52 protein-coding genes, 1 tRNA gene and 1 pseudogene (1 of these 54 only partly in view) are annotated in these 56,643 nt (G+C 62.4%); 29 read left to right on the top strand and 25 right to left on the bottom strand.

All coding sequences use genetic code 11. The features are described 5' to 3' along the window. Both E2H86_RS24415 and E2H86_RS24410 read right to left on the bottom strand, forming a co-directional pair. Positions 1-365, bottom strand: partial view of an alpha-xenorhabdolysin family binary toxin subunit B gene (locus tag E2H86_RS24415; protein WP_133332072.1) — the 5' portion only. It extends 556 nt beyond the left edge of the window; the window shows 365 of its 921 coding nt (coding positions 1-365); its start codon is at positions 363-365; the stop codon falls past the left edge of the window. 3 nt (positions 366-368) lie between these two features. After that, a complete protein-coding gene (locus tag E2H86_RS24410) occupies positions 369-1,562 on the bottom strand; it encodes an alpha-xenorhabdolysin family binary toxin subunit A (protein ID WP_133332071.1) in 1,194 nt (397 codons plus the stop codon). 241 nt (positions 1,563-1,803) lie between these two features. Here E2H86_RS24410 and cmoA point away from each other — a divergent pair, with 241 nt between their 5' ends. Further along, a complete protein-coding gene (gene cmoA / locus E2H86_RS24405) occupies positions 1,804-2,547 on the top strand; it encodes a carboxy-S-adenosyl-L-methionine synthase CmoA (RefSeq protein WP_133332070.1) in 744 nt (247 codons plus the stop codon). Then, entirely contained in the window at positions 2,544-3,500 is a 957-nt protein-coding gene (gene cmoB / locus E2H86_RS24400; protein WP_133332069.1) for a tRNA 5-methoxyuridine(34)/uridine 5-oxyacetic acid(34) synthase CmoB, read from the top strand. The genes cmoA and cmoB overlap by 4 nt, the downstream gene beginning before the upstream one ends. A gap of 47 nt (positions 3,501-3,547) precedes the next feature. Here cmoB and pdxJ read toward each other — a convergent pair whose 3' ends face one another. The 10 genes from pdxJ to rpoE all read right to left on the bottom strand — a co-directional run bounded on the left by pdxJ (position 3,548) and on the right by rpoE (position 13,454). Next, the gene (gene pdxJ, locus E2H86_RS24395) at positions 3,548-4,270 is read right to left on the bottom strand and encodes a pyridoxine 5'-phosphate synthase (protein ID WP_230385241.1); all 723 of its coding nucleotides are present in this window, start codon (positions 4,268-4,270) and stop codon (positions 3,548-3,550) included. A 61-nt stretch (positions 4,271-4,331) separates the two neighbouring features. Next, entirely contained in the window at positions 4,332-5,015 is a 684-nt protein-coding gene (recO, locus tag E2H86_RS24390; protein WP_133332067.1) for a DNA repair protein RecO, read from the bottom strand. Between the two features lie 52 nt (positions 5,016-5,067). Next, positions 5,068-5,970 carry a GTPase Era gene (gene era, locus E2H86_RS24385; RefSeq protein WP_133332066.1) on the bottom strand — a complete coding sequence of 301 codons (903 nt, stop codon included), beginning with the start codon at positions 5,968-5,970 and terminating at the stop codon, positions 5,068-5,070. Beyond that, entirely contained in the window at positions 5,963-6,652 is a 690-nt protein-coding gene (gene rnc / locus E2H86_RS24380) for a ribonuclease III (RefSeq protein WP_133332065.1), read from the bottom strand. The genes era and rnc overlap by 8 nt, the downstream gene beginning before the upstream one ends. A gap of 162 nt (positions 6,653-6,814) precedes the next feature. Continuing rightward, on the bottom strand, positions 6,815-7,669 hold the full coding sequence (lepB, locus tag E2H86_RS24375; RefSeq protein ID WP_133332064.1) for a signal peptidase I: 855 nt from the start codon (positions 7,667-7,669) through the stop codon (positions 6,815-6,817). Positions 7,670-7,674: 5 nt separating this feature from the next. Then, positions 7,675-9,474 carry a translation elongation factor 4 gene (gene lepA / locus E2H86_RS24370; RefSeq protein ID WP_133332063.1) on the bottom strand — a complete coding sequence of 600 codons (1,800 nt, stop codon included), beginning with the start codon at positions 9,472-9,474 and terminating at the stop codon, positions 7,675-7,677. 183 nt (positions 9,475-9,657) lie between these two features. After that, the gene (locus tag E2H86_RS24365) at positions 9,658-11,055 is read right to left on the bottom strand and encodes a DegQ family serine endoprotease (RefSeq protein WP_397466890.1); all 1,398 of its coding nucleotides are present in this window, start codon (positions 11,053-11,055) and stop codon (positions 9,658-9,660) included. 211 nt (positions 11,056-11,266) lie between these two features. Next, positions 11,267-12,238: a MucB/RseB C-terminal domain-containing protein gene (locus E2H86_RS24360; protein ID WP_133332061.1), complete on the bottom strand. Its 972-nt coding sequence runs from the start codon at positions 12,236-12,238 to the stop codon at positions 11,267-11,269. A 12-nt stretch (positions 12,239-12,250) separates the two neighbouring features. After that, positions 12,251-12,841: a sigma-E factor negative regulatory protein gene (locus E2H86_RS24355; RefSeq protein WP_133332060.1), complete on the bottom strand. Its 591-nt coding sequence runs from the start codon at positions 12,839-12,841 to the stop codon at positions 12,251-12,253. A 31-nt stretch (positions 12,842-12,872) separates the two neighbouring features. After that, the gene (gene rpoE, locus E2H86_RS24350) at positions 12,873-13,454 is read right to left on the bottom strand and encodes an RNA polymerase sigma factor RpoE (protein WP_003252049.1); all 582 of its coding nucleotides are present in this window, start codon (positions 13,452-13,454) and stop codon (positions 12,873-12,875) included. 436 nt (positions 13,455-13,890) lie between these two features. Between rpoE and nadB the strand changes: the two genes are divergently transcribed. After that, positions 13,891-15,495 (top strand): L-aspartate oxidase, encoded by a 1,605-nt coding sequence (gene nadB / locus E2H86_RS24345; protein WP_133332059.1) that lies wholly within the window; start codon positions 13,891-13,893, stop codon positions 15,493-15,495. On the opposite strand, the gene E2H86_RS24340 is transcribed toward nadB, so the two are convergent. Both E2H86_RS24340 and E2H86_RS24335 read right to left on the bottom strand, forming a co-directional pair. Next, positions 15,482-15,940 carry a protein YgfX gene (locus E2H86_RS24340; protein WP_133332058.1) on the bottom strand — a complete coding sequence of 153 codons (459 nt, stop codon included), beginning with the start codon at positions 15,938-15,940 and terminating at the stop codon, positions 15,482-15,484. The genes nadB and E2H86_RS24340 overlap by 14 nt on opposite strands. Continuing rightward, positions 15,924-16,178, bottom strand: coding sequence for an FAD assembly factor SdhE (locus E2H86_RS24335; RefSeq protein ID WP_133332057.1), 255 nt, complete (start codon positions 16,176-16,178; stop codon positions 15,924-15,926). Before E2H86_RS24335 ends, E2H86_RS24340 begins: the two co-directional genes overlap by 17 nt. 135 nt (positions 16,179-16,313) lie before the next feature. On the opposite strand from E2H86_RS24335, the gene ygfZ reads away from it, so the two are divergent. Together ygfZ and E2H86_RS24325 are read left to right on the top strand one after the other, a co-directional pair. Beyond that, a complete protein-coding gene (gene ygfZ / locus E2H86_RS24330; RefSeq protein WP_133332056.1) occupies positions 16,314-17,261 on the top strand; it encodes a CAF17-like 4Fe-4S cluster assembly/insertion protein YgfZ in 948 nt (315 codons plus the stop codon). Positions 17,262-17,316: 55 nt separating this feature from the next. Next, the gene (locus E2H86_RS24325) at positions 17,317-18,123 is read left to right on the top strand and encodes an HDOD domain-containing protein (protein WP_133332055.1); all 807 of its coding nucleotides are present in this window, start codon (positions 17,317-17,319) and stop codon (positions 18,121-18,123) included. 43 nt (positions 18,124-18,166) lie between these two features. Here the strand turns inward: E2H86_RS24325 and E2H86_RS24320 are convergent, their stop codons facing one another. Together E2H86_RS24320 and E2H86_RS24315 are read right to left on the bottom strand one after the other, a co-directional pair. Further along, the gene (locus E2H86_RS24320) at positions 18,167-19,546 is read right to left on the bottom strand and encodes a sensor histidine kinase (protein ID WP_133332054.1); all 1,380 of its coding nucleotides are present in this window, start codon (positions 19,544-19,546) and stop codon (positions 18,167-18,169) included. Beyond that, positions 19,539-20,210 carry a response regulator gene (locus E2H86_RS24315; protein WP_133332053.1) on the bottom strand — a complete coding sequence of 224 codons (672 nt, stop codon included), beginning with the start codon at positions 20,208-20,210 and terminating at the stop codon, positions 19,539-19,541. Before E2H86_RS24315 ends, E2H86_RS24320 begins: the two co-directional genes overlap by 8 nt. Before the next feature lie 199 nt (positions 20,211-20,409). Between E2H86_RS24315 and E2H86_RS24310 the strand changes: the two genes are divergently transcribed. From E2H86_RS24310 to E2H86_RS24285, 5 genes are all read left to right on the top strand, one after another. After that, complete coding sequence (locus E2H86_RS24310) at positions 20,410-21,699, top strand: OprD family porin (RefSeq protein WP_133332052.1); 1,290 nt, start codon at positions 20,410-20,412, stop codon at positions 21,697-21,699. 34 nt (positions 21,700-21,733) lie between these two features. Continuing rightward, positions 21,734-22,714 carry a Bug family tripartite tricarboxylate transporter substrate binding protein gene (locus tag E2H86_RS24305; RefSeq protein WP_133332051.1) on the top strand — a complete coding sequence of 327 codons (981 nt, stop codon included), beginning with the start codon at positions 21,734-21,736 and terminating at the stop codon, positions 22,712-22,714. 146 nt (positions 22,715-22,860) lie between these two features. Then, complete coding sequence (locus tag E2H86_RS24295; protein ID WP_133332050.1) at positions 22,861-23,319, top strand: tripartite tricarboxylate transporter TctB family protein; 459 nt, start codon at positions 22,861-22,863, stop codon at positions 23,317-23,319. A 3-nt stretch (positions 23,320-23,322) separates the two neighbouring features. After that, complete coding sequence (locus E2H86_RS24290) at positions 23,323-24,837, top strand: tripartite tricarboxylate transporter permease (RefSeq protein WP_133332049.1); 1,515 nt, start codon at positions 23,323-23,325, stop codon at positions 24,835-24,837. Further along, positions 24,830-25,861, top strand: coding sequence for an AbrB family transcriptional regulator (locus E2H86_RS24285; protein WP_133332048.1), 1,032 nt, complete (start codon positions 24,830-24,832; stop codon positions 25,859-25,861). Before E2H86_RS24290 ends, E2H86_RS24285 begins: the two co-directional genes overlap by 8 nt. 109 nt (positions 25,862-25,970) lie before the next feature. Here the strand turns inward: E2H86_RS24285 and ung are convergent, their stop codons facing one another. Beyond that, the gene (gene ung, locus E2H86_RS24280) at positions 25,971-26,663 is read right to left on the bottom strand and encodes a uracil-DNA glycosylase (RefSeq protein ID WP_133332047.1); all 693 of its coding nucleotides are present in this window, start codon (positions 26,661-26,663) and stop codon (positions 25,971-25,973) included. Positions 26,664-26,789: 126 nt separating this feature from the next. On the opposite strand from ung, the gene E2H86_RS24275 reads away from it, so the two are divergent. Further along, on the top strand, positions 26,790-27,896 hold the full coding sequence (locus tag E2H86_RS24275; RefSeq protein WP_133332046.1) for an enoyl-CoA hydratase/isomerase family protein: 1,107 nt from the start codon (positions 26,790-26,792) through the stop codon (positions 27,894-27,896). A 9-nt stretch (positions 27,897-27,905) separates the two neighbouring features. Here E2H86_RS24275 and E2H86_RS24270 read toward each other — a convergent pair whose 3' ends face one another. Next, positions 27,906-28,352, bottom strand: a complete 447-nt coding sequence (locus E2H86_RS24270) for a hypothetical protein (RefSeq protein WP_133332045.1) — start codon at positions 28,350-28,352, stop codon at positions 27,906-27,908. 140 nt (positions 28,353-28,492) lie between these two features. Between E2H86_RS24270 and E2H86_RS24265 the strand changes: the two genes are divergently transcribed. The 6 genes from E2H86_RS24265 (at position 28,493) to E2H86_RS24240 (ending at position 33,878) form a co-directional block, all read left to right on the top strand. Continuing rightward, positions 28,493-28,714 carry a cysteine-rich CWC family protein gene (locus E2H86_RS24265; protein WP_133332044.1) on the top strand — a complete coding sequence of 74 codons (222 nt, stop codon included), beginning with the start codon at positions 28,493-28,495 and terminating at the stop codon, positions 28,712-28,714. Positions 28,715-28,745: 31 nt separating this feature from the next. Then, positions 28,746-29,438 carry a pseudouridine synthase gene (locus E2H86_RS24260; protein WP_133332043.1) on the top strand — a complete coding sequence of 231 codons (693 nt, stop codon included), beginning with the start codon at positions 28,746-28,748 and terminating at the stop codon, positions 29,436-29,438. Positions 29,439-29,780: 342 nt separating this feature from the next. Then, positions 29,781-30,665 (top strand): alpha/beta fold hydrolase, encoded by an 885-nt coding sequence (locus E2H86_RS24255; protein ID WP_133332042.1) that lies wholly within the window; start codon positions 29,781-29,783, stop codon positions 30,663-30,665. Between the two features lie 112 nt (positions 30,666-30,777). Beyond that, a tRNA-Gly gene (locus E2H86_RS24250) sits at positions 30,778-30,851 on the top strand. A gap of 210 nt (positions 30,852-31,061) precedes the next feature. Further along, positions 31,062-32,762 carry a SulP family inorganic anion transporter gene (locus tag E2H86_RS24245; RefSeq protein ID WP_133332041.1) on the top strand — a complete coding sequence of 567 codons (1,701 nt, stop codon included), beginning with the start codon at positions 31,062-31,064 and terminating at the stop codon, positions 32,760-32,762. Positions 32,763-32,867: 105 nt separating this feature from the next. Next, positions 32,868-33,878 carry a DUF4917 family protein gene (locus E2H86_RS24240; protein ID WP_133332040.1) on the top strand — a complete coding sequence of 337 codons (1,011 nt, stop codon included), beginning with the start codon at positions 32,868-32,870 and terminating at the stop codon, positions 33,876-33,878. Positions 33,879-33,891: 13 nt separating this feature from the next. Here the strand turns inward: E2H86_RS24240 and E2H86_RS24235 are convergent, their stop codons facing one another. The 3 genes and pseudogenes from E2H86_RS24235 to E2H86_RS24225 all read right to left on the bottom strand — a co-directional run bounded on the left by E2H86_RS24235 (position 33,892) and on the right by E2H86_RS24225 (position 36,033). Then, complete coding sequence (locus E2H86_RS24235) at positions 33,892-34,392, bottom strand: helix-turn-helix transcriptional regulator (protein ID WP_133332039.1); 501 nt, start codon at positions 34,390-34,392, stop codon at positions 33,892-33,894. Between the two features lie 2 nt (positions 34,393-34,394). Further along, positions 34,395-34,669, bottom strand: a pseudogene (locus E2H86_RS26360) (hypothetical protein). 149 nt (positions 34,670-34,818) lie between these two features. After that, complete coding sequence (locus E2H86_RS24225) at positions 34,819-36,033, bottom strand: class I SAM-dependent methyltransferase (protein ID WP_133332038.1); 1,215 nt, start codon at positions 36,031-36,033, stop codon at positions 34,819-34,821. 244 nt (positions 36,034-36,277) lie between these two features. Here E2H86_RS24225 and bglX point away from each other — a divergent pair, with 244 nt between their 5' ends. The 6 genes from bglX (at position 36,278) to E2H86_RS24195 (ending at position 45,140) form a co-directional block, all read left to right on the top strand. Next, on the top strand, positions 36,278-38,566 hold the full coding sequence (gene bglX, locus E2H86_RS24220) for a beta-glucosidase BglX (protein WP_133332037.1): 2,289 nt from the start codon (positions 36,278-36,280) through the stop codon (positions 38,564-38,566). Positions 38,567-38,662: 96 nt separating this feature from the next. After that, positions 38,663-40,420 (top strand): ATP-binding protein, encoded by a 1,758-nt coding sequence (locus E2H86_RS24215; RefSeq protein WP_133332036.1) that lies wholly within the window; start codon positions 38,663-38,665, stop codon positions 40,418-40,420. Then, complete coding sequence (locus E2H86_RS24210; protein ID WP_133332035.1) at positions 40,414-41,748, top strand: sigma-54-dependent transcriptional regulator; 1,335 nt, start codon at positions 40,414-40,416, stop codon at positions 41,746-41,748. Before E2H86_RS24215 ends, E2H86_RS24210 begins: the two co-directional genes overlap by 7 nt. A 264-nt stretch (positions 41,749-42,012) precedes the next feature. Then, entirely contained in the window at positions 42,013-43,332 is a 1,320-nt protein-coding gene (locus E2H86_RS24205) for an MFS transporter (RefSeq protein ID WP_133332034.1), read from the top strand. Between the two features lie 681 nt (positions 43,333-44,013). Then, a complete protein-coding gene (locus E2H86_RS24200) occupies positions 44,014-44,418 on the top strand; it encodes a heme utilization protein (RefSeq protein WP_133332033.1) in 405 nt (134 codons plus the stop codon). A gap of 116 nt (positions 44,419-44,534) precedes the next feature. Then, entirely contained in the window at positions 44,535-45,140 is a 606-nt protein-coding gene (locus E2H86_RS24195; protein ID WP_133332032.1) for a flavin reductase family protein, read from the top strand. 13 nt (positions 45,141-45,153) lie between these two features. On the opposite strand, the gene E2H86_RS24190 is transcribed toward E2H86_RS24195, so the two are convergent. Both E2H86_RS24190 and E2H86_RS24185 read right to left on the bottom strand, forming a co-directional pair. After that, positions 45,154-45,387 carry a hypothetical protein gene (locus E2H86_RS24190; protein WP_133332031.1) on the bottom strand — a complete coding sequence of 78 codons (234 nt, stop codon included), beginning with the start codon at positions 45,385-45,387 and terminating at the stop codon, positions 45,154-45,156. Positions 45,388-45,434: 47 nt separating this feature from the next. Further along, positions 45,435-45,728: a putative quinol monooxygenase gene (locus E2H86_RS24185; RefSeq protein ID WP_133332030.1), complete on the bottom strand. Its 294-nt coding sequence runs from the start codon at positions 45,726-45,728 to the stop codon at positions 45,435-45,437. A 219-nt stretch (positions 45,729-45,947) separates the two neighbouring features. Between E2H86_RS24185 and E2H86_RS24180 the strand changes: the two genes are divergently transcribed. Then, positions 45,948-46,868: an AraC family transcriptional regulator gene (locus tag E2H86_RS24180; RefSeq protein ID WP_133332029.1), complete on the top strand. Its 921-nt coding sequence runs from the start codon at positions 45,948-45,950 to the stop codon at positions 46,866-46,868. A gap of 27 nt (positions 46,869-46,895) precedes the next feature. Here E2H86_RS24180 and E2H86_RS24175 read toward each other — a convergent pair whose 3' ends face one another. Next, complete coding sequence (locus tag E2H86_RS24175) at positions 46,896-47,765, bottom strand: isocitrate lyase/PEP mutase family protein (RefSeq protein WP_133332028.1); 870 nt, start codon at positions 47,763-47,765, stop codon at positions 46,896-46,898. Between the two features lie 366 nt (positions 47,766-48,131). On the opposite strand from E2H86_RS24175, the gene E2H86_RS24170 reads away from it, so the two are divergent. After that, positions 48,132-49,583: an MDR family MFS transporter gene (locus tag E2H86_RS24170; RefSeq protein WP_133332027.1), complete on the top strand. Its 1,452-nt coding sequence runs from the start codon at positions 48,132-48,134 to the stop codon at positions 49,581-49,583. A gap of 103 nt (positions 49,584-49,686) precedes the next feature. Here the strand turns inward: E2H86_RS24170 and E2H86_RS24165 are convergent, their stop codons facing one another. Next, a complete protein-coding gene (locus E2H86_RS24165) occupies positions 49,687-50,319 on the bottom strand; it encodes a TetR family transcriptional regulator (RefSeq protein WP_133332026.1) in 633 nt (210 codons plus the stop codon). A 255-nt stretch (positions 50,320-50,574) separates the two neighbouring features. On the opposite strand from E2H86_RS24165, the gene E2H86_RS24160 reads away from it, so the two are divergent. The 4 genes from E2H86_RS24160 to E2H86_RS26115 form a co-directional block, all read left to right on the top strand. Continuing rightward, a complete protein-coding gene (locus E2H86_RS24160; protein WP_133332025.1) occupies positions 50,575-51,729 on the top strand; it encodes an efflux RND transporter periplasmic adaptor subunit in 1,155 nt (384 codons plus the stop codon). 3 nt (positions 51,730-51,732) lie between these two features. Further along, positions 51,733-54,885 (top strand): multidrug efflux RND transporter permease subunit TtgB, encoded by a 3,153-nt coding sequence (gene ttgB / locus E2H86_RS24155; RefSeq protein WP_133332024.1) that lies wholly within the window; start codon positions 51,733-51,735, stop codon positions 54,883-54,885. Continuing rightward, complete coding sequence (locus tag E2H86_RS24150) at positions 54,882-56,336, top strand: AdeC/AdeK/OprM family multidrug efflux complex outer membrane factor (protein ID WP_133332023.1); 1,455 nt, start codon at positions 54,882-54,884, stop codon at positions 56,334-56,336. The genes ttgB and E2H86_RS24150 overlap by 4 nt, the downstream gene beginning before the upstream one ends. A gap of 83 nt (positions 56,337-56,419) precedes the next feature. Then, positions 56,420-56,643, top strand: a 224-nt coding sequence (locus tag E2H86_RS26115) for a hypothetical protein (RefSeq protein WP_207955653.1), incomplete at its 3' end; no start/stop codon positions are given.

Raw genomic sequence — 56,643 nt, 5'->3', positions numbered from 1 at the left:
CTGGCGACACGCTGATCGTTGTCCTCGGCCACCGCGATGAGCGAGGGTGATCGGTAACGCGTCACACGCTCGACTGCCTGGGCAATCTGCACCATTTCCTCATTCAGGAACTGGCAGGAACGTAGCAGGTCCTCCTCGGTCGCTGTCGAGGAGAATTCGAGGTCCATGTTCAACGCCACCAGCGCACTGATCACATTTTCCCGCAGAATATCGTTACTACCCTGTATCAGCCCCCTCAAATCGCGCAAGCGCTCGCGAACGGCCGGGACCATACCGGCAGTCTTACTGTGATAAAGGTCGTTCAATCGGCTTTCGATAGACAGCATTGCGCCGATGTCCGGTAGATCGTCTGCTTTGATGTCCATGATTTATTCGTCTCCTTCGAGTTTGAGCGCTTTGTTGAACAGCCGAGAAAGCTGGACCGAGATGTCTTGGATGTTGTTCCAAGGCCTGATGACCCGCTCGAACGAAGTGACGAAGTGACGAAGCTCCAACTGGGTCGACACCCGCTCGGCTCTTCTGATGGAATGTTCTACATAAGATCCCAAGAGAATCCAGACATCCTCTAGATTCTTTGCCGCGACACTGACGTCAACCAGGCGAAACTGTATGTCCAAGATATGCTCACCGATGGTTTCGAATCCACCGACATCACCAACGAGCGCTTTGATGTCGCGGTCCACCTGCGCGCGTTGTTTAATCAGTTCGTTCTTTTCATTTCTGACCTTTTCAGCTTTGGCGCCGAAGATGCCACCGGTAATGATGAGCCCATAAGGGCCAAACGCCAAGCCGGAGAAAGAAACACCGACAAAGGTTTTATATTGGCTCAAATTGAATTGTATGGCCTCGTCCAACTCGGCAAGCTTCTGCTGCAGCTCGACCAGTTTTTCGGGAACGGATTGGCTCTGGACCTGCGCCAACAAGGCATCGGTCATGGGCTTGAGATTTTCGCTAATGTCATCACCGAAACGGTCGACAAGCGCCCTGATGTGTTGAATGTTGCTGCGTTGGTGCAGGACATCCTCTTTGATCAACGAGAGGTGGGCGTCGACCTGCTCGCGGAAGGTCTTGCCATCATCGTTCATGAAGGCTGCGGCACCCAGGGCCTTGCTGTCGACCTGGGCACTCCAGGAGTCCATTGCCTTGATCTGCGCTATCAGCGCAGCGCCTTCCGTGATGATTGATTCGGCAAATACCTGCAAGCCGGAACCTAAACGCTTGCATTCGTCTTCGATCGCATCCCAGGAGTTGGCGTGCGCTCGCAGATTGTCAAACAGCACTTTCACGTCGGCGACGTCGATCTGCAAGATGGCAAAGGCTCGGTTTGCCTCAATCTCCTGATGACTGGGCAAGCGTCCAACGGCATGTTCATAGCGCTTGATGGTTAATAGATTGTCCGAACTAAAAATGAATGCCGGGTCATTTTTCTTATGATCGAACAGTTGACTGGGTATGAGAGCTGCGCGCTGCTCGCTGTCCAATTGTTCAAAGGTGAAGGACTTCCCAGGTGTTACTTTATCCGACGCGAACAGCGCTGAATACTCATGACTTTCCTTTACCATACATTCAATGCCTCTAATGGCTTATTCGACAGTGGACTACTTAGACGACTTTAAACATCTCCACTGCGCGGCGAAGTCGGGGTTATTACGATACCCATGGAGAAAGATCGCCGTTCCCGGTCAGGGCTTTGAAACAAGGAAACCGTCCCCCACCCCGCAGTTCGTCGCATTGGTCCGATCATTAGGCAGCGATGCCGGCTTTTGGCTAGAATGGCGCCCCGTTTCCCAGCACGAGCACACCGTGAGCAAGCAATCCGACCGGCTTTTCGCCCAGCCCCTCGAGCAGGTGCCCGACTTCGTCTTCAACGAGGACGTGGTCCGCGTATTCCCGGACATGATCAAGCGCTCGGTGCCCGGTTACCCGACCATCGTCGAGAACCTTGGGGTGCTGGCGGCACGGTTCGCCCAGCCGCACACCGCGCTGTACGACCTTGGCGCATCGCTGGGCGCGGTCACTCAGTCTCTGCGTCGCCACGTACGTAGCGAAGGCTGCCAGGTAATCGCCGTGGACAATTCGGCGGCCATGGTCGAGCGCTGCCGACAGTATCTGGCCGCCCAGGATTCGATGTTCCAGGAACTGTTGCCGGTACAGGTGCTGGAAGCCGACATTCTCGCCCTGCCGCTGCAACCTGCTTCGGTCGTGGCGATGAATTTCACCCTGCAGTTCATCGCGCCTGAGCAACGCCTGGCATTGCTTGGACGCATCCGCCAGGCGCTGCTGCCTGGAGGCGCGCTGATCCTCTCGGAAAAACTGCGTTTCGCCGACGATGCCGAACAGGCCCTGCTCAATGAATTGCACCTGGACTTCAAGCGTGCCAATGGCTACAGCGAACTGGAGATCGCCCAGAAACGCAGCGCCATCGAGAACGTGATGAAACCCGACACCTTCGACGCTCACAAGGAACGACTGCTCGCCGCCGGCTTCACCAAGGTGGTGCCATGGTTCCAATGCCTTAACTTCGCTTCGCTGATAGCCCTGCCATGATCGATCTGTCTCCCCTGGTCCGCCGCCTGGCGGGTACTCCACTGGCTTCCTGGTCCCGAGGCCTGCAAGCTCAACTCGAAGCCAAGCTGGAAAAAGGCCATGGCGACCTCGATCGCTGGCGCGGGGCCTTGGAGGCCCTGCCGCGTCTGCAACCGAGCGAGATCGACCTGGTCGATGGCCTGCGTCTGGACTGCCCCTGCGACGATGCCACCCGCGCCCAGATGCATCAGGCTCTGATGGGCCTGTCACCTTGGCGCAAGGGGCCGTTCGACCTGTTCGGCGTCCACGTCGACACCGAATGGCGCTCGGACTGGAAGTGGTCTCGGGTCAGCCCGCACCTGGACCTCAAGGGTAAGCGCGTCCTCGATGTCGGCTGTGGCAACGGCTACTACCAGTGGCGCATGCTCGGCGCGGGGGCCGACATGGTCATTGGCGTCGACCCGAACTGGCTGTTCTTCTGTCAGTTCCAGGCAGTGCAGCAATACCTCCCCGACCTGCCCGCCTGGCACCTACCATTCGCCCTGGAAGACCTGCCTGCCAATCTCGAAGGTTTCGACACGGTGTTCTCCATGGGAGTGTTCTACCACCGCCGCTCACCGATCGAACATCTGCTGGCGCTGAAGGACTGCCTGGTCAAAGGCGGCGAACTGGTACTGGAAACGCTGGTGATCGAAGGTGACGAACAGCAGGTGCTGGTGCCCGAAGACCGCTACGCGCAGATGCGTAACGTCTGGTACCTACCGTCGGTGCCGGCGCTGGAGCGTTGGTTGCGGCGCGCGGGTTTCAGCGAGGTACGCTGCGTGGATGTCAGTGTGACCAGTGTCGAGGAACAACGCAGCACCGACTGGATGCGCTATCAGTCGTTGGTCGACTTCCTCGATCCCAATGACCATGGCAAGACCATCGAAGGTCTGCCGGCGCCACGGCGCGCGACGCTACTGGCGCGCAAGTAACGCCGCCTGCCCCTTGAGCCGGCGCCTGCAGGCGCCGGCGATCGATCTCAGCGCGCGGCCGCCACGATCAGGGCCTTCATCTCGGCCACGGCAGCCTTGAAGCCGACGAACAGCGCATGGGCCACCAACGCATGGCCGATGTTCAGTTCATTGATGCCTTTGATAGCGGCTACCGCCTCGACGTTGTGGTAATGCAGGCCATGCCCGGCATTGACGATCAGCCCCTGACCCACGCCAAACGCCACGCCGTCCTTGATGCGCTGAAGCTCTTCGGCAAGCTCGGTTGGCGTCTGGGCATCGGCATAACGTCCAGTATGCAGCTCGATCGCTGGGGCACCGACACGGCGCGAGGCCTCGATCTGCCGCTGGTCGGCATCGATGAACAGCGACACCTCGGCACCGGTGCGCGCCAGGCGCTCGACCGCAGCCTTGATCCGCTCCTCCTGGCCTGCCACGTCCAGCCCACCCTCGGTGGTCAGCTCCTGACGGGTTTCGGGCACCAGGCAGATGTGCGCTGGGCGGATCTTTTCGGCGAAGGCCATCATTTCTTCGGTGACGCCCATCTCGAAGTTCATGCGGGTCTGCAGCACTTCCTTGAGCAGCAGCACATCACGCTCCTGGATATGCCGGCGGTCTTCGCGCAGGTGCACGGTAATGCCGTCGGCACCGGCTTCCTCGGCGTCCAGGGCGGCCTTGACCGGGTCCGGGTAACGCGTGCCGCGGGCTTGGCGCAGCGTCGCCACGTGGTCGATGTTGACGCCAAGAAGCATGCGGTTGCTGTGAGTCACGAAAGGCTCTCCTGATGGTTTAGCGCTACAGGATACGACGTGCTCAGCGCTTGCGAAACAGTTCCCGGCTAACCAGAGGCTTTGGCCCAAGATGCACCGCCAAGGCCTGGCGCATCAGGCGCTTCGCTGCAAGCAAGGCGCCGGGAGCGTCCCAGTCGGCCTGCGCCAGGGCCAACAGCTCGGCCCCCGTGAACAAGCCAGGCTGCACCAGTTCCACCCGCTCCAGGCCCGCATCGACTCGCAGGCGATAAAGGCCACTGGCATCCACGGGCTGGCCATTGACATCCTGCCCCAGGGCGAAGGCATAGCCCAGTTCATCCAGCAGGCGCCATTCGAAGGAACGTAACAGCGGCTCCAGCGGCCGATCTGCGGCCAGCGCTTGCAAGGTCAAGGTGTAGTGCTCGAACAATGCCGGGTGAGGCGCTTCCGCCGGCAGCAGGCGCATCAGCAATTCGTTGAGATAGAGGCCGCTGAACAGTGCGTCACCATGCAACCAGGCGGCGATGCCCAGGGTATCGAGGCGCCCGACGTTCTTCAGCTCGCCGCGCCCACGCAGCTCCACTTCCAGCGGCACGAACGGCCGCACCAGGCTGCCGCCCTTGCCCCTGGCCCGGCGCAACACTGCGCGCATACGGCCTTGGGGCGTGAGGAAGTCGACCAGTGCACTGGTTTCCTTGTAGGCACGACTGTGCAGTACATAGGCCGGCTGGGCGTCAGGTTGTTCCATGCACTATCTCTGTAGGCCCGCTCCCACAGAGCACGCCAATTGCGCTGGACCGCTACAGGTCGCCGTAGCCCAACGAGCGCAGGGCGCGCTCATCGTCGGACCAGCCTCCTTTGACCTTGACCCAGAGGTTGAGCATGACCTTGGCGTCGAACAGCACTTCCATGTCCTTGCGGGCATCGGAACCGATACGCTTGATACGCTCGCCCTTGTCGCCAATGATGATCTTCTTCTGGCCATCCCGCTCGACCAGGATCAGGGCGTGGATATGCAACACATGCCCCTGCTGCTTGAACTCCTCGATCTCGACGGTGATCTGGTACGGCAGCTCGGCACCGAGCTGACGCATGATCTTTTCACGCACCAGTTCAGCGGCGAGAAAGCGGCTGCTGCGGTCGGTGATCTGGTCTTCGGGGAAGAAGTGCTCGTTTTCCGGCAGGTGCTTGGCGATCAGCGCTTCCAGTGACTCGAGGTTGTGCCCCTGCTGGGCCGAAATCGGCACGATCTCGGCATTCGGCAGTTGCTGCTGCAGCCACTGCAGATGCGGGATCAGCTCGGCCTTCTCGTCCATCCGGTCGGTCTTGTTCACGGCCAGGATCACGGGGCCGGTGACGTACTGCACCCGCTCCAGCACCAGTTGGTCCTCATCGGTCCAGCGGGTCCGGTCGACCACGAAGATCACCACGTCGACGTCCTTCAGGGCCGCCGAGGCGTTGCGGTTCATGTAGCGGTTCAGGGCCTTGTCGTTGGCCTTGTGCATACCCGGGGTATCGACGTAGATCGCCTGCACGTCACCCTCGGTCTTGATACCGAGCATGTTGTGGCGGGTGGTCTGCGGCTTGCGCGAGGTGATCGCGAGCTTCTGCCCGAGGATGTGGTTGAGCAGCGTCGACTTGCCCACGTTGGGACGGCCGACGATGGCCACGTAGCCGCAGCGGGTCGGGTTGCTATCAGTCATTGCCATTCTCCACGCCCAGGGCGATCAATGCAGCGGCGGCGGCGACTTGCTCGGCGATACGCCGGCTGACGCCCTGGCCACGGCTCTTGTTGTTCAGCAGAACCACTTCGCATTCGACGAAGAAGGTACGGCAGTGCGGTTCGCCCTGGATGTCCACCACCTCGTAACGCGGCAGCTCGCAACCACGCGATTGCAGGAACTCCTGCAGGCGTGTCTTGGGGTCCTTGTTGGTGTCGACCAAGGTCAGGCCGTCGAACTCGTTGGTCAGCCAGTCCAGGATACGCTCCCGGGCAGCCTGCATGTCGGCGTCCAGGTAAATGGCACCGATCAGTGCCTCAAGGGCGTCGGCGAGGATCGACTCGCGGCGGAAACCGCCGCTCTTGAGTTCACCCGATCCCAGGCGCAAATACTCGCCCAGGTCGAAGCCCCGGGCCAGGCGGGCCAGGGTCTCGCCCTTGACCAACCGTGCACGAAGGCGCGACAACTGGCCTTCGCGCGCCTGAGGGAAGCGCTCGAACAGGGCTTCGCCAACCACGAAATTGAGAATGGCGTCACCGAGGAATTCCAGGCGCTCATTATTGCGCCCGGCATAGCTGCGATGGGTCAGGGCCAGGAGCATCTGATCCTGGTTCTTGAAGGTGTAACCGAGCTTGCGCTCCAGACGGGCAAGGGAAGCACTCATGCGGCCACCCGTGGGTTGTTCAACGCGTTGTTCAAATCAACATCCTGGAAGACTTGTTTGGCTGTGGTCCACCGCCACCGGCGGCGGATCTCTCGATCCCTGAGAACACAGCCTATGTCAGAAATGCATTCGGCGCTGTCTGCTGGACAGCGCCGTTGGGTATCAATGGATCAGGCCGACCCGCGACAGGTTGGGGAAGTGGCTGAGCTTGGGCTCTGGCCAGCTCATCCACACCGCGAAGGCCTTGCCGACGATGTTGCGGTCCGGGACCATGCCATGCAGCGCCTGGGGGATATTGGGGTCGTCCCAGTAACGGCTGTCGTTGGAGTTGTCGCGGTTGTCGCCCATCATGAAATAGTGGCCGGCCGGCACGGTCCATTGCTGGTCGGGCGGCATGCGATAGCGGGTCATTTCCTTGCGGATCAGGTGTTCGGTCTCGCCCAGCTTCTCTTTGTAGAGCTCGGCGCTGCCCAAGGTGCCCGGCTCTGCGCCGACCAGTTGCTCGGCGACCGGCTGGCCGTTGACGTACAACCGCTTGTCGCTGGTGTAGCGGATCTGGTCACCCGGAAGACCGACCACACGCTTGATGTAGTTGACGTTCGGGTCGCTGGGGTAGCGGAAGACCATCACATCGCCGCGTTGCGGGTCGCCCACCTCGATGACCTTCTTGTCGATCACCGGCAGACGGATGCCGTAGGAGAACTTGTTCACCAGGATGAAATCACCGACTTCCAGGGTCGGTTTCATCGACCCCGACGGGATCTGGAACGGCTCCACCAGGAACGAACGCAGCACCAGCACGATGAACAGCACCGGGAAGAACGACTTGCCGTACTCAACCAGCAACGGCTCCTTGTTCAAGCGTTCGACCACGGCCATTTCTGGCTGGCTGACGCTGCCCTGGTAATTGGCGACCGCTGCTCGCCGGCGCGGGGCCAGGAACAGCAGGTCGATCAAGCCCAACAGGCCGCAGACAGCAACGGCGATGACTAGCAACAGCGGGAAATTTAGCGACATAGGACCTAGCTATCCAACCTGAGCACGGCAAGGAAGGCTTCTTGTGGAATCTCCACGTTGCCGACCTGTTTCATGCGTTTCTTACCGGCCTTCTGCTTCTCCAGCAACTTCTTCTTACGGCTGACGTCACCGCCGTAGCACTTGGCCAGTACGTTCTTTCTGAGCGCCTTGACGGTTGTCCGCGCAATGATCTGGCCGCCGATGGCTGCCTGAATCGCTACATCGAACATCTGCCGAGGAATCAGTTCCTTCATCTTCTCGGTCAACGCGCGGCCTTTATAGGCCGCGTTGTCGCGGTGCACGATCAATGCCAGGGCATCGACCTTGTCGCCATTGATCAGTACATCCAGCTTGACCAGGTTGGCCGACTGGTAGCGATCGAAATGATAGTCCAGCGAAGCGTAGCCGCGGCTGGTGGACTTGAGGCGGTCGAAGAAGTCCAGCACCACCTCGTTCATCGGCATGTCGTAACGCACCTGCACCTGGCTGCCGAGGAACTGCATGTCGCGCTGCACGCCGCGTTTCTCGATGCACAGGGTGATGACGTTGCCCAGATGCTCCTGCGGCACGAGGATGGTCGCAGTGACGATCGGCTCGCGGAAATCGGCCACGGCCGATACATCTGGCAGCTTCGACGGGTTATCGACGGTAATGGTTTCGCCGGTCTTGAGTTCGAGCTCGTAGATCACGCTTGGTGCAGTGGTGATCAGGTCCAGGTCGTACTCGCGCTCCAGGCGCTCCTGGATGATCTCCATGTGCAGCATGCCGAGGAAGCCACAGCGGAAACCGAAGCCCAGGGCGTCGGAGCTTTCCGGCATGTACTGCAACGAGGAATCGTTGAGCGTGAGCTTCTGCAGGGCGTCGCGGAAGTCTTCGAAATCGTCGGAGCTGACCGGGAACAGACCCGCGTAGACCTGCGGCTGGATCTTCTTGAAGCCTGGCAGCACCTCGACCTCGGGGGTCGCGGACAAGGTCAGGGTGTCACCGACCGGAGCACCATGGATGTCCTTGATGCTGGCAATGATGAAGCCCACTTCGCCGGCCTTGAGGTCAGCGGTCTGGGTGTGTTTGGGGGTGAAGACCCCGACGCTGTCGACCAGGTGCACCTTGCCGGTGGACTTGACCAGGATCTTGTCGCCCTTCTTGACGCGGCCATGACGCACACGCACCAGGGAAACGACGCCCAGGTAGTTGTCGAACCAGGAATCGATGATCAGCGCCTGCAGAGGAGCGTCGATTTCCCCCTCGGGGGCCGGGATGGTGTGCACCAGGCGCTCGAGCACCTCGTCGACGCCCATGCCGCTCTTGGCGCTGCACGCCACGGCGTCGGTGGCATCGATGCCGATGATCTTCTCGATCTCGTCCTTGACGCGGTCCGGGTCGGCCTGGGGCAGATCCATCTTGTTCAGTACCGGCATCACCTCGAGACCTTGCTCGATCGCGGTGTAGCAGTTGGCCACCGATTGCGCCTCGACGCCCTGGCCAGCATCGACCACCAGCAGAGCACCCTCGCAAGCTGCCAACGAGCGCGAGACTTCATAGGTGAAGTCGACATGGCCGGGGGTGTCGATGAAGTTCAGCTGGTAGATCTTGCCATCTTGCGCCTTGTAGTTGAGCGTGACGCTGTGGGCCTTGATGGTGATACCGCGCTCACGCTCCAGGTCCATGGAGTCGAGCACCTGGGCTTCCATTTCACGCGCAGTCAGGCCACCGCACATCTGGATGAAACGGTCGGCCAGCGTCGACTTGCCATGGTCGATGTGGGCGATGATGGAGAAATTGCGGATATGACTCAAATCACTCACAGGTCAACACTCGAAAAGGCTGCGAGCCGGACGCCCGCCGAAAAATAGCCGGGAATTGTACCTCAAGCTTCAGGGATATGGGAGATTCCTCGATCGGCTGTGCATTGAGGTTTCATCACCGTGAATAAAGGACTTCATGAAAAAGGGCAGCCGAAGCTGCCCTTTTCCTACCTCAACGCCAGCTTATTCAGCCAGTTTGAAGGTAATGAAACTTGCACGACCCTGACGCAGGACGCGCATCGACACCGAGCGGTTCTTCGGCAGCTCCTTGGCGATCTCGGCAAATTGCTTGGCCGAGGTGATGGCCTGGTTGTTCAGGTGACTGATGACGTCGCCCGGACGCAGACCGATCAGCGCAGCCGGACCTTCCTGGACTTCCTTGATGACCACGCCGCCCTTGAGCTCGAGCGATTTCTTCTGCTCGTCGGTCAGGTCGCTGACCGATACGCCCAGGCGGTTGCTGCTACGTTCGGCACTCCCTTGGGCACCGGCAGCGATGTCAGCGTCGTCGTCCGGCAGCGTGCCAACGACTACGTCCAGGTTCTGACGCTTGCCGTTGCGAATGATCTCCAGCTTGGCCTTTTCGCCGTCCTTGAGGCTACCGACCAGATGCGGCAGATCGGCGGACATGACGATCGGCTGACCGTTCATGCTCAGGATCACGTCACCTACCTGCAGGCCACCCTTGGCAGCCGGACCATCTTCGAGTACCTGGGCGACCAGTGCGCCAGCCGGCTTGTCGAGACCGAACGACTCGGCCAGGTCCTTGTTGACCTCCTGGATCACCACGCCCAGCCAGCCGCGACTGACCTTGCCGTCTTTCTTCAGCTGATTGGAAACGTCCAGCGCCACGTCGATCGGGATGGCGAACGACAGGCCCATGAAGCCGCCGGAGCGGGTGAAGATCTGCGAGTTGATCCCGACCACTTCGCCCTTCATGTTGAACAGTGGGCCGCCGGAGTTGCCTGGGTTGATCGCCACGTCGGTCTGGATGAACGGCACGTAGGTGTCATTGGGCAGGGTTCGGCCCTTGGCACTGACGATACCTTTGGTCACAGAGTGATCGAAGCCGAACGGCGAACCGATGGCCAATACCCACTCACCGACCTTGAGCTTCTCCGAGTCACCGAGCTTCACGGTCGGCAGGTTCTTGCCGTCGACCTTGAGCAGGGCCACGTCGGTGCGCGGATCGGTACCGACCAGCTTGGCCTTCAGCTCGCTACGGTCCGACAGGCGGACGATGATCTCGTCGGCATCGGCCACCACGTGGTTGTTTGTGAGCACGTATCCGTCGCTGGAGATGATGAAGCCCGAGCCCAGCGACTGGGCTTCACGCTGACGGTCGCCGCGGGGCGAACGCGGCTGCTGCGGGATGTTGCGCTCGAAGAACTCGCGGAACATCGGTGGCAGACCTTCAAGATCAGGCATCTGCCCACCGGCGAGGCGGTCAGGCAGTTTCTGTTTGGTACTGATGTTGACCACCGCTGGCGAGGCCTGCTCGACCAGGGTCGTGAAGTCCGGCAGGGCTTCTTCGGCCTGGGCAGTGAGCACCTGGCCAAGCATGAGCACGGCGGCGAACATCGATAGATAGGATTTCAAGCGTGGTATTGACATACGGCTCCCGTCACAACGAGCGTAGTTAGCAGTTAAGCTTTTGCAGACGCAGCAAAGGCCAGACTCCAAGAAGTCTGACCTATAGAAAATTTGACGAAGGATTGCAAATGACAATGCTTTAATTTCATTTCAGCCAAGGGTTTGCACAGGTTGGCACGGCTAAAAGAAAAGCGCGCCATTACTGGCGCGCCTGGTTGTCCTGCGGACGCATCGATAGCGCCACTCGCTCTGCGGTGCCCAGAGGCACCTCGCCCACCACGGTCACCATGACCTTGCCTTTAGGCGTATTCAGATGCCGCGACACTGCCGAGGTAGGACCAAGCTGAGTGCGCGTGTCGGTGCCCGCATCGCCGTCGATAGGCTCGAGGAACACCGAAAAGCGGGTCAGGCCATCGTCATACATCAAGCTGCTCACCGTGGTGCCACGCTCACTGTCGCGGCGGACTGAACTGCTGATCAATTCGAAACCCGGCGGCAACCAATCCGAGCGCCAGCCAACCACAGCCTGCGCCGAAGAGCCGCTGGCACGCGCCACAGGCTTGCAGGCGGCGCTGGCACGCAGATCATCGTCACTGGGCACATCATCGGTGTCCAGACGAGTCATCTGGAAGCGCTCGAGCAATTGCCCCTTGTCGTTGAGCATCAACGAGCGCAACGGCAACCCGGTGCGACGGTCGAGGTGCAACTCGAAGCCGTAGCGGTGTTGATCACGCGGGGTCAAGGTGACGATCACCGCATCGCGGTCGGCCACCCGTGACTTGCCGGCCACGCTCAGGTCGTACCAGCTCATCAATTTGAGGGGATCGAGTACCCGCGGCGCCGAATCCGGTGCCCCTGCGCCAGCCAGATCACTGGCCAACGCACCACTGACGCACTGCACCTTGCCATCCACGCGCACGACTTCCTGGGCGGCGCCATCGAGCTGCAACAATCGCTCGCTGACCTTGCCGTCCTGGACGCGATGCCAGATATCGTGGGAAGAAAAGCTGCCATTACGTTCGTAGACGAAGGAGCCCTGATAACTCTGATTCTGCTCGGCTTGTGCCAGCTTGCTCAGCCATTCGCTCGCCTCGGGCGAAGAATTGGCCGCCAACACTGGCACCGTCATGCAGCTGCCTAGCAGCAGCGACAGGAGAGGTAGCGCGCGCATGGTCCTCCTTATTTAGCGGTTTTCCAGGCTGGCGGCGCGGGCATATGGCAGAGCGGTTTCGGTGCCCTTGATCGCAGACTCCTGAGCGTGTTGGCGCAGGTAACCTGGCAGGCGCTGATCCCAGCCAGCCTGGTTCTGCAGCACGCCGTTGGCCATCGGCCCGGTCGGTTGCTCACTGCTCTCACTATAGCCTGCCAATACAGCGGGGCCCTGGGTTTGTGGCATGCTCAGGCCTTGCTGGGCTGGCTGCTGGGAGGCGAGCTCGGCACCAGTGATCTCGTCCTGGTTGTACATACGCACACCGGCCAGTACCGCAACGGTGACCGAGGCAGCGACAGCCAGGCGGCCAATGCTGCGCCACGGGCCTTTCTTGGCCTTGGCCGGCACGGCTTCGTCGGCCAGTGCGGCAGACACCGCCGAGGCGATATCCAGTTTCGGCAGCAGCAACTCCTTGTGCATGGCTGCACGGGCGACCTGGTAACGCGACCAGGTGGCACGGGTTTCGGCATCGTCGACGGCGTTCAGCACCCGACGTAATTCCAGTTCGTCCGCTTCGTTATCCATTACCGCGGACAGCGATTCCTGCAAAGCTTCACGACTCATGGCGGTTCCTCTCTTGGCTGTCGCCGCTGTCTCAGGTTTCCTGCAACAGAGGTTGCAGGGCTTTGTCTATGGCCTCCCGAGCGCGGAAGATTCGAGAGCGCACGGTACCCACCGGACACTGCATGACACTGGCAATGTCCTCGTAACTCAACCCATCGAACTCACGCAGGGTCAACGCCGTGCGCAGGTCTTCGGGCAGTTGCTGGATGGTGCGATGGACGGTGCCTTCGATTTCATCCCGCAACAACGAGCGCTCTGGGGACTCGAGATCCTTGAGACCATGATCGCCGTCGTAAAACTCCGCATCCTCAGAGCTCACATCACTGTCTGGCGGCCGTCTTCCACGGGACACCAGGTAGTTCTTCGCCGTGTTGATGGCGATGCGGTACAGCCAGGTATAAAACGCGCTGTCACCGCGGAAATTGCCAAGCGCACGGTAGGCCTTGATAAAGGCTTCCTGCGCCACATCCTGGGCCTCGTGGGTATCGTGAACGAACCGCACGATCAACCCCAGAATCTTGTGCTGATACTTCAGCACCAACAGATCGAAAGCTCGCCTGTCGCCGCGCTGCACGCGCTCGACCAGCTGCTGATCCTCTTCCTGGGTTAGCATGAACACTCCTCAATGAACCTGAAGGAGCGTTGCAACAGCCATCGTTCAGGCTTGCAAACATAGACTCGGGCTTTGCGCAAAAGTTCTCCCCTCCAAGCAAGTTTCCTGCGGCCCTTGGTCGGCTCGCACGAAAGACGCGGCACGATCGGAGCCGGCGGCGTCGATAATCAGGTTTCGAATACGCGGGTAGCAGCCCGGATACAGCTGCCGCCCTGCGTCGCCGCTGGCAAAATGGTGGCGTGCGGGCAGCCTTCATAGGATTTCCCGCCGTATCGGAAAGTTCCCACGAGATTGCCGACACCTCACCAGCGGCATGGAAATTCGCCACCCGGGGCTGCTATAAAGGCATCCCGGCCAGTATTCACGATAGTTTCACATTGCCATCGGCGCGTGACTATTGTGCCGTGCCCCTTCCAAAGATTACTAGTGTCCCGACATGAGCCAACAATTCCAACATGATGTCCTGGTGATCGGCAGCGGTGCGGCCGGCCTCAGCCTGGCACTGAACCTTCCCAGCCACCTGCGCATCGCGGTCCTGAGCAAGGGCGACCTGGCCAATGGCTCGACCTTCTGGGCCCAAGGCGGTGTCGCCGCGGTGCTCGACGACAGCGACACCGTGCAGTCCCACGTCGAGGATACGCTCAATGCCGGAGGCGGCCTGTGCCATGAGCAGGCGGTGCGGTTCACCGTCGAACACAGCCGCGAAGCGATCCAGTGGTTGATCGAGCAGGGCGTGCCCTTTACCCGGGACGAGCGGCACAGCGTCGACGACGGCGGTTTCGAATTCCACCTCACCCGCGAGGGCGGTCATAGCCACCGACGCATCATCCACGCTGCCGATGCCACGGGCGCGGCGATCTTCACCACCCTGCTGGCCAAGGCCCGTCAACGCGCCAACATCGAGCTGCTGGAACAACGCGTGGCCGTCGACCTGATTACCGAGCGCCGCCTGGGCCTGCCGGGCGAGCGCTGTTTGGGCGCCTACGTGCTGGACCGCAACACAGGCGAGGTCGACACTTTCGGCGCGCGCTTCACGGTGCTGGCCACCGGCGGCGCTGCCAAGGTCTACCTCTATACCAGCAATCCGGATGGCGCCTGTGGCGACGGCATCGCCATGGCCTGGCGCGCCGGCTGCCGGGTGGCCAACCTGGAGTTCAACCAGTTCCACCCGACCTGCCTGTACCATCCACAGGCCAAGAGCTTCCTGATCACCGAAGCCCTGCGCGGCGAGGGCGCCCTGCTGCGCCTTCCCAACGGCGAGCGCTTCATGCCGCGCTTCGACCCTCGCGAAGAGCTGGCACCACGCGATATCGTGGCGCGCGCCATCGACCATGAGATGAAGCGCCTGGGCGTGGATTGCGTGTACCTGGACATCAGCCACAAGCCAGCCGATTTCATCAAGCAGCACTTCCCCACCGTCTACGAGCGCTGCCTGGGCTTCGGTATCGATATCACTCGCCAGCCGATCCCGGTGGTACCGGCCGCGCACTACACGTGCGGCGGTGTGATGGTCGACGATCGCGGCCACACCGACGTGCCCGGCCTCTACGCCATCGGCGAGACCAGCTTCACCGGTCTGCATGGCGCCAACCGCATGGCCAGCAACTCGCTGCTCGAATGCTTCGTCTATGGCCGCGCCGCCGCCGCCGACATCCAGGCCAACCTGGAGCAGGTACAGATCCCCAAGACCCTGCCCTGCTGGGATGCCAGCCAGGTGACCGACTCGGACGAAGACGTGATCATCGCGCACAACTGGGACGAACTGCGGCGCTTCATGTGGGACTACGTGGGCATCGTCCGCACCAGCAAACGCCTGCAAAGGGCCGAGCATCGGGTCCGCCTGCTGCTGGATGAGATCGACGAGTTCTACAGTAACTACAAGGTCAGTCGTGACCTGATCGAGCTGCGCAACCTGGCGCAGGTGGCGGAGCTGATGATCCGCTCGGCCATGCAGCGCAAGGAAAGCCGCGGACTGCATTACACGCTGGATTATCCAGGGATGCTCGACGAGGCCAGGGACACCATCCTTACTCCGGCGTAAGGCCTGCCCAACGCCTGCGGCTGAACTTCAGGCGCAGGCGCAGGCGCCGGTGCTGCTCGGCCTCCAGGGCATCCACGACCACGCACTGGCTCTGGGCAAAACGCTGCCCTGCCCTGACGTAACGCAGCACCACCCACCCCGGCAATGCCATGCTGTCGCGGCACAAACGCACGGGTTGCCAGCCCCCCGCCTGGGAGAATACCCACCAACCACGCCCATCACGGCGCAGGCCGGTCGCGGCATGTGGATGGGTCAACGAAATACGGCGGGGGATGGCCCAGCAGGCGTGGGCCAGACAAGCGAAGACAAGCACCAGAATGAGCCAGCCAGGCAACGTGCTCGACAACAAGGCCAGCGACGCCAGCAGCTGGCAGCCCAGGTAGGCCGTCAGCAGCAGGCGCGAGCCTTGCCAGCGGCACTGGAAACCTTCACTTGGGCTGGACACGGTCCAGGATGATACGGACCATGCGCTGCAGCTCCGGGTCTTCGGACTCGGTACGCTCCATGAACCAGCCGAACATGTCCTGATCTTCGCAGGTCAGCAGGCGGCGGTACAGTTCCCGGTCCGCTTCGCTCAGGTTCGGGTAGACCTCCTGGGTGAAGGGCACCAGCAGCACGTCCAGTTCCAGCATGCCGCGGCGGCTGTGCCAGAAAAGCCGGTTGAGTTCAGTTTGTTCGACCATGGGGCCCTCCTCGAATAGGTCGCGCAGTATACCAAGCGGCGAACGAAGCGGCACAAGGCGTTGGTCTAGTCACCTACCTATTTTGTTACCGGCGTTCTATGATGGCCACCAGTCTTTAAGCCACCGCGATGACCCATGCCCGATTCCGCTTTCTACAGCCCCCTGTCCCACGAGGGCATCCTCGCCGTCCGCGGCTCGGACGCCGGCAAGTTCCTCCAGGGCCAGCTGACCTGCAACATCAACTACCTGAGCCTCGACCACGCCAGCCTCGGTGCCCGCTGCATGGTCAAGGGACGGATGCAATCGAGCTTCCGCATCCTCCCCGAGGGCAACGGCTACCTGCTGGCCATGGCCAGCGAGCTGCTCGATGCGCAAATGGCCGACCTGAAAAAGTACGCGGTGTTCTCCAAGGCCACGCTGACCGACGAAAGTGCCGCCTGGACCCGCTTCGGCCTGCAGGGTGGCCAGGCTGCGCTGCAGGCACTGCAGGTGCCGCTGCCAGCCGATGCGCCAGCCGGTACCACGGTGCGCAACGCCGGGCTGATCGCAGTGGCCGTCTCGCCAGGGCGTGTCGAGCTCTGGGTTCCCGCCGAGCAGGCAGGTTCCGTGGGCGAAACCCTGGCGGCCAGCATGGCCGAGGCCAGTCTCAATGACTGGTTGCTCGGCCAGATCCGCGCCGGCATTGGCCAGGTCACAGGACCGACCCGAGAGCTGTTCATCCCGCAGATGATCAACCTGCAGGCCCTGGACGGTGTGAGCTTCAAGAAAGGCTGCTATACCGGCCAGGAAATCGTCGCCCGCATGCAGTACCTGGGCAAGCTCAAGCGCCGGCAATATCGCCTGGCTCTGGAGCAGCAGGAAGTGCCTTTGGCCGGCACGGAAATCTTCTCGCCAACCCACGGTTCGTCGGTCGGCGAAGTGGTCCTGGCCGCCAGTACCGGTCATGGCTGCGAGTTGCTTGCCGTGCTCAGCGCCGAGGCCGTGGCCGATGACAATCTGCACCTGGCCAGCCTCGGCGGTCCGCGCCTGACGCTGTTGAATCTGCCTTACGAACTGGACCGCGACCAGGAAATCCAACGCTGACCAGCCTGCCCCGCCCGACGGACGGGGCCGCACCACCACTGCCGTAGAGAAGCCCATGAACAAGCTGGCCGAAATGGTCCAAGCGCAACTGCTCGATGCTATCAGCAACGATGACCTGGTCCTGCCCACCTTGCCGGAAGTCGCCCTGAGCATCCGCGATGCCGCCGAAGACAGCGAGATCAGCGTGGCCGCCCTGAGCAAGGTGATCGGCCGTGATGCAGCGCTCTCGGCACGTCTGATCAAGGTGGTCAACAGCCCCTTGCTGCGCGCCGCGGTGGAAGTCACCGACCTGCATACGGCGATCACCCGACTGGGGATCAACTACAGCTGCAATCTGGCCATCGGCCTGGTGATCGAGCAGATCTTCCACGCCCGCTCGCCGGCCGTGGAGCAGAAATTAAGGGATATCTGGGCAAACAGCCTTGAAGTGGCGGGCATCAGTTATGAACTGTGCCGACGCTACACTCAGCTCAAAGCCGACCAGGCCACCCTCGGCGGCCTGGTTCACCAGATCGGTGCGCTACCGGTGCTGATCTATGCCGAAGAGCACAACGAGCTGCTGTCTGATCCGGTGTGCCTGCATTACGTGATCGAACAGATCCAGCCCGTGCTGGGCGACAAGATCCTGTCGTCCTGGGAGTTTCCCGAGCAACTGGTCAGCCTCCCGAGTCTGGTCCAAGACCTGGACCGACGCACCGATCACGTGGATTACATCGACATCGTGCAGATCGCCCGCTGCGTCAGCCAGCGGGGGCGCAGCCGGCCATTGGCGGCGCTACCGGCCTACCGGCACCTGGGCCTGCCGTTCGGCACCGAGCTGGAGATCGGCGAGTTGCTCGAAGCCCGCAGCATGTTGCGCTAGGCACCTGAAGCTTGCCGGAGTCACGGCCGGTGGAGACTGCCACTCAATCTGCAGTGAAACTCACCCGCACCTTCAAGCCGCCCTTCTCCCCATCATGCAGGCTGATCTGCGCCAAATGCGCGCGACAGATCTCGCCCACGATGGCCAAGCCCAGGCCGCTACCCTGGGCGCTGCGCCGATAGAATCGCTCGAACACCCGCGCCCGCTCCTGCTCGGGAATTCCTGGTCCATCGTCCTCCACCTCCAGCACCGCCGGGGCCAGCACCCGCAAGATCACATTGCCCCCCCTTGGCGTATGGGCCAAGGCGTTGTCCACCAGATTGCTGAGCAGCTCGTTGAGCAGGGTCGGCTCGCCCTTGAGCCACACCGGTCGCTCGGCCTCCAGTGCCAAGGCCACGCCACGCTTGTACGCCAGGGGTGCCATGGCCATGCCCAGCTCGCGGGCCAGCTGGCTCAGGTCCAGGCGCTGCGCGCCGCCTTCGGCGATTGCCCGCGCGCCGTTCTCGACTCGTGCCAGCGAAAGCAGCTGGTTGGCCAAATGGGTCAAGCGGTCGGTACCCTGCACTGCGGCGTCGAGGGTCTGGCGCCAGTGCTCAGGTTGCTCCGAGCGCAGCCCCAGCTCCACCCGCGCTTTGAGCGCCGCCAAGGGCGTGCGCAACTCATGGGCGGCATCGGCGATGAACTGCGCCTGGCGCTCGAACTGCGCACGCAGGCGCTCGGTGAAGTGGTTCAGCGCTTCCACCAACGGTCGTAGCTCACGTTGCACCGGTACCACCGGCAAGGCACGCAGGTCGTCGGGTTGGCGCTCCTCCACCGCCGAGCGCAAGCGCTCCAGGGGCCGCAATGCTGCACTGACGGTGAACCAGACCATCAATAACGCGGTGAGCGCCAGCATGCCCAGGCGCAGCAAGGTATCGGCCATCAGCCCACGGGCCATGCGCACACGTGCCTCTTCGGTTTCAGCCACCCGGATCTCGGCCATGCCATTCATGTTCGGCTCGCTCACTGCCCGCAGCAGGCTCACCACACGGACGTCCTGGCCCTGATAGGTGGCGTTGTAGAACCGCGCCAGCGCCGGGTAATCATCGGTCCGGGGGGTGCCGGGCGGCGGCGGCGGCAGGTTTTCGTAACCGGAGATCAACTGCCGATCGATGTCCAGCACCTGATAGTAGATACGCCCGGCGCTGTCGTAAGCGAAGGTGTCCAGGGCCACGTAGGGCACATCGGCACTCAGGCTGCCGTCCCGCTGGGAGACGCCGGCAGCGATGGTCCGCGCCGAGGCCAACAGGGTGCGATCGTAGGCGGTATCGGCTGCTTCACGGCCGTTCCAGTAGGCGCTCAGGCCACTGGCAAGCATCAGCATGACCAGCAGCAGTGCCAGATTGCCCAGTAACCTTCCACGCAGGCTGCCGGCATCACGCATCGCGATGCTCGAGCAGGTAACCCAGACCACGGAAGGTCACGATGGCGACCGATTGGCTGTCGAGCTTCTTGCGCAGGCGATGGATATAGATCTCGATGGCGTCCGGACTGGCTTCTTCGTCCAGGCCGAACACCTGGGCGGCCAACTGCTCCTTGCTCATCACCCGACCAGGGCGGGCGATCAAAGCCTCGAGCACGCTTTGCTCACGCTGGGTCAAGGTCAGGTTCTCGTCACCAAGGCTGAAACGCCGCGTGTCGAGGTCGTAAACCAGCGGCCCACAGCGCTGCTGACGCTCGCCACCGAGCACGCTGCGGCGCAACAACGCCTTGACCCGCGCCTCGAGTTCGCTCAGTTCGAAGGGCTTGGCCAGGTAGTCGTCGGCCCCCAGGTTCAGGCCGTGGACCCGGTCCTTGACGTCACTGCGCGCGGTGAGCATCAGCACCGGAATGTTCTTGCCGCGCCCGCGCAGACGGGCCAGCACTTCGAAACCATCCAACCGCGGCAAGCCGACATCAAGCACGGCCACGGCATAGTCCTCGCTGGCCAGGGCCAGGTCGGCGGCCACGCCGTCATGCAGCACATCAACGGTCAGACCTTGGCTCTTGAGGGCCTGAGCAACGCTTTCGGCCAGTTGCAGATGGTCTTCGACCAGCAGCACACGCATCGGATTCTCCCTGCTCGGGTGGACGGTGGCGCGGAGTGTACCGCTGTAATCGGCACTGTGAAGCTCCTTGTAACAATCCTTTCACAGTGAAAGCTTGGTGAAAGGTTCGTTACCTAGCATCGCATCACGGTCGCACTGCGCGCCGGAAAAAGCACCAACAAGGTGCATCGAATAAGAACAAAAATACGGAGTCATCCCGATGCTGTCATCGCAGCCGCAGGCGTTCACGCCTCGCCGTTCCCTGTCTACACGACCTTCCGCCCTCGCCAGCGCCCTCGCGCTAGCCGGCGTCGCCCCATTGAGCCAGGCAGCCTTCCTCGAAGACAGCACGGCCACCTTCGAAACCCGCAACATGTACTTCAACCGCGATTTTCGCGACGGCACCAGCGCGCAACAATCCAAGCGCGACGAATGGGCCCAGGGTTTCATGCTCAATTTCGAGTCTGGCTACACCGAAGGCACCGTAGGCTTCGGCCTGGATGCATTGGGCATGCTGGGCATCAAGCTCGACTCCAGCCCAGACCGCGCCGGCAGCGGCCTGCTGCCGGTACATGATGACGGCAAAGCCGCCGACGAGTATTCCAAGCTTGGCCTGACCGGCAAGGTGAAGGTATCCAACACCGAGCTCAAGATCGGCTCGCTGATACCGGATCTGCCCACCCTGCAGCCCAACGACGGGCGTATCCTGCCGCAAACCTTCGAAGGTGGGCTGCTCACTTCGCAGGAAATCAAGGGTCTGACCTTCACCGGCGGACGCCTGGACAAAGCCAAGGATCGCAACGACACCAACTGGGAAGATCTCGCCCTCAACAACAAGAATGGCCGCTTCGGCGGGAGCTTCACAGCCGACAATCTGTCCTTGGCCGGCCTGGACTATCAAATCACCGACCGCCTCACCGGCAGCTACCATTTCGCCCAGCTCGACGACATCTACCGTCAGCACTTCATCGGCCTGGTCGCCAGCCAGCCGTGGGGGCCGGGCACCTTCGGCGCCGACCTGCGTCTGGCGCTCAGCGACGACGCAGGGCAGGCCAAGGCCGGACGCATCGACAACACCACGTTCAACGGCATGCTCAGTTACGCCCTGGGCGGCCATAAGGTCAGCGCTGCCTGGCAGCAGCTGACCGGCGACAGCGCCTTTCCCTACGTCGATGGCGCCAACCCGTACCTGGTCAACTTCGTCCAGATCAACGACTTCGCCGGTGCCGACGAACGCTCCTGGCAAGCGCGCTACGACTACAACTTCGCCGCCCTGGGCGTTCCTGGGCTGACCTTCATGACCCGCTACATCAGCGGCGACAACGTCAGTCGCGCCGCAGGCGGCGAAGGCAAGGAATGGGAACGCGATACCGAGCTCAAGTACGTGGTACAAAGCGGCCCGCTGAAAAACGTCGCCGTTCGCCTGCGCAATGCCACATTCCGCTCGAACCTCGCCCGCGATGCCGACGAAGTGCGTCTGCTGGTGAGCTACAGCGTGGCCCTCTGGTAACACCTCATAACAACAACACCCTCGGAGATAGACGATGACCTTTTCACTGCGCCGCCTCGCCCTTGCCACTGGCTGCCTGCTGCTTGCCAGCAGTGCCATCGCTGCCGAACCGAAACGCCCTGAATGCATCGCGCCGGCTTCGCCAGGCGGTGGCTTCGACCTGACCTGCAAGCTGGTGCAAAGCGCTCTGGTGCAGGAAAACATCCTGAGCAAGCCAATGCGCGTCACCTACATGCCCGGCGGAGTCGGTGCAGTGGCGTACAACGCCGTGGTCGCCCAGCGCCCCGCCGATGCCGGCACCCTGGTGGCCTGGTCCAGCGGTTCGCTGCTGAACCTGGCCCAAGGCAAGTTCGGCCGTTTCGACGAAAATGCAGTGAAATGGTTGGCCGCTGTCGGCACCAGCTATGGTGCCATCGCGGTGAAAAGCGACTCGCCCTACAAGACCCTCGACGACCTGGTCGCAGCGCTGAAGAAGGACCCGAGCAAGGTGGTGATCGGTTCCGGCGGCACCGTTGGCAGCCAGGACTGGATGCAGACCGCGCTGATCGCCAAGGCCGCTGGCATCAATCCGCGTGACCTGCGCTATGTGGCTTTGGAGGGCGGCGGCGAGATCGCCACTGCACTGCTCGGCGGCCACATCCAGGTCGGTTCCACCGATATCTCCGACTCCATGCCGCACATCCAGAGCGGCAGCATGCGCATCCTTGCGGTGTTCTCGGAAAACCGCCTGGATGAGCCGGAGATGAAAGACATCCCGACTGCCAAGGAGCAGGGCTACGACATCGTCTGGCCAGTGGTACGCGGTTTCTACCTCGGGCCAAAGGTCAGCGACGAAGACTACGCCTGGTGGAAGGCCTCGTTCGACAAGATGCTGGCTTCTCAAGACTTCGCCAAGCTGCGTGACCAGCGTGAGCTGTTCCCGTTCGCCATGACCGGCGAGGAACTGGACGCCTACGTGAAGAAACAGGTGGTTGCGTACAAGGCACTGGCCAAGGAATTCGGCTTGGTTCAGTAACCCGCCGAGTCCTTCCACGATCCCTGTGGGAGCGGGCTTGCCCGCGAAGAACGCACCGCGATGCATGGCATCGGCGTTGCCGATGTTCGCGGGCAAGCCCGCTCCCACAGGGAAGTATGAGAGCCGCTTCAATCGAGGATTTTCCAATGATCCTGCAACGCATCTTCGCCCTGGCCCTGCTGGCGGTATGCGCCGCACTGGCCGTGATGGCCTGGCCCTACCAGGCCGCATTTTCCTATGAACCGGTGGGTCCGCGGGCCTATCCGTTGCTGATGCTCGCCTTGATGAGCCTGGGTCTGCTGTACCTCGCCATCCGCCCCACGCCCATCGTGCGCAAGGATGACGAACCCGAACTCGACCGCGCCACGTTGACCAAGATCGCAACCTGCGTCGGCCTGCTGCTGGTCTTCGCCGGCACCTTCGAAGCCCTGGGCTTCATCCTCAGCGCGATCCTGATCGGTATCCCGATGGCCCGCCTGTACGGCGGTCGTTGGTTGCACAGCTCGTTGGTGGTGGTGGCCATGAGCCTGTTCCTTTACTGGCTGTTCGATCACGTCATGGACGTGCCCCTGCCCCTTGGTCTGCTGAGCGTACTGGAGAACTGACACATGGATACCTTGAGCTACCTGGGCCAGGGCTTCGGCGTCGCCCTGAGCCCCTATAACCTGGTCACCGCCCTTTCCGGCACCTTGATCGGCACCGTGGTCGGCCTGCTACCGGGCCTGGGCCCGATCAACGGCGTGGCCCTGCTGATCCCGATCGCCTTCGCCCTTGGCCTGCCGCCAGAGTCGGCCTTGATTCTGCTGGCAGCAGTGTACCTGGGCTGCGAATACGGCGGGCGGATCAGCTCGATCCTGCTGAACATCCCGGGCGAGGCCTCGACCGTGATGACTACCCTCGACGGCTACCCCATGGCCCGCAACGGCCTGGCGGGCGTGGCTCTGTCGCTGTCGGCCTGGAGTTCGTTCATCGGCGCCCTGATCGCCACATGCGGCATGGTGCTGTTCGCTCCACTGCTGGCCAAGTGGGCGATTGCCTTCGGCCCGGCGGAGTACTTCGTGCTGATGGTATTCGCCATCGTCTGCCTGGGCGGCATGGCCGGCGACAAACCGTTGAAGACCTTCATCGCTGCGTTGATCGGCCTGTTCCTCTCGGCGGTCGGCATCGACGCCAACAGCGGCGTCTACCGCTTCACCGGTGACAGCGTGCACCTGGCCGATGGCATCCAGTTCGTGGTGCTGGTACTGGGCCTGTTCTCGATCAGCGAAATCCTCCTGCTGCTGGAAAAGACCCACCATGGCCACCAGGCGGTCAAGGCCACCGGGCGCATGCTGTTCAATTTCAAGGAAGCGGCATCGGTGTTCGTGGTCAACATCCGCTGCGGCCTGCTTGGCTTCATCATGGGCGTACTGCCCGGTGCCGGAGCCACCCTGGCCAGTGCCGTGTCCTACATGACCGAGAAACGCATCGCCGGCGCCAGCGGTAACTTCGGCAAAGGCGACGCCCGCGGTCTGGCGGCTCCGGAAACCGCCATCGGCGCGTCCTGCTGCGGCGCCCTGGTGCCGATGCTGACCCTGGGCGTACCTGGCTCGGGCACCACCGCGGTGATGATCGGTGCGCTGACGCTGTACAACATCACCCCTGGCCCGCTGCTCTTCGAACAGCAGCCGGATCTGGTCTGGGGCCTGATCGCCTCGCTGTTCGTGGCCAACATCATGCTGGTGATCCTGAACATCCCGATGATCCGCATCTTCACCCGCATCCTCGCCGTACCGAACTGGGCGCTGGTGCCGGTCATCGCGATCATCACCGGGATCGGCGTCTATGCCGTGCACGCCACCACCTTCGACCTGTTCCTGATGGTCGGTATCGGCATCATGGGCTACATCCTGCGCAAACTGGACTTCCCGCTGTCGCCGATCCTGCTCGGCTTCATCCTCGGCGGCTTGATGGAACAGAATCTGCGCCGGGCATTGTCGATCTCCAACGGCGAACTGGGCATTCTCTGGTCCAGCCCGATCAGCCTGTCGGTTTGGGTGCTCACCGCCTGCATGCTGACCCTGCCGCTGCTGCGCATCTGGCGCAAGCGCAGTCAGCAGCGCCGGGCTCTGGCCGATGCCTGACCGGTCGTTGCCGCTGTACTGGGCCACCGGGCTGGTCGGTCTTGCTGGCGGTTTTGCCGCCAGCAAGATCGGCTGGCCCTTGCCATGGATGGTCGGGGCGTTGCTGGCGATCATCCTGGTACGCTGCCTGACGCCCTGGCAACTCTCGGAAATCCCCAATGGCCGCAAATGCGGACAATGCATCATCGGCATCGGCATCGGCCTGCACTTCACGCCAGCGATCATCGAACAAGTGGCCAGCCACTTCGTCCTGATCTTCTTCGGCGCACTGTTCACCACCCTGTCCAGCGTGATCAGCGTATGGCTGCTGCGGCGCAGCGGCGAGGACCGCGCCACGGCGTTCTTCGCCAGCATGCCCGGTGGTTCGGGAGAAATGGTCAACCTCGGCGCACGCAACGGTGCCGTGCTCAGCCAAGTGGCCGCAGCCCAGAGCCTACGAGTGCTGGCCGTGGTGCTTTGCGTGCCGGCACTGTTCAAGCTGCTATTGGGCAATGGCGTGGCACTGAATCACTCCGCTGGCGTGAACTGGGGCTGGATAGCCTTGATCGTGCCGGCGGGCGTGGCGGTCGGCTTTGCCTGGCAACGTCTGCGCCAGCCCAACCCTTGGCTGTTCGGGCCATTGCTGGTGGCCGCAGCAGTCAGCCTGGCAGGCAACCTGCAGATCGCTCTGCCCAATGGCGCCAGTCAACTCGGGCAATGGCTGATCGGCAGTGGCCTGGCCTGCCACTTCAACCGTGCATTCTTCCGTCGCGCGCCGGCATTCCTGGGCCGGACCTTGCTTGCCACCCTGCTGTGCATGGTGATTGCCGCCACCGCGGCGTGGGGGTTGAGCGCACTGACAGCGCTCGATCTGCGTTCGCTGACCTTGGGCATGATGCCTGGAGGCATTGCCGAAATGAGCCTGACGGCGGAGACGCTGCAACTGTCGGTGCCGCTGGTGACAGCGTTGCAGGTGATGCGCCTGTTGTTCGTGCTGTTTCTGGCTGAGCCGCTGTTCAGGTGGTGGAACGCCAGCCAGCCTTGATCGCATCGCTCTTTTCGCGGGCAAGCCCGCTCCCACAGGTACAGCACCGTCCTTGCGGCGTGTGGTGTACCTGTGGGAGCGGGTTTACCCGCGAAAAGGCCACCGCGAACTACAACGCCGGCAACGCCCAATTGATCGGCGCCAAGCCCCGCTGCTCGAGAAACCCATTGGCCCGGCTGAAATGTCCACAGCCGAGGAACCCACGATAGGCCGACAGCGGCGAAGGGTGCACCGACTTGAGTACCAAGTGCCTGGTGCCATCGATCAGCTTCTGTTTGCTTTGGGCATGTGCCCCCCACAGCAGGAACACCACGTTCGGGCATTGCTCGCTGACCACCTGGATGATCCGATCGGTGAAGAACTCCCAGCCCTTTTTCGCATGCGACGCAGCATTGGCGCGCTCGACGGTCATGGTCGTGTTGAGCAGCAGCACGCCCTGGTCGGCCCAGCTTTGCAGGCAGCCATGGTTGGGGATGGGAATGTTCAGGTCACGCTGCAGCTCCTTGTAGATGTTCACCAACGAAGGCGGTGCAGGGACACCCGGCTGCACCGAGAAGCACAGGCCATGGGCCTGGCCGGGACCGTGATAGGGGTCCTGGCCGAGAATCACTACCTTGACCTCAGGCAACGGCGTGGAGTTGAGTGCGTTGAAGATCAGCGGCCCTGGCGGGTAGATCTCTTTACCGGCGGCGTGCTCCTGGCGCAGGAACTCGCGCAACTGCTGCATGTAGGGCTGGTCGAACTCGGCACGCAGGGCGGCCTTCCAGCTGGGTTCGAGTTTGATGCGATCGTCGTCAGTCATGGCGCCATCCGTAAACAATGGCGCGACACTAGGTAACCCGGCCACGGCTGTCAATCGATCCGACCGACGACCGGCATGATCGGCGTGGCAAGCCATACTGCATAGATGACTTGCGCGAGGTAGTTCATGTCCATTCACTGCGAGGTACTCACCGGCGTCGATGGCGCCAGGCTCGGTATCGCCACCCTGGATGCGCCCAAGGCGCTCAACGCCTTGAATCTGCCGATGATCGAACGACTCGGCGAGCAGTTGCACAGCTGGGCCCACGACCCCGGCGTCGTCTGTGTGCTATTGCGTGGCAGCGGCGCCAAGGCATTCTGCGCCGGCGGCGACGTCCGCGCCCTGGCCCAGGCCTGTCGCGACCACCCCGGCAGCGTGCCGCCGCTGGCTGCCAGTTTCTTCGCCGCTGAATACCGCCTCGACTACGCCCTGCACACCTATCCCAAACCCCTGCTGTGCTGGGGGCACGGACATGTACTCGGTGGAGGCATGGGGCTTTTGCAGGGTGCCTCGGTGCGCATCGTGACGCCCAGTAGCCGGTTGGCGATGCCGGAGATCAGTATCGGCCTGTACCCGGATGTCGGCGCCAGTTGGTTCCTTGCTCGATTGCCCGGCAAAGTCGGCTTGTTCCTCGGCCTGACCGGTGCACCGATCAACGCCCGGGACGCCCTGGACCTGGACCTGGCCGACCGCTTCCTGGGGGAACAGCAGCAGGACGCCCTGATCGAGGAGTTGCTGCAACTGAACTGGCAGGAACAGACGGCCCTGCAGTTGAACAGTCTGCTCAAGGCCGAGCAGCATCGCGCTAGCGCCGAACTGCCAGCGGCTCAATGGTTGCCCCGCAGGCAAGTGATCGATGAGGTGCTGGATGTGGCCGATGCCGCATCGGCCTGGCGTGCACTGGAAAACCTCAAACATCACCCCGACCCACTGCTGGCCGAAGCTGGCCAGCGCCTGCACGAGGGCTGCCCATTGACCGCGCACCTGGTCTGGGAGCAGATCAGGCGAGCTCGCCATCTGTCATTGCCACAGGTGTTCCAGATGGAGTACGGCTTGAGCCTGAACTGCTGCCGTCACCCGGAGTTCAGCGAAGGAGTGCGCGCCCGTCTGCTCGACAAGGACAATCTGCCGCGCTGGCACTGGCCCGATGTGTCGCAGGTGCCGGCAGCGGTGGTCGAAGCGCACTTCGCCAAGGCCTGGGAGGGTCGCCATCCATTGGCTGACCTTGGCTAGTGCAGGTCCTCAACGCTGCCAGTTACGATTGCGCTCGCCACGCATGCCGTCCGGTCGGCGCTCGCGCTCGCCACGGCCGCTGGAATGCCAGCGATCGTTCTGATAACGCTGGCTGTCGTTTCGATAGTCGTGGCGGTCGCGATCCCGACCGTAGTCATGACGCTGGCGATGGCCATAATCGTTGCGTGGATTGCCATGCCATTGATTCACTCCCGGTCGCGGGTAACCCTGATAATGATGCGGCGCAGGGGCCGGTCGGTAATAGCGAGGCACCGGCTGGTAGTAGTACCGGGGCTGCGGTGCTACATAGTAGCGGTCATAGCGGTAGTAACCGGGGTTCACATAGCCACCGCTGTAGTAGGTATCCGAGCGATAATAACCGCCGTCGCCGTAATAGGGTGCGCAAGCGGAAGTCATCAGACCCAACAGAGCGAGCAGCAGAATTCGATAGGACATGGCGGCCTCCTGGACCGCTAAGATGCCCGGCCAACGGCGTTGGCGAGCGCCGGCGAGCAGACGCTCATCGGCAATGATTAAGACCGCTGAACCTAGGTGCAGTGCCCTTTGTGCAATAATTTGAAACAGGTAGCTTTAACGTGAACGACCCTCAGCGCTGCCCCGCCTGCGGCGCCCCCAATCGCTGCACCCTGGCCGATCCGCGGACCGCCACGCAGCCTTGCTGGTGCTTCTCGGTCAGCATCGACCCGGCCGTGTTGCAGGCCCTTCCCGACGAACTGCGCGACCGTGCCTGCCTCTGCCCTGCCTGCGCTGCGGTCGAGTTGCAATTACCCGCATCCTCCACAGCGTCGACACGATAGACTGCGTTCCCCAATCGATACCCTCCCAACCATGCGCCTTGACCGCTTCCTCGCCAATCTGCCCTGCTATAACCGCCAGCAGGTCCGCCTGCTGCTCGCCCAGCGGCGCGTACGCCTGGGCGGTGAGGTGGTGGTCGACCCACAGGCCGAGGTCCGCGAATTCAGCCGCGTCGAGGTGGATGAGCAGGTGATCCAGGTCGGGCGTCCGGCGCGCTACCTGATGCTGCACAAACCGGCCGGCTGTGTCAGTGCCACCCAGGACCCGCAGCACCCTACCGTCCTCGACCTGTTGCCCGTGGCTCTACGCGAAGGCCTGCACATCGCCGGGCGTCTGGACTACAACACCACCGGCCTGCTAATTCTGACCAACGACGGCCAATGGTCACGGCGCCTGACCCAGCCGCAGACCAAGCTGCCCAAACACTACCTGGTCGAGACCGAGGACGAGATCGGCGCGCACTACGCTGCCACCTTCCAGCAAGGTCTGTACTTCGCGTTCGAAAACCTCACCACCCAGCCTGCCAGCCTGGACATCCTCGGTCCGCGCAGGGCTCGCCTGGGCATCGTCGAAGGGCGCTATCACCAGGTCAAGCGCATGTTCGGCTTCTTCGACAACAAGGTGGTCGGGCTGCACCGGGAAAGCATGGGCACCATCCGTCTCGACCCGACGCTGGCGCCAGGGGAGTTCCGGGCGCTGAGCGCTGAGGAAATCGCCTCGGTGTGAAGACTGGACACTGTCCGGACGTCATACGACCGCCCAGCGGCTCAGGTCACATTTCTGCTCATGCGAACCTTGCAGGATCACCGCCTCGCTGCTTGACTCCTAATTCGTCGGTCTGCATGTGACCACCTGGTCAGCCCCGCAGTCCAAGACGCCTTTTTGCCGGCCACCCAAGACCCCGATGCCTTGGGGCACGGCAGATTGCCCGCCTATAACAATACCGTCGAACCGTTTGCCATGGATCGACACAGGGCCCCCGGTTAGCTTCAGGCGAATGCCTACCTGTCATAAAGCACGTGCACCCTAGGTGACGCGAATACCCTTTTTGCGCCAGGAGTCGATGACATGAGGCCAGAAATCGCTGTACTTGATATCCAAGGTCAGTATCGGGTTTACACGGAGTTCTATCGCGCGGATGCGGCCGAGAAGACGATCATCCTGATCAACGGTTCGCTGGCTACCACGGCCTCGTTTGCCCAGACGGTGCGTAACCTGCACCCGCAGTTCAACGTCGTGCTGTACGACCAACCCTATGCCGGCAAGTCCAAGCCGCACAATCGTCAGGAACGGCTCATCAGCAAAGAGACCGAGGCGCACATCCTGCTTGAGCTGATCGCACACTTCCATGCCGATCACGTGATGTCCTTCTCCTGGGGCGGAGCCTGCACCCTGCTGGCGCTGGCGCATCAACCCCGGCAGGTGAAGAAGGCGGTGGTCAGCTCGTTCTCGCCGATCATCAACGAACCAATGCGCGACTATCTCGACCGTGGTTGCCAGTACCTCGCGGCCTGCGATCGCTACCAGGTGGGCAACCTGGTCAACGACACCATCGGCAAGTACCTGCCGTCGCTGTTCAAGCGCTTCAACTACCGCCACGTCAGCAGCCTCGACAGCCACGAGTACGCGCAGATGCACTTCCATATCAACCAGGTGCTGCAACATGACCTGCAACGCGCTCTGACCGCAGCGCGCAACATCGACATCCCGGTACTGTTCATCAACGGCGACCGGGACGAGTACACCACCGCCGATGACGCCCGTCAGTTCAGCCGCCATGTGGACAAGAGCCACTTCAGCGTGATCCGTGATGCCGGGCACTTCCTCGACATGGAACACAAGACCGCCTGCGAAGCCACCCGGGAAGCCATACTCGGCTTCCTCAAGCCGACCGTGCGCGAGCATCGACCGCGTTTCAACTACGCGCAGGAGCAGCATGCACTGGCCATCTGAGCGCATCGGCGACCTGGCGCCTCGACCCGCAGGCTAAAGGCCGCCGACAAGCTTTTTTATAACCTTGGGCTTCTCATTGCAGGCAGGTTCTGGTACAAAGTCGACCGTCTACGCGGGTATAGTTTAATGGTAGAACAGTAGCTTCCCAAGCTTCCGACGAGGGTTCGATTCCCTCTACCCGCTCCACATCGCATCCCCGCATGGCGTTCCAGCAACGTCATCGCAGTCAAAAGGAGCCTTGGCTCCTTTTTTCGTTTCTGCACGTTCGTTGACCTGGCCCAACGCCCCCTTTCCCACTCCTCGCTTGAATGCACGGCGCGCCGACATGCTTGCAAGCAAAACGGCTTATGGCGCATATGCTTCATGGATTAGCGAAACATCCGGAAAGGACTGCACATGTTTCTCTCACGCTGGCTCCCAGGCCTCGCCAACCTGCTGCATTACCGACGCGAGTGGTTTTCCGCCGATCTCCAGGCTGGGCTTTCAGTCGCCGCCATTCAGATCCCCATCGCCATCGCCTATGCGCAGATCGTCGGCCTGCCGCCACAGTACGGGCTGTATGCCTGCGTGCTGCCAATGATGGTCTACGCCCTGGTGGGCAGTTCACGTCAGCTGATGGTCGGCCCCGATGCGGCCACCTGCGCGATGATCGCCGGCGCCGTGGCGCCACTGGCCATGGGCGATACGCAACGCACCGCCGAGCTGGCAGTGATCGTCACCGTGCTGGTCGGGGTCATGCTGATCGCCGCCGGCATGGCCCGTGCCGGCTTCATCGCCAGCTTCTTCTCCCGACCGATCCTGATCGGCTACCTCAACGGCATCGGTCTTAGCCTGATCGCCGGGCAGCTATCCAAAGTGGTGGGCTTCAAGATCGAGGGTGATGGCTTCATCCTGAGCCTGCTCAACTTCGTGCAGCGTCTGAACGAGATCCACTGGCTCAGCCTGGCCATCGGCCTCGGTGGGCTGGCCTTGCTGATCTGGTTGCCGCGGCGCTACCCGCGCCTGCCCGCGGCGCTGGTGACGGTGGCGGTGTTCACCCTGCTGGCCGGCGTGCTCGGCCTGGACCGCTTCGGCGTCGCCATTCTCGGTGAAGTACCCGCGGGCATTCCACAACTGGCCTGGCCGCAGAGCAGCCTGGCAGAAATGAAAAGCCTGCTGCGCGACGCCCTCGGGATCGCCACCGTCAGCTTCTGCAGTGCCATGCTCACCGCGCGCAGCTTCGCCGCACGGCACGGCTACGCGATCAATGCCAACCATGAGTTCGTCGCCCTCGGGGTGAGCAACCTTGCCGCTGGCATTTCTCAGGGTTTCGCCATCAGTGGTGCCGATTCGCGCACCGCAGTCAACGACATGGTTGGCGGCAAGAGCCAATTGGTAGGCATCATCGCTGCCCTGGTGATCGCCTTGATCCTGCTGCTGTTCACCGCGCCGATGGCCTGGATCCCGCAGGCGGCGCTGGGCGCGGTGCTGCTGATGGCCGGCTGGGGACTGATCGACATCAAGTCGCTGCCACAGATCCGCCGCCTGAGCCGCTTCGAATTCTGGCTGTGCCTGCTGACCACGGTCGGTGTACTGGGCCTGGGGGTGCTGCCCGGTATCGTCTTCGCCGTGACCCTGGCGATCCTGCGCCTGCTCCATAGCATCTATCAGCCGACCGATGCAGTGCTCGGCTGGCTGCCGGGAACGGAGGGCCAGGTCGACATCCGTCGGCACAAGGACGCCCGTACCGTTCCGGGTCTGGTGGTGTACCGCTTCGACGACGCGATCCTGTTCTTCAACGCCGACTACTTCAAGATGCGCCTGCTCGAGGCCATGCAGACCGAACCCGAGCCCAAGGCCGTGCTGTTCGACGCAGAGGCCGTCACCAACATCGACGTCAGTGGCATGGCCGCCTTGCGTGAGTTACGCGATACCCTGGCCGCTCAAGGTATCCACTTCGCCATTGCCCGCGCCCGCGGCACCTTCCTGCGCATGCTGGTGCGCTCGGGCATGGCCCGGGAAATGGAGGAGAAACAGCTGTTCGGGTCGGTGCGGGCGGGCATCCGGGCGTATCGCGTGTGGCGGAACAGGCAGCGCCAGGAGGCCACGGACCAGTAAACCAACGGACCATCTCCTGATAGCAACGACACGAGCTTTTAGAGGATGCAGTGCGCACGCCGTGCTAAAGTCCCGCCGTTTCCCGCTTTACCGAATGGAACGCACATGCCAGCCCTCGACGCCCGTCTCGCCCCTTGGCCAGAACTCAACCAACGCCATCCTTGTGATGCGCTGCTGCTCGGCAACGGCGCCAGCCGTGCATTGTGGAAGCCATTCGGCTATTTCTCGCTGTTCGAAGAGGCCCAGCGCGCTGGCCGCAAGAAAGGCCTGGGAGTCAGCGACCAGGCGTTGTTCAAGTCCCTGGGTAGCGAGTTGTTCGAGCCCCTGTTGAGCACCCTCAATCACACGGTGCGGGCCAATGCCGCGCTGGCGATCAACTCGACCGCGCCGCTGAACCGTTATTACTCGATCAAGGAAGCGTTGATCCATGCCGTGCGCACGGTGCACTTGCCGTGGTCGCTGTTACCGCCCGCCAGCCTGGGGACGATCAACCTGGCCTTGCGCGGCTATCGCAGCGTCTATACCAGCAACTATGACCTGATCCTGCCCTGGGCCATGCAGCACGACCCACAGGGCTTCGCCACGCTGTTCGACGAGCAAGGTTTCTTCGACGTGCGCCGCCCCCACAGCGAAGGGACCCGTGTCCTGCATCTGCATGGCGGCCTGCACCTGCTCAAGCTGCCCGACGGCAGCACCCGCCAACGCAGCGCCGAAGCCGGCGAACTACTGGACGGCTTTGCCGTGAATATTCCGGGTGAGGTACCGCTATTCGTCAACGAGGAGCGCAGTGACGAGAAGCTGCGCGCCATCCGCAGTTCCGACTACCTAACCTGGTGCCTCGGCCAACTGGCGCAGCAAAGTCAGGGCCTGTGCCTGTTCGGCCAGCACCTGGACAGCAGCGACCGGCACCTGCTCGAAGCGATCCGCCAGGCGCGACCAGCGCATATCTCGATCGCCATTCGTCCATTGAGCGAAGCGTCGGTGATCAACCAGAAGCAGCACTTCGTCGAGCGCTTCGGCGATATGACGGAGACGACACTGCACTTCTTCGATGCTTCAACGCATCCGTTGGGCGCAGCCGATCTGGCGATCCAGGTGCCGGAGGCGTACCGCTGAGGCGCGTACCGCCTTACTGACAGCTGCCGCCGAAGACCCGTTCATGGGCGCGGGAGACATTGACCGACATTGCTACGCGCGCCAGCTCCATGAGCTCCTGAGCGATGGAGTAGCTTCCCCGCGCCTGGAGCCAAGCCAGTACTTCCGCCAGGTGCCACAGCGATACGCTGCTTTCATGAATCGGCGCCGGGAAGCTGTGCATGTGCGAGAGCATCAACTTGCGCATGTTCTGGCGCGATACGCCAATCATCGCCGCGACGTCGGTAAGCCCCACCAGGTCAGGCGTCGCCTCGATCAGCCGGGCCCAGGGCACAGCCGTGCGCACGTCATGCAGCGCGCTTTCGATGGCTTCTTTGGCCGAGCGGGATTCGCGCACGAAAGCCAGCGCCAATCGCCCCGGTTGGCCGATACCGACTACTGCATCGTCACAGCCTGCTTCAGCCAGCCGTTCGAGCAGTAGATCGACGTTCTCGTCTTTCAGAAGTTGGTATCTGAGAGTGAATTCGTATTCCATTTCTACTTCTCCTCAGCAGCCGCCGATATGCTGGTTACCCGAGCACGGGCGCAATTGCACACAATTCGCTTCAGCTGACGAGCGAAGTTCTCAGGGTTTTTCGGGGTACTCCAGATGCTGGTGATACAGAACTCACCACATCGGCAATCGGTATCGTTATAAGGGCAATACATCTTTCCCCAACAGTGCCCTCCTCCCGCCACGACTTTCCATCCTTGTGACTCAGCGTGCCGAAGGGCCTGTTCGACCTCTTTCCTGCATGACTGGGGCGTGACATCAGCGCTTTCTCCAGTGTGGGCTCATCACCGCATGGTTGTCAAATGACAACCATGCGGCAGCTAGAGCGGTTAAGCCACACTACAGAGCTTTGTCCTCAATGCCCTCTCCACTAAGGCGCCTTCGGAAGGTTCTCACAAAGATTCCGGATCAGATCAACCCATCATTGCGCAGCAACGTCTCCAGACAATGCTCCTGTACGCCATAAAACGCCTTCAACTGGGCAATCTTCTCCAACAGCGCTGCGTTATCCACCGGCTGGCGCCGCTTCACCGCGAGAATCATCTTGTTCTTGTTGGTGTGCTCCAACGAGATGAACTCGAACACCTTGGTCTCGTAACCACAGGCTTCCAGGTACAGCGCGCGCAGGCTGTCGGTGAGCATTTCGGCCTGCTGGCCCAGGTGCAGCCCGTACTGCAGCATCGGCTGCAGCAGGCCTGGGCTGTGGAGCTGCGGGCGGATCTGCTTGTGGCAGCACGGCGAGCACATGATGATCGAGGCGTTGCAGCGAATGCCGGTGTGGATGGCATAGTCGGTGGCGACATCGCACGCATGCAGGGCGATCATCACCTCGATGGCCTCCGGGACCACACTGCGCACATCGCCGCACTGGAATTGCAGCCCTGGATGATCCAGGCGCGCGGCGGCGGCGTTGCACAGGTCGACCATGTCCTGGCGCAATTCGACACCGGTCACCTCGGCCTCGCGGCCGAGGGTGTCACGCAGGTAGTCGTGCATCGCGAAGGTCAGGTAGCCCTTGCCCGAACCGAAGTCGGCCACGCGCAGTACCTGCTCCCCAGGGATAGGGGCGCTGGCAAGGGCATGGTCGAAGACTTCGATGAACTTGTTGATCTGCTTCCACTTGCGCGACATGGCAGGAATCAGCGCGCCCTGGGCATCGGTCACGCCCAGGTCGCGCAGAAACGGCCGCGACAACGACAGGTAGCGCTTCTTCTCGCGATCATGCGCCGTCGAGCCCGCGGCCTCACGCGGTGGCTGGGCGCCATGGCGTTGCAGCATCGGCTTGCCCTTCTTGCTGAAGGTCAGCTGCAACTCGCCGTCGGCATCGAACAGGTGGGCATTGCGAAACCCATCGGGCAACAAGTCAGCCACCAACGCCTGGGCTTCATCCAGCGGCAGATTGCGGGTGATGTCGCGGGTCTGGTGGCGGTAGACCAGCGAAAGGCACGGTTGACCCTTGACCTGCAACGGCTTGGCGATGATGCGCTGCAAGGTCGGGTCGGCGCCCACCGGGCGGGCCAGCACCAACTTGACCAGGGTATCGCCCTGCAGGGCAGCACCGAGCTGGTCGAGGAACTGGGCACGCGCATCCGGCGCGGAAGAAGCGGAAATAGGGGCGGACATGGAAACGGGTGCCTCGAATAGCGGGAAGCGCAGTGCGCAATGCCGCGCATTCTACGTCGATGACCGGGTCAGGCGAAGGCTTTCACGATCGGCGTGGCCGAATCGGGAGTGACAGGACTCCCTTCGCAAGCGGCGGATTCAGGCATAATCGCCGGCTGGCATGCACAACAATATCCGCCTGAACATTTCGCCTGCGCCCATAGCCAATCTGGTTAAAGCCAAGGCCCCGACCACGGAATTCACGATGAAACTGTCTTTGCTGGGCCTGGCCATGGCCCTGGCCGCCCAGGCCGCCCTCGCCGCCCCGACCGCTCCTCCCCTGCAGGACAAGCAGGCCTTCATCGACCACCTCATCGGACAAATGACCGAGGCCGAGAAGATCGGCCAACTGCGCCTGATCAGCATCGGCCCGGAAATGCCCCGCGAAAAGATCCGCGAGGAAATCGCCGCAGGGCGTATCGGCGGCACCTTCAACTCGCGTACCGCACCCGAGAACCGGCCCATGCAGGATGCCGCCATGCGCAGCCGCCTGAAAATCCCGATGTTCTTCGCCTACGACACCATCCACGGCGAGCGCACCATCTTCCCGATCGGCCTGGGCCTGGCGGCGACCTGGGACATGGAGGCCATCGCCAAGGTCGGTCGGACCTCGGCCATCGAAGCGTCGGCCGACGCGCTGGACATGACCTTCGCCCCCATGGTCGACATCGCCCGTGACCCACGCTGGGGGCGCACCAGCGAAGGCTTCGGCGAAGACACCTACCTGACCTCGAAGATCGGCCAGGTGATGGTCCGCGCTTTCCAGGGCAGCAGCCCAGCCAACGCCGACAGCATCATGGCCATCGTCAAGCACTTCGCCCTGTACGGTGCGGTGGAAGGCGGACGCGACTACAACACGGTCGATATGAGCCTGCCGAAGATGTACAACGACTATCTGCCACCCTACCGCGCCGCACTGGATGCCGGTGCCGGCGGGGTGATGGTCGCGCTCAACTCGATCAATGGCGTGCCGGCCACGTCCAACACTTGGTTGATGAACGATCTGCTGCGCAAGGAATGGGGTTTCAAGGGCGTGACCATCAGCGATCATGGTGCCATCCAGGAGCTGATCCGCCACGGCGTCGCCCGTGACGGTCGCGAAGCCGCCAAGCTGGCGATCAAGGCCGGCATCGACATGAGCATGAACGACACCCTTTACGGCGAGGAACTGCCAGGGCTGCTGAAGTCCGGCGAGGTGTCACGCGCCGAACTGGACCAGGCGGTACGAGAGGTTCTGGGCGCCAAGTACGACATGGGTCTGTTCAAGGACCCCTATGTGCGCATCGGCAAGGCCGAGACCGACCTCAAGGATTACTACACCGACGACCGCCTGCACCGCGAAGCCGCCCGCGACGTGGCGCGGCGCAGCCTGGTGCTGCTGGAGAACCGCCAGCAGACCCTGCCGCTGAAGAAGTCCGGCACCATCGCCCTGGTCGGACCACTGGCCGATGCGCCGATCGACATGATGGGTAGCTGGGCCGCCGACGGCAAACCGATGCACTCTGTCACCGTCCGCGAAGGCCTGCGCCGGGCCTTGGAGGGCAAGGCCAAGCTGGTCTATGCGAAAGGCTCCAATGTCACCGGTGACAAGGCCATCCTCGACTACCTGAACTTCCTCAACTTCGATGCTCCGGAAATCGTCGACGATCCTCGCCCCGCCTCCCTGCTGATCGACGAAGCGGTCAAGGCGGCCAGGCAATCGGACGTGGTGGTCGCCGTGGTCGGCGAATCGCGCGGTATGTCCCACGAGTCGTCGAGCCGCACCACCTTGGAAATCCCAGCGGTCCAACGCGACCTGATCAAGGCCCTGAAAGCCACCGGCAAACCGCTGGTCCTGGTGCTGATGAACGGCCGTCCGCTGTCGATCGGCTGGGAGCGGGAGCAGGCCGATGCCATCCTGGAAACCTGGTTCGCCGGGACCGAGGGCGGTAACGCCATCGCCGACGTGCTGTTCGGTGACTACAACCCGGCCGGCAAGCTCGCCATCACCTTCCCGCGCTCGGTCGGCCAGATCCCGATGTACTACAACCATACACGCATCGGCCGCCCCTACACGCCGGGCAAGCCGGGCAACTACACCTCGCAGTATTTCGAGGAGCCCAATGGTCCGCTCTACCCGTTCGGCTATGGCCTGAGCTACAGCACCTTCGAGCTGTCCGGGTTGCGCCTGTCGACCAAGCAACTCCAGCGTGGCGGCACGTTGGAAGCCAAGGTCACGGTGAAGAACACCGGCAAGCGTGAGGGTGAAACCGTGGTTCAGCTGTACCTGCAGGATGTATCCGCCTCGATGAGCCGCCCGGTGAAAGAGCTCAAGCACTTCGAGAAGCTGATGCTCAAGGCGGGTGAGTCGCGCACCCTGAGTTTCACGCTCAACGAAAACGATCTGAAGTTCTACAATGCCCAGCTACAGCGAGTGGCCGAACCTGGCGAGTTCAATGTCCAGGTCGGGCTGGACTCCGAGAACGTGCAGCAGGCGAGCTTCGAGTTGCTGTAACGTACCGCCCCTTTCGCCAGACAAGCCCGCTCCGCCAGGAGCGGGTTCACCCGACAAAGGGCAGGCCCCGATAGTGCAATTTCCCGGACCGCTCCCATGCCGTTTTCCTTTCGCGCCCTGCGTCTGGGGCTGATCACCCTGCTGATTCTGGTCGGCACTGCACTGAGTGCCGGCTGGGCAATGCACCAGGCCAAGCGTCAGGCAATGGGGGACGATGCCTTGCGTGCCAGCCAGCAACTGACACTCTATGCCAACGCCCTGCAAACCTTGATCGACCGCTACCGGGCGCTGCCTGCCGTACTGGCGCTGGATCCAGAACTGATCCAGGCCTTGGCCGGGCCGGTCGATGAAACCACCCGCGACGCCCTCAACCGCAAGCTCGAACGCATCAATGGTGCAGCCAATTCCTCCACCCTCGAACTGCTCGACCGCACGGGCCTTGCAATCGCGGCCAGCAACTGGCGTTTGCCGACCTCCTACGTCGGCTTCAACTATGCCTTCCGGCCCTACTTCAAGGCGGCCCGCAGCCAGGGCAGCGGCCGCTTCTACGGTGTCGGTGTGACCAGTGGCGTGCCAGGGTACTTTCTCGCCAACGCCATCACCGACGAGCAGGGCCGCTTTCTCGGCGCCATGGTGGTCAAACTGGAGTTCCCGGAATTGGAGCGAGAGTGGCGTCAGGGCAGCGATGTGCTGCTGGTGAGCGACGCCCGTGGCATCACCTTCATCGCCAATCAGGACGGCTGGCGCTACCGCGAGCTTGAGCCTTTGAACAGCGCCGACCGTGCCGAGCTGGCCGAAACCCGTCAGTACAACAAGCACCCCCTGGTGCCCTTGCAACACGAAATACTGACCCGCTTTTCCGCCAACAGCCACCTTAGCCGCGTCCAGGGCCCGGAAGGCAGCGCCGAATACTTGTGGGAAAGTCTGCCACTGGATGCCGAAGCCTGGACCCTGCACCTGTTGCGCAAGCCCCAGGTCGAAGCCGCCGGGCGCAACGCGGCACTCGGTGCTGCCGCTGTGTGGTTGAGCCTGGTATTCGCCATGCTGTTCGTCAGCCAGCGCCTACGCCTGGCCCGCGTGCGCCAGCGCAGCCGTGAGGAACTCAAACGCCAGGTCGAAGAACGCACCCGGGAGCTGCGTACCGCACAGGAAGGCCTGGTGCAGTCGGCCAAGCTGGCCGCGCTGGGGCAGATGTCAGCCGCCATGGCCCACGAGATCAACCAGCCGTTGACCACCCAGCGCATGCAACTCGAAACCCTGCGCCTGTTGCTCGACCACGGCCGCTACCAGGAGGCACGTCAGGCCCTGGAGCCGCTGGAGCAGATGCTCACGCGCATGGCCGCGCTCACCGGTCACCTGAAGACCTTCGCGCGCAACAGCCCAGTCGGCCTGCGCGAGCGCCTGGACCTGGCCGTAGTCGTCGACCAGGCCCTGCACCTGTTGCAAACGCGGATCCGCGCCGACGACGTCGAGGTCGCCTTGTACCTGGCGCGACCGGCCTGGGTACGCGGTGACGCCATCCGTCTCGAGCAGGTGCTGATCAATCTGCTGCGCAACAGTCTCGACGCCATGGCCGACAAAGGCTACAAACGTCTGGAGATTCGCATCGAGCCCGAAGCAACGCAGTGGCGCCTGAGTATTCTGGACACCGGCGGCGGCATTCCTGAAGCGGACCTGGCACGGATCTTCGATCCCTTTTTCACCACCAAGCCCGTGGGCGAAGGACTTGGTCTGGGCCTGGCGATTTCCTACGGTATCGTTCATGAGTCAGGTGGCCAGTTGCAGGCCGAGAACCTGCCTGGGGGTGCCCGCCTGAGCCTCACCCTGCCCCAAGATCAGGAGCCTGCATGTTGAATTCCGTGATCGTCGTCGACGATGAAGCCAGTATCCGTACAGCAGTCGAGCAGTGGTTGAGCCTGTCCGGCTTCAACGTGCAGTTGTTCGGCCGCGCCGAAGATTGCCTCGCCCAACTGCCCCGCCACTTTCCAGGCGTGGTGATCAGCGATGTGCGGATGCCGGGCATGGACGGTTTGCAATTGCTCGAACGCCTGCAAGGCGATGACCCCGACTTGCCGGTGATCCTGCTCACCGGCCACGGCGATGTGCCGATGGCGGTCGAGGCCATGCGCAACGGCGCCTATGATTTCCTGGAGAAACCCTTCACTCCGCAGCACCTGCTGGGCAGCCTACGCCGCGCCTTGGAAAAGCGCCAACTGGTACTGGAGAACCGCCACCTGCATGAGCAGGCCGACCTCAAGTCGCGCCTGGAGGCGACCCTGCTAGGCATGTCCCAAGGCCTGCAACAGTTGCGCCGACAGGTGCTGGACCTTGCCAACCTGCCGGTGAACGTACTGATTCGCGGAGAGACCGGCAGTGGCAAGGAGCGGGTCGCGCGCTGCCTGCATGACTTCGGCCCGCGCGCCGACAAACCCTTCGTCGCACTCAATTGCGCAGCCATTCCCGAAACGCTGTTCGAGGCCGAACTGTTCGGTCATGAAAGCGGTGCATTCACAGGCGCCCAAGGCAAACGTATCGGCAAGCTGGAGTACGCCAACGGCGGCACCCTGTTCCTCGACGAGATCGAAAGCATGCCCCTGGCCCAACAGGCCAAGCTGCTGCGGGTGATCCAGGAGCAGAAACTGGAGCGGCTGGGGGCCAACCAGAGCATCAGCGTCGATCTGCGGATCATTGCCGCCACCAAGCCTGACCTGCTTGAAGAGGCCCGCGCCGGGCGGTTCCGCGAAGACCTGGCGTATCGCCTGAACGTCGCCGAACTGCGCCTGGCACCGCTGCGGGAGCGGCGTGAGGACATCCCCTTGCTGTTCGAGCACTTCTCCCGGGCGGCGGCTGAACGGCTGGGCCGCACCGCGCCTGCGTTATCGGGGCCGCAGTTGGCGCAACTACTGACCCATGAGTGGCCGGGCAATGTCCGCGAGCTGGCCAATGCGGCTGAGCGCCATGCCCTGGGGCTCGGCGCGTCGAACATCGAGGTGGCTCCGGCCGGCCCCTCGCTGGTTGAACAGATGGAAGCGTTCGAGGCCCAATGCTTGCGCGCGGCTTTGCGCCAGCATGGCGGTGAAATAAAAGCCGTGATGGAAGCGCTGCAAGTGCCGCGGCGTACATTGAATGAAAAGATGCAACGGCATGGCCTGGCGCGGGAAGATTTTCTTCCGCGGCAATAGGCGGTTTTCCGCTCATTAGCCCCGCACAATAAGCGGAAGATCGCTCACCAGGGCGCATGGGGCTGCCCTGAAGTCCCACCCGGGGCAATCTCGTTGTTGCTGAAAGCAGTGCCCCAGGCCAGTATCGACGGGGCTTCCATGGACGCTTGGAACCCGCCACGCACTCAAATGAATCACGGCGCCCCCGTTTGGCACACCTTCTGCAATTGCCCTGGCAAGCTGCGCTCAGGCGCGCTCCACAAAAACAACGAGAAGGTATCCCAGATGGATAACGCCACCTCCCTGCCAGCCGGGGCGGCCGTCGCGCCCGCCGCTGAAAAGTCCACGTCCAGCCGTCTGAAATCGATCTTCAGCGGTTCCATCGGCAACATGGTGGAGTGGTACGACTGGTACGTCTATGCCGCATTCTCCCTGTATTTCGCCAAAGCTTTCTTCCCTGCCGGCGACACCACCGCACAATTGCTCAACACCGCCGCGATCTTCGCCGTGGGCTTCCTGATGCGCCCGATCGGTGGCTGGCTGATGGGCCTGTACGCCGACCGCAAGGGACGCAAGGCCGCACTGATGGCCTCGGTGCTGTTGATGTGCGCAGGCTCGCTGGTCATCGCCCTGACCCCCGGCTACGACACCATCGGCGTCGCCGCTCCGATCCTGCTGGTCATCGCACGTTTGCTACAAGGTTTGTCGGTTGGTGGTGAATACGGCACCTCCGCGACCTATCTCAGCGAGATGGCCACCAAGGACCGCCGCGGCTTCTTCTCCAGCTTCCAGTACGTGACCCTGATCTCCGGTCAGCTCATCGCCCTGGCGGTGCTGATCATCCTGCAACAGACCCTGACCACCGAACAGCTCTACGCCTGGGGCTGGCGCGTGCCCTTCGTGATCGGCGCGATGTGCGCAGTGGTCGCGCTGTGGCTGCGTCGCGGCATGGAAGAAACGGCTTCGTTCACCAAGAAGGAAAAAGCCAAGGAAAGCGTGATGCGCACACTGATGCGCCACCCCAAGGAACTGATGACTGTGGTCGGCCTGACCATGGGCGGCACGCTGGCCTTCTATACCTACACCACCTACATGCAGAAGTACCTGGTCAACACAGTGGGCATGAGCATCAGCGACTCGACCACCATCTCGGCCGCTACGCTGTTCCTGTTCATGTGCCTGCAGCCGGTGATCGGCGGCCTCTCCGACAAGATCGGCCGCCGCCCCATCCTGATCGCCTTCGGTGTCCTGGGCACGTTGTTCACCGTACCGATCCTCAGTACCCTGCACACCATCGAGACCTGGTGGGGTGCGTTCTTCCTGATCATGGCGGCTCTGATCATCGTCAGCGGCTATACCTCGATCAACGCTGTGGTGAAGGCCGAGCTGTTCCCTACCGAAATTCGCGCCCTGGGCGTAGGCCTGCCGTATGCCTTGACCGTGTCTATCTTCGGCGGCACCGCTGAATACGTGGCGCTGTGGTTCAAGAGCGTCGGTCTGGAGAGCGGGTTCTACTGGTATGTCACCGGCTGCATCGCTTGCTCGCTGCTGGTTTACGCCACCATGAAAGACACCAAGCAGCATTCGCGGATCACCACTGACTGAGCGTGATACCTCGCAATGGAAAAAGGGCGGCCGGTGAAATGGGCGCCCTTTTTCAGTTTCACGGGTAGTCGAGGTAGCTGGTTTGGTGCTGCGCACCTGGCCCTACAGGCGCCTACGCTCGGCCTCCTGACGTCGCAAAGTTAGGGGCGGCGCCACCACTGGCGTTATCTTCGAATGACAGAACGCGGGCAGCGATTCGCCTGCCGTTGCTCTGGCTTTTGATCTTGCTCTTGCTTTTGCTTTTGATCTACCCGCGACCTCCGGAGGCCGCGCGGGCCCGCAAGCCGCCGGAGCGAGGGGACCCCGAAGCGCAGCGTAGGGGCCGGATGTGGGAGCAGCGGTTTTGTGCAACTTTTTCCAAGAAAAGAAGTTGCCCGCCGTTCAGGCGGAAGGAGCCAGTAGCGCCGCTACACAAAATGGATCGTTCCCAATCTGAATGCAGACCAGCTCCAGCCTTAACCTGCAATTAATGCCCAGCCCACATCATTGATTCACAGGGCAAATTCATCACGCCAGCCTCCATTTCCTAGCACCGCAGAGCCGTGGCTCAAAGGGAGCACCCAAACACATCGATAAAATCGATTTTTAAGCTCTATTTTTTGCGCTTTTTAATCAAATTATTCGGCGTAGGATGAAACCCATAGAAGCAAACAACCTCTCGTCCCCAAAGGAGCACTGACCATGAAAAACACTCTGATCCTCACCCTGGCTCTCTCGGTCTTCGCCGCTGGCGCTTACGCCGAAGATGGCTTCGAACGTACCAACGCTCATAGCTTCGCCGCCGTACAAAGCCAATCGGCAACCTACGCTGAAGACGGTTTCGATCACACCGGCGCACAACGCTTCGCCGAAGACGGCTTCGATCACACCGGCGCACAGCGCTTCGCCGAAGACGGTTTCGATCACACCGGCGCACAACGCTTCGCTGAAGACGGCTTCGATCACACCGGCGCACAGCGCTTCGCCGAAGACGGCTTCGACCACACCGGCGCACAGCGCTTCGCGGAAGACGGTTTCGATCACACCGGCGCACAACGCTTCGCGGAAGACGGTTTCGACCGCACCCAAGCCAACCGCATCAGCTGATCTCTGATGCGCCCTACCAGCCCGGCCTTGTCCGGGCTTGATCATTCCCAGACGTCCCGAGGCTTGGCACACTAGGCGCCTCATCTACAGGAGGTGGGCCTACCAGCCCAAAGCAGATGTACTATTACGAACCCGCAAAAGGCCACGGCCTGCCCCATGATCCTTTCAACGCCATCGTCGGTCCGCGACCGATCGGCTGGATTTCCTCACAGGACAGCGAGGGTCGGCTGAACCTGGCGCCGTACAGCTTCTTCAACGCCTTCAACTACATCCCACCGATCATCGGTTTCTGCAGTGTCGGGCGCAAAGACAGCCTGAACAACATCGAGCAGACCGGCGAGTTCGTCTGGAACCTGGCCACGCGCCCCTTGGCCGAGCAGATGAACCAGAGTTGCGCGGCCGTTGCGGCGGATGTGAACGAATTCGAGTTAAGCGGCCTGACCGCTACCCCCTCGCGCATCGTCAAGGTACCCCGCGTGGGCGAAACCCCGGTGGCCTTCGAGTGCAAGGTGAGTCAGATCGTCCAGCTCAAGCGTGCCGATCAGGAGCCAGTGCCGAGCTGGTTGATTCTTGGCGAAGTGGTGGCAGTGCACATTGCCGAACACTTGCTCAAGGACGGGATCTACGACACTGTCGCCGCCGAGCCGATCCTGCGCGGCGGCGGTCCGGCGGACTATTTCGAGCTGGGCAACCTGTTCAAGATGACCCGCCCGCAGGTGTGACGGGTGACGCCGATCACCAGATCAGCTCGCCTTGCTCGCCGACGCCTTGCAGGCGCTCGAGTTCGGCACAGGCGGCCGCATCGGCCGCCAGGGCACTCTTGAACAGTTGCTCTTCGAGCACCTTATGGAAACGTGGCGCGCCGCCCATGCCCAGGGCCTTGACGGCTATGGCGGCGTGGTAGCCACCGCCTTCCACTGGAACCATCGCCGAAACCGCTTCGAAGTGCGGGAATTCTCTACGTGCCATGTCGCTTTCCGCTTGCTTGATCGAGGGGCAGCATCTTACCCCATGCATCAGTCGAAGGTGTGCAGGTCCAGGCTACGCAAGACCTGGGCCTGCACCAGTTCGCCGAACACATCGAGGGTGGGCGAGGCGAAGTATCCACGCATGGCCTGCTGGTCGCTCCAGCTGCCGCTGAGCAACCACAGGTCATCATCGGCCTGCGAACGCTGCACGGTGAAACTCAGGCAACCTGGCGTACGCAACGATGGTTCGAGCAGGTCGCGCAGGCGTGCACCGAGCTCTGCCGAGCGACCGCTGCTGGCACGGATGAAAGCCAAATGGGTGACCGGTTGTCGTAGGGTCATTGCACGATCTCCTTGAAGCGGGCGGACGTAAACACCAGGCTGCCAAGGTTAGGGTCACGCACGTGAGGCGCGTTAGGCCAATACTGCTCATCGATTGCCTGATCCTGCGGCGCGACAGGATCAGGCAATCGACAGGCAGGTTTCGACTAGCGCGCAGCGTTGCCCAAACCTATGCTGCGTCGGTCAGCACACCACTGTGAGAACGCCAGGAACGCCACCATGACCATCGCCCCGTCCATCGAACCGACTCTGGAAGCGCAACGTCAGGAACTGGCCGAGTTGATCCGTCGGCATGCCAGCGAGCCCCACGGCCCGGCATCGGCTATCGACGACCTATACCTGGTGCGCTACACCGAGAACGTCCGCTCCGTGCCAACCTTGGCCCAACCCGCTTTGTGCATCCTGGCCCAAGGCAGCAAAAGCCTGTTTCTCGGTGACGAGCAGTATGCCTACGATCCGTTGCACTATATGGTCGTCTCGGTGACTCTGCCGCTCAGTGGCGTCAGGCTCGACGCCAGTCCGGAAAACCCCAGCCTGGGCATTCGCCTGGACCTGGACGCGGCTGAAATCAGCCAGTTGATTGCCGAAAGCGGACCGATGCTGGTACCCAACCTGCCGTCCGGGCGAGGCTTGTATGTGGAGCGAACCGACCCGCAACTGCTCGATGCACTGTTGCGGCTGATTCGCCTGCTGGACTCCCCTCGCGATATCGCCATGCTCGCGCCATTGATCCGTCGGGAAATTCTCTACCGCTTGCTGCGTGGGCCGCAGGGTTATCGCCTGTACGAAATAGCACTGGCCAACAGCCAGACCCACCGCGTCAGCCAAGCCATCACCTGGCTCAACCAGAACTTCCAGCAACCCTTGCGCATCGAGGACCTGGCGCGCGAGGTGAATCTCAGCATGTCGACCCTGCACCACCGCTTCAAGGCGGTGACCTCGATGAGCCCGTTGCAGTACCAGAAGCAACTGCGCCTGCAGGAAGCACGGCGCTTGATGCTCAACGATGGCTTGGAAGCGGCGGTGGCAGCCTATCGGGTGGGTTACGAGAGTCCCTCGCAGTTCAGCCGGGAATACAGCCGGTTGTATGGTGCGCCGCCGATCCGAGATGTAGCGCGGCTGCGCGCCAGCGCCAGCTGAGAACTGCTGAAAGAGACGCCCGAGCGCTCACTCTTCGACGCTCATGTACTCCTTGGCCCAGCGGATGTAGTCCTCAGGCTGGGTATAGGTGTGCGAGAGCTCGGTAGCACTGAGGTTCTCGGAGCGGTTCTGCTGGCCGCGCTGCAAGCGCAGGCAATCGTAGGTCGCCTTGATCGCAGCGAAATAAGCGGCGTGGCCATCGACCACTACGCGCACGCCCAGCCGCGCCAGACGCTCGTCGTCACGCAGGTTGGGATTGCCGTAGGTCACCAGCATCAGCGGCACGCTCAGGTGCTCGGCGATCTGCTCGAGTTGATCGAAATCCTTCACGCCTACCATGCAGATGCCGTCGGCACCGGCCTTCTGATAGCTCTGGGTGCGCACGATGCACTCCTCCGTCGTGAGTACGCCGGCATTGGTGCGGGCAATGATCGACAGCGACGAGTCGACCCGAGCTTCGAGGGCCGCGCGGATCTTGCCGACGCCCTCGTCGACCGGGATCAGGTCGGTGGACTTGCGGCCGAACTGCGCCGGCAGCAGGGTATCCTCGATGGTCAGTGCCGCTACACCAGCGCGCTCCAGCTCAATCACCGTGCGCATGACGTTCAGCGCATTGCCATAACCATGGTCGGCATCGGCCAGAACCGGCAATTGGGCCACACGACCGATACGCGTGGCCTGTTCGACGAATTCGCTGAGGGTGATCAGCGCAAAATCGGGGGCAGCCAGCACCTGCAACGAGGCGACCGAGCCCCCCAGGATACCGACTTCAAAACCCAAGTCGGCGGCGATCCGCGCCGACATGGGGTCGAACACCGACGCGGTGTGGTAGCACGCACCCGAAGCGAGCAGCTCGCGGAAGGCAATACGCAGATCTTGATGGGAAGCCTTGGGCATGATCACTCCGCTTGAAAGGTAAAATTGAACGTTTGCTACCGAGCCCTGAATCGGGTCCACCTGACCTGTTCCAACCGTCGCCATCTGGGCGGTCATGCTCGACATGCAGGCAGAGGGATATAAGGTGTGGGATGCAACGGCGCGGAAAACCTGCGACATTTTGCTGCACCATGCTGGTGCAAGCCCCGGTTTTCAGCCGTTGTGGCCCTGTCACGATATCACGCAGCCATGTCGCACTGGATGAAAGCGCCAATGCCGATCTTGCATAGGGGATGCAGATAGTACATAGGAAGCTACCTAACTCCGGTTACAATCCCGCCAATCCGCGAAAAAAACATCGCTATCGTGCTCGAACAAGGTAATGCCGTGACTGCCGCCCTCCCCCCCGCCGCCTTGCGTAACGTCCTCAGTGCGTTGATGCTGGCCATCTTCCTCGGTGCCCTGGACCAGACCATCGTGGCCGTGTCCATGCCCGCGATCTCCGCGCAGTTCAATGACGTTGGCCTGCTGGCCTGGGTGATTTCCGGTTACATGGTAGCGATGACCGTCGCGGTGCCGATCTACGGCAAACTCGGCGACCTGTATGGGCGCCGGCGCATGATCCTCACCGGCATCAGCCTGTTCACCCTGGCCTCGATCGCCTGCGCGCTGGCCCAGGACATGCCACAACTGGTGCGGGCCCGAGTGCTGCAGGGGATCGGCGCAGGCGGCATGGTCTCGGTGAGCCAGGCGATCATTGGCGACTTCGTCCCGCCACGTGAGCGCGGTCGTTACCAGGGCTATTTCAGCAGCATGTATGCCATTGCCAGCGTCGCCGGCCCGGTGCTGGGCGGCTGGCTGACCGAGTACCTGTCCTGGCGCTGGGTGTTCTGGATCAACCTGCCGCTCGGAGTACTGGCATTGTGGGCGATCCACCGGGCCATGGCCGACTTGCCGATGGCTACCCGCCGGGCCCGGGTCGACTACCTGGGCGCCGTGCTGCTGGTCCTTGGCCTGGGCAGCCTGCTCCTGGGCATCACCTTGGTCGGCCAGGGCGAGCCATGGACTGCGCCCGCAGTGCTGGCGATGTTCGCCTGCGCCCTGCTCGGCCTGACATTGTTCATCGCCCATGAGTGGCGCTGTCCGGAGCCATTGCTGCCGATGCCATTGTTTGCCAACCGGGCCGCCGTGCTGTGCTGGGCAGTGATCTTCTTCGCCGGCTTTCAGTCGATTTCCCTCACCATGATCATGCCCCTTCGTTTCCAGAGCATCACCGGTGCGGGGGCAGACAGTGCGGCGCTGCATCTGCTGCCGTTGGCCATGGGTTTACCGATGGGGGCATTCTATGGTGGGCGAATGACCAGCCGCATCGGCCGCTACAAACCGCAAATACTCGCCGGAGCGCTGCTGATGCCGCTGAGCATCGGCGCCATGGCCCTGACGCCGCCCCAGGCAGGTTGGCTCAGTGGCCTGTTCATGCTGCTGACCGGGATCGCTTGCGGCCTGCAGTTCCCGACCGCACTGGTAGGTACGCAGAACGCCGTGGAACGCGGCGACATCGGCGTTGCCACCAGCACCACCAACCTGTTCCGCTCCCTGGGCGGCGCCATGGGGGTGGCGTGCATGTCCAGCCTGTTGCTGGCCTTGTTGCAGCACAACGGCTTCGCTGCGCTGGGCAACCCGCTGCTGGGCAGCCTGCAGACCGGGGAAGCCGATCCAGCGACCGAGGCGCGTCTGCTGGAGACGTTCCGCCATGTACTGATGGCCAGTGCCGGGGTGGCATTGCTCGGCCTGTTCGCAGCGCTCGCCCTGCCAGACCGGCAATTGCGCGGGCGCTGAGAACCCGTGGGACCGGATAGCGCTGATGGAATCTGCTTTGAGGAAGCGTTAATCCCGGCTTAATCCACCGGGGAAACACTTCCTCACAATCCTTCACAAAGAGTCATTTGCGCAGCGCTGGGCTCAAGCGCAGCATATCGAGCCCTGTATCGACCCATTTTTCCGCGTCACCCAGTAGGTCGAAACTGTCAGGCAGCAACAACCAGCGGCCAATCAAGCCGTCTACATAGGCAAACAGGGCGACCGCCGCACGCTGCACATCCAGGTCAGCAGGCAACTGCCCGCGACGGGCGGCATTGGCCAGCGCCAGGGTGATGCCCTCATGACAATCCAGCACCGCGCCCTGGCGCTGCTGACGAATCTCACACATGTCATCAGTGAACTCGCACTTGTGATGCAGAATTTCGTTGATTCGCCGAGTCCGGGCGTCAAGCACCAGGCCCTGCACCACCTGCAGCAGCAGCTTGCGCATGCAGCCGAGCGGGTCGAGTTCATCTTCGCTTTCGCTGGCCCGAGCCAGGTGGTCATGGGTTTCGTGCAGGCAGTCCAACAGCGCCTGCACCAGTTCAGCCTTGTTACTGAAGTGCCAATAGATCGCGCCGCGGGTCACGCCTGCCAGTTCGGCGATGTCGGCCAGTGTCGTACGCGCGATACCGCGCTTGTAGAACGCCTTCTCCGCGGCCTCGATGATCTGAGCGCGGGTTTCCAGCGCTTCTTCTTTGGTTCGTCGGACCATGGCAGTAGGACCTCATCTGCGCCAGCAAGCTATTTGCCTGCAGGAAATCGGCCGGCGGCGCCTCTGCAGGGCGCCTACCGGATGGCTAATCAAGGGCTGCGGGGATAGCGATGTGCCCAGCAGCGGTATTTACAAACAACCGTGAATGTAAGTATATTCGTTAGTAAGCTACTTATCCACTCGATAAGATTTTTTCTGACAAGACTCTTCCATTACTCTTGAGCGTCTACCTGCTCTAGCGACCCGAGGATCCCCATGCAATTCAAGCCAGCCGTTACCGCTCTGGTTTCCGCCGTCGCCCTGGCAACCTTGCTCAGTGGCTGCAAGCAAGAGCAAGCCGCCCCCGCTGCCCAGCCGCCGCTGGTCGGCGTGGTGACCTTGCAGCCCCAGCCCTTCACCCTCACCACGGAACTGCCGGGGCGGACCACCGCTTTCCGCGTAGCCGAAGTGCGCCCACAGGTGAACGGCATCATCCTCAAGCGCCTGTTCAAAGAAGGTAGCGAGGTCAAGGAAGGCCAGCAGCTGTACCAGATCGACCCGTCCGTCTATGAGGCCAATCTGGCCAATGCCCAGGCCAATCTGCAATCGACCCGTTCGCTGGCCGAGCGCTACAAGCAACTGGTCAACGAACAGGCTGTGTCCAAGCAGGAATACGACGACGCCAATGCCAAACGATTGCAGGCCGAAGCGTCGCTCAAGAGCGCCCAGATCGACCTGCGCTACACCAAGGTCCTGGCCCCGATCAGCGGCCGTATCGGACGCTCGGCGGTCACCGAGGGCGCCTTGGTGAGCAACGGCCAGACCAACGCCATGGCGACCATCCAGCAGCTCGACCCAATCTACGTCGATGTCACGCAGTCCACCGCCGAGTTGCTGAAACTGCGCCGTGAACTGGAAAGCGGTCAGTTGCAAAAAGCCGGCGACAATGCCGCTTCGGTGCAACTGGTGCTGGAAGACGGCACCCTGTTCAAGCAGGAAGGCCGCCTCGAGTTCTCCGAAGTATCGGTCGACGAGACCACCGGCTCGGTCACCCTGCGTGCGGTCTTCCCCAATCCCGAGCACACCTTGCTGCCCGGCATGTTCGTTCATGCGCGGCTCAAGGCTGGGGTCAACTCCAAGGCCATTCTCGCCCCGCAGCAAGGCGTGACCCGCGATCTCAAAGGCGCGCCGACCGCCCTGGTGGTCAACCAGGAAAACAAAGTCGAACTGCGCCAGCTCAAGGCCAGCCGTACCGTAGGCAGCGACTGGCTGATCGAATCCGGCCTCAACGCTGGCGATCGCCTGATCACCGAGGGCCTGCAATACGTGCGCCCTGGCGTCGAGGTCAAGGTCGGCGAAGCCAGCAACGTCAAGAAGGCAGCGGCCCCCGATCAGGCCAGTGCGGCCAAAGCAGACGCCAAAGCGGAGTAAACCATGTCGAAGTTCTTTATCGATCGACCGATCTTCGCTTGGGTCATCGCCTTGGTGATCATGCTGGTCGGCGCCCTGTCGATCCTGAAGTTGCCTATCAACCAGTACCCGAGCATTGCGCCTCCGGCCATCGCCATCGCCGTGACCTACCCGGGCGCCTCGGCGCAGACGGTGCAGGACACCGTGGTGCAGGTGATCGAGCAGCAGCTCAACGGTATCGACAACCTGCGTTATGTGTCCTCGGAAAGTAACTCCGACGGCAGCATGACCATTACCGCCACGTTCGAGCAGGGCACCAACCCCGACACGGCGCAGGTCCAGGTGCAGAACAAGCTGAACCTGGCTACCCCGCTGCTGCCGCAGGAAGTGCAGCAGCAAGGTATCCGCGTCACCAAGGCAGTGAAGAACTTCCTGATGGTGATCGGCCTGGTGTCCGAAGACGGCAGCATGACCAAGGACGACTTGGCCAACTATATCGTCTCCAACATGCAGGACCCGATCTCGCGGACAGCCGGCGTCGGTGACTTCCAGGTGTTCGGTGCACAGTACGCGATGCGAATCTGGCTCGATCCGGCCAAGCTGAACAAGTTCCAGCTGACCCCGGTCGACGTCAAGACCGCGGTGGCCGCACAGAACGTCCAGGTGTCCTCCGGCCAGCTTGGCGGCCTGCCTGCGGTACCGGGTACCCAGCTCAACGCCACCATCATCGGCAAGACCCGCCTGCAGACCGCCGAACAGTTCCAGAACATCCTGCTCAAGGTCAACACCGATGGCTCGCAGGTCCGCCTGGGCGATGTCGCCGAGGTAGGCCTGGGTGGCGAGAACTACGCCATCAGTGCGCAGTTCAACGGCAAGCCGGCCTCGGGCCTGGCGGTCAAGCTGGCGACCGGTGCCAACGCCCTGGATACCGCCAAGGCGCTGCGCAAGACCATCAGCGATCTCGAGCCGTTCTTCCCGCCTGGGGTCAAAGCGGTGTTCCCGTACGACACCACGCCAGTGGTCACCGAATCGATCAGCGGGGTTATCCACACCCTGATCGAAGCAGTGGTTCTGGTCTTCCTGGTGATGTACCTGTTCCTGCAGAACTTCCGTGCCACCATCATCACCACCATGACCGTTCCGGTGGTGTTGCTGGGTACCTTCGGCATCCTCGCCGCCGCCGGCTTCAGCATCAACACCCTGACCATGTTCGCCATGGTCCTGGCCATCGGCTTGCTGGTGGACGACGCCATCGTCGTGGTGGAAAACGTCGAACGGGTGATGTCCGAGGAAGGTCTGCCGCCCAAGGAAGCGACCAAACGTTCGATGGGGCAGATCCAGGGCGCTCTGGTCGGTATTGCCCTGGTACTGTCGGCGGTACTGCTGCCGATGGCCTTCTTCGGTGGCTCCACCGGTGTGATCTATCGACAGTTCTCCATCACCATCGTCTCGGCCATGGGCCTGTCGGTGCTGGTGGCGCTGATCTTCACGCCAGCCTTGTGCGCGACCATGCTCAAACCGTTGAAAAAAGGTGAGCATCACGTCGCCAAGGGTGGGTTCTTCGGCTGGTTCAACCGCAACTTCGACCGCAGCGTTCAAGGCTACGAGCGCAGCGTCGGCACCATTCTGCGCAACAAGCTACCCTTCCTGTTGGCCTATGCGCTGATCGTGGTCGGCATGATCTGGCTGTTCGCTCGCATCCCGACTGCGTTCCTGCCCGAAGAGGACCAGGGCGTATTGTTCGCCCAGGTGCAGACGCCAGCCGGTTCCAGCGCCGAGCGCACCCAGGTGGTGATCGACGATATGCGCAAGTACCTGCTCAAGGACGAAGCCGATACCGTGTCGTCGGTGTTCACCGTCAACGGCTTCAACTTCGCCGGTCGCGGCCAGAGCTCGGGTATGGCGTTCATCATGCTCAAGCCATGGGACGAGCGCTCTGCGGAAAACAGCGTGTTCAACCTGGCCAGCCGCGCCCAGCAACATTTCTTCAGCTTCCGCGATGCCATGGTGTTCGCCTTCGCCCCGCCGGCGGTACTCGAACTGGGCAACGCCACCGGCTTCGACGTGTTCCTCCAGGACCGCGCCGGGGTTGGCCATGCCAAGCTGATGGAAGCGCGCAACCAGTTCCTGGCCAAGGCCGCGCAGAGCAAGATCCTCAGCGCCGTGCGCCCGAATGGCCTGAACGACGAGCCGCAGTACCAGCTGACCATCGATGACGAGCGTGCCAGCGCCCTGGGCGTGACCATCTCCGACATCAACAACACCCTGTCGATCGCACTGGGTGCCAGCTACGTCAACGACTTCATCGATCGCGGTAGGGTCAAGAAGGTGTACATCCAGGGTCAGCCGAACTCGCGGATGAGCCCGGAAGACCTGCAGAAGTGGTACGTGCGCAACGCTGCGGGCGAGATGGTGCCGTTCTCCTCGTTCGCCACCGGCGAGTGGACCTACGGTTCGCCGAAGCTGTCGCGCTACAACGGCGTGGAAGCGGTCGAGATTCTCGGTGCCCCGGCCCCAGGCTACAGTACCGGCGAAGCCATGGCCGAAGTCGAGCGCATCGCTGGCGAACTGCCAACCGGCATCGGCTACTCCTGGACGGGTATGTCCTACGAGGAAAAACTCTCCGGCTCGCAGATGCCGGCCCTGTTTGCCCTGTCGGTACTGTTCGTGTTCCTCTGCCTGGCAGCCCTGTACGAGAGCTGGTCGATTCCGATCGCCGTGGTTCTGGTGGTACCCCTGGGTATCATCGGTGCGCTGATCGCCACCAGCCTGCGCGGCCTGTCCAACGACGTGTACTTCCTGGTCGGCCTGCTGACCACCATCGGTCTGGCGGCGAAGAACGCCATTCTGATCGTCGAATTCGCCAAAGAACTGCACGAAGACGGTCGCAGCCTGTACGACGCAGCCATCGAGGCATGCCGTATGCGTTTGCGCCCGATCATCATGACCTCGCTGGCGTTCATCCTCGGCGTGGTACCGTTGACCATCTCCAGTGGCGCAGGCGCAGGCAGCCAGCACGCCATCGGTACCGGGGTAATCGGCGGCATGATCAGTGCGACCGTGCTGGCGATCTTCTGGGTACCGCTGTTCTTCGTCGCAGTGTCGTCGTTGTTCGGCAGCAAACAGCCGAAAAAAGACGCCACCCCTGAAACTCCAAGTTATGAGGCTGGGCAATGACCAAGTCTTTGCTGTCCCTGACAGTAACCGCTTTCATCCTCGGCGGTTGCTCGCTGATTCCCGATTACCAGACCCCGGAGTCGCCGGTGGCCGCGCAGTGGCCGCAAGGCCCCGCGTACTCCCCGGCCCAGTCGGCCGAAGTGGCCGCGGCCGAACAAGGTTGGCGCCAGGTCTTTCACGACCCGGCCCTCCAGCAGCTCATTCAGACCTCGCTGGAGAACAACCGCGACCTGCGTGTGGCGGCATTGAACATCGACGCCTACCGCGCCCAGTACCGCATCCAGCGCGCCGACCTGCTGCCGGCGGTCTCCGCCACCGCCAGCGGCAGCCGTCAGCGGGTGCCGGCGAACATGTCGACCACCGGTGAATCCAACATCACCAGCCAGTACTCGGCCACCCTCGGCGTCAGTGCCTACGAGTTGGACCTGTTCGGTCGGGTGCGCAGCCTGACCGAGCAAGCCCTGGAAACCTACCTGTCCAGCGAGCAGGCACGCCGCTCCACGCAGATCGCCCTGGTGGCCAGCGTGGCCAACGCCTACTACACCTGGCAGGCCGACCAGGCGCTGCTGAAGCTGACCCAGGAAACCCTCAAGACTTACGAGGAAAGCTACGACCTCACCCGCCGTAGCAATGAAGTCGGGGTCGCCTCCGCCCTCGACCTCAGCCAGGCGCGTACGGCTGTGGAAGGCGCGCGGGTCAAGTATTCGCAGTACCAACGCCTGGTCGCCCAGGACGTCAACAGCCTGGCCGTACTGCTCGGCACCGGCATCCCGGCCGATCTGCCTCAGCCACTGGAACTTGGTGCCGAGCAGTTGGCCGAGTTGCCGGCCGGCCTGCCGTCCGACGTCCTGCAACGGCGTCCCGACATTCAGGAAGCCGAGCACCTGCTCAAGGCCGCCAACGCCAACATCGGTGCGGCGCGTGCTGCGTTCTTCCCGAGCATCAGCCTGACGGCCAACGCCGGTAGCCTGAGCCCGGACATGGGCCACCTGTTCGCAGGCGGCCAAGGCACCTGGCTGTTCCAGCCGCAGATCAACCTGCCGATCTTCAACGCCGGCAGCCTGAAGGCGAGCCTGGACTACTCGAAGATCCAGAAGGACATCAACGTCGCCAAGTACGAAAAGACCATCCAGACCGCCTTCCAGGAGGTTTCAGATGGCCTTGCGGCGCGCAAGACCTTCAAGGAGCAGCTGCAGGCGCAGCGTGACCTGGTGCAGGCGAACCAGGACTACTATCGTCTGGCCGAACGTCGCTACCGCATCGGTATCGACAGCAACCTGACGTTCCTCGACGCCCAGCGCAACCTGTTCAGCGCCCAGCAGGCACTGATCAGCGATCGTCTGTCGCAGCTGACCAGCGAGGTCAACCTGTACAAGGCACTTGGCGGTGGTTGGTACGAGCGCACCGGCGAGGCCAATCAGCAGGCTGCGGTCGGTACGCCGCAAGGCTGATCGCCCGGTCACGCCATCGAGCCCACCCTTGCGGTGGGCTTTTTGGCTTTTGGCTTTGGGGTTGGGTGGTTGATCCTAGGGATGTGGCGGCGCTACTGGCCCCTTCCGCCTTCGGCGGCGGCGCCGCCACGGGCGTTATCTTCGAAAGACAGATCGCGAGATCCGCAACAACCCAAAACGAAGGTAAAGGGAAAAGCGAGAGCGCAGCGATTCGCCTGCCGTTGCTCTGGCTTTTGATCTTGCTCTTGCTCTTGATCTACCCGCGACCTCAGGAGGCCGAGTGGAGATGGCTGGAGGGCCAGGTGCG

Origin of the sequence: Pseudomonas putida (assembly GCF_004357765.1) — a bacterium.
GTDB lineage: Bacteria > Pseudomonadota > Gammaproteobacteria > Pseudomonadales > Pseudomonadaceae > Aquipseudomonas > Aquipseudomonas putida_U.
The sequence above is the reverse complement of the archived record's forward strand: the minus strand, read 5'-3'. Positions and strand labels throughout refer to the sequence as shown.

Bases quoted from the DNA above. Each gene is read 5' to 3' on its own strand.
- E2H86_RS24410 (WP_133332071.1), bottom strand. From the start codon at position 1,562: ATGGTAAAGGAAAGTCATGAGTATTCAGCGCTGTTCGCGTCGGATAAA.
- cmoB (WP_133332069.1), top strand. From the start codon at position 2,544: ATGATCGATCTGTCTCCCCTGGTCCGCCGCCTGGCGGGTACTCCACTG.
- pdxJ (WP_230385241.1), bottom strand. From the start codon at position 4,270: ATGCTTCTTGGCGTCAACATCGACCACGTGGCGACGCTGCGCCAAGCC.
- recO (WP_133332067.1), bottom strand. From the start codon at position 5,015: ATGGAACAACCTGACGCCCAGCCGGCCTATGTACTGCACAGTCGTGCC.
- era (WP_133332066.1), bottom strand. From the start codon at position 5,970: ATGACTGATAGCAACCCGACCCGCTGCGGCTACGTGGCCATCGTCGGC.
- rnc (WP_133332065.1), bottom strand. From the start codon at position 6,652: ATGAGTGCTTCCCTTGCCCGTCTGGAGCGCAAGCTCGGTTACACCTTC.
- lepB (WP_133332064.1), bottom strand. From the start codon at position 7,669: ATGTCGCTAAATTTCCCGCTGTTGCTAGTCATCGCCGTTGCTGTCTGC.
- E2H86_RS24365 (WP_397466890.1), bottom strand. From the start codon at position 11,055: ATGTTCGCCGCCGTGCTCATGCTTGGCCAGGTGCTCACTGCCCAGGCC.
- E2H86_RS24360 (WP_133332061.1), bottom strand. From the start codon at position 12,238: ATGCGCGCGCTACCTCTCCTGTCGCTGCTGCTAGGCAGCTGCATGACG.
- E2H86_RS24355 (WP_133332060.1), bottom strand. From the start codon at position 12,841: ATGAGTCGTGAAGCTTTGCAGGAATCGCTGTCCGCGGTAATGGATAAC.
- rpoE (WP_003252049.1), bottom strand. From the start codon at position 13,454: ATGCTAACCCAGGAAGAGGATCAGCAGCTGGTCGAGCGCGTGCAGCGC.
- nadB (WP_133332059.1), top strand. From the start codon at position 13,891: ATGAGCCAACAATTCCAACATGATGTCCTGGTGATCGGCAGCGGTGCG.
- E2H86_RS24335 (WP_133332057.1), bottom strand. From the start codon at position 16,178: ATGGTCGAACAAACTGAACTCAACCGGCTTTTCTGGCACAGCCGCCGC.
- ygfZ (WP_133332056.1), top strand. From the start codon at position 16,314: ATGCCCGATTCCGCTTTCTACAGCCCCCTGTCCCACGAGGGCATCCTC.
- E2H86_RS24325 (WP_133332055.1), top strand. From the start codon at position 17,317: ATGAACAAGCTGGCCGAAATGGTCCAAGCGCAACTGCTCGATGCTATC.
- E2H86_RS24320 (WP_133332054.1), bottom strand. From the start codon at position 19,546: ATGCGTGATGCCGGCAGCCTGCGTGGAAGGTTACTGGGCAATCTGGCA.
- E2H86_RS24315 (WP_133332053.1), bottom strand. From the start codon at position 20,210: ATGCGTGTGCTGCTGGTCGAAGACCATCTGCAACTGGCCGAAAGCGTT.
- E2H86_RS24310 (WP_133332052.1), top strand. From the start codon at position 20,410: ATGCTGTCATCGCAGCCGCAGGCGTTCACGCCTCGCCGTTCCCTGTCT.
- E2H86_RS24305 (WP_133332051.1), top strand. From the start codon at position 21,734: ATGACCTTTTCACTGCGCCGCCTCGCCCTTGCCACTGGCTGCCTGCTG.
- E2H86_RS24295 (WP_133332050.1), top strand. From the start codon at position 22,861: ATGATCCTGCAACGCATCTTCGCCCTGGCCCTGCTGGCGGTATGCGCC.
- E2H86_RS24290 (WP_133332049.1), top strand. From the start codon at position 23,323: ATGGATACCTTGAGCTACCTGGGCCAGGGCTTCGGCGTCGCCCTGAGC.
- E2H86_RS24285 (WP_133332048.1), top strand. From the start codon at position 24,830: ATGCCTGACCGGTCGTTGCCGCTGTACTGGGCCACCGGGCTGGTCGGT.
- ung (WP_133332047.1), bottom strand. From the start codon at position 26,663: ATGACTGACGACGATCGCATCAAACTCGAACCCAGCTGGAAGGCCGCC.
- E2H86_RS24275 (WP_133332046.1), top strand. From the start codon at position 26,790: ATGTCCATTCACTGCGAGGTACTCACCGGCGTCGATGGCGCCAGGCTC.
- E2H86_RS24270 (WP_133332045.1), bottom strand. From the start codon at position 28,352: ATGTCCTATCGAATTCTGCTGCTCGCTCTGTTGGGTCTGATGACTTCC.
- E2H86_RS24260 (WP_133332043.1), top strand. From the start codon at position 28,746: ATGCGCCTTGACCGCTTCCTCGCCAATCTGCCCTGCTATAACCGCCAG.
- E2H86_RS24255 (WP_133332042.1), top strand. From the start codon at position 29,781: ATGAGGCCAGAAATCGCTGTACTTGATATCCAAGGTCAGTATCGGGTT.
- E2H86_RS24245 (WP_133332041.1), top strand. From the start codon at position 31,062: ATGTTTCTCTCACGCTGGCTCCCAGGCCTCGCCAACCTGCTGCATTAC.
- E2H86_RS24240 (WP_133332040.1), top strand. From the start codon at position 32,868: ATGCCAGCCCTCGACGCCCGTCTCGCCCCTTGGCCAGAACTCAACCAA.
- E2H86_RS24235 (WP_133332039.1), bottom strand. From the start codon at position 34,392: ATGGAATACGAATTCACTCTCAGATACCAACTTCTGAAAGACGAGAAC.
- E2H86_RS24225 (WP_133332038.1), bottom strand. From the start codon at position 36,033: ATGTCCGCCCCTATTTCCGCTTCTTCCGCGCCGGATGCGCGTGCCCAG.
- bglX (WP_133332037.1), top strand. From the start codon at position 36,278: ATGAAACTGTCTTTGCTGGGCCTGGCCATGGCCCTGGCCGCCCAGGCC.
- E2H86_RS24215 (WP_133332036.1), top strand. From the start codon at position 38,663: ATGCCGTTTTCCTTTCGCGCCCTGCGTCTGGGGCTGATCACCCTGCTG.
- E2H86_RS24210 (WP_133332035.1), top strand. From the start codon at position 40,414: ATGTTGAATTCCGTGATCGTCGTCGACGATGAAGCCAGTATCCGTACA.
- E2H86_RS24205 (WP_133332034.1), top strand. From the start codon at position 42,013: ATGGATAACGCCACCTCCCTGCCAGCCGGGGCGGCCGTCGCGCCCGCC.
- E2H86_RS24200 (WP_133332033.1), top strand. From the start codon at position 44,014: ATGAAAAACACTCTGATCCTCACCCTGGCTCTCTCGGTCTTCGCCGCT.
- E2H86_RS24195 (WP_133332032.1), top strand. From the start codon at position 44,535: ATGTACTATTACGAACCCGCAAAAGGCCACGGCCTGCCCCATGATCCT.
- E2H86_RS24190 (WP_133332031.1), bottom strand. From the start codon at position 45,387: ATGGCACGTAGAGAATTCCCGCACTTCGAAGCGGTTTCGGCGATGGTT.
- E2H86_RS24185 (WP_133332030.1), bottom strand. From the start codon at position 45,728: ATGACCCTACGACAACCGGTCACCCATTTGGCTTTCATCCGTGCCAGC.
- E2H86_RS24180 (WP_133332029.1), top strand. From the start codon at position 45,948: ATGACCATCGCCCCGTCCATCGAACCGACTCTGGAAGCGCAACGTCAG.
- E2H86_RS24175 (WP_133332028.1), bottom strand. From the start codon at position 47,765: ATGCCCAAGGCTTCCCATCAAGATCTGCGTATTGCCTTCCGCGAGCTG.
- E2H86_RS24165 (WP_133332026.1), bottom strand. From the start codon at position 50,319: ATGGTCCGACGAACCAAAGAAGAAGCGCTGGAAACCCGCGCTCAGATC.
- E2H86_RS24160 (WP_133332025.1), top strand. From the start codon at position 50,575: ATGCAATTCAAGCCAGCCGTTACCGCTCTGGTTTCCGCCGTCGCCCTG.
- ttgB (WP_133332024.1), top strand. From the start codon at position 51,733: ATGTCGAAGTTCTTTATCGATCGACCGATCTTCGCTTGGGTCATCGCC.
- E2H86_RS24150 (WP_133332023.1), top strand. From the start codon at position 54,882: ATGACCAAGTCTTTGCTGTCCCTGACAGTAACCGCTTTCATCCTCGGC.